Origin of the sequence: Cyanobium sp. WAJ14-Wanaka (genome assembly GCF_024345375.1) — a bacterium.
Lineage (GTDB): Bacteria > Cyanobacteriota > Cyanobacteriia > PCC-6307 > Cyanobiaceae > Cyanobium_A.
The window spans coordinates 1-54,588 of the sequence record NZ_JAGQAZ010000002.1 but is presented as its reverse complement, the minus strand read 5'-3'; the positions used below and the strand labels follow the sequence as shown (position 1 = coordinate 54,588).

Here is a 54,588-nt window from a genome sequence, read left to right as displayed (position 1 = left end):
AATTTCCTTCGGCCTGGGCTTGGTGCCGGCGATCCTGCGGGGCCAGGGGTATGTCGAGGAGTGCGACCAATACTCCTGGACTGAGTGGTTGCGGATCCACAACATTCCAGAACGGGTGAATGATGAGGTCTTCCTGGCGATGAGCAAGGCCCTCAACTTCATCAATCCTGAGGAGATTTCCAGCACCGTGGTGCTGACTGCCCTTAACCGTTTTCTGCAGGAGGGCGATGGATCAAAGATGGCCTTCCTGGATGGCAATCCCCCCGAGCGCCTGTGCGAGCCGATGGTGGACTACATCCGAGCCCGTGGCGGCGAAGTGCACCTCGATTCGCCCCTGCGTGAGATCGAGCTCAATGGCGATGGAACCGTGGCCGGCTTCCGGATCGGGGGGATTAAGGGCAAGGAACCCCGCACCGTTGTGGCTGATGCCTATGTGAGTGCCATGCCCGTGGATCCATTTAAGTTGTTGATCCCGGAGGCCTGGAAAGACCTGCCCTATTTCAAAAAGCTCGACGGCTTGAATGGGGTGCCCGTGATCAACATCCACCTCTGGTTTGATCGCAAGCTCACCGAGATTGATCACCTGCTCTTCAGCCGCAGCGATTTATTGAGTGTCTATGCCGACATGAGTAATACCTGCCGTGAATATGAAGATCCCAAGCGCTCGATGTTGGAGCTGGTCTTTGCCCCAGCCAAGGATTGGATTGGCAGGCCCGATGAGGAGATTGTGGCCGCCACCATGGAGGAGCTAAAGCGACTTTTCCCCACCCATTTCACCGGTGATGATCAGGCTAAGTTGCGTAAGTCGATTGTGGTAAAAACGCCGCTTTCGGTCTACAAAACCGTGCCCGGTTGCCAGCAGTTGCGGCCCGACCAGGCATCCCCCATCGACAACTTTTTCCTGGCGGGTTGCTACACCATGCAGCGCTATCTCGCATCTATGGAAGGGGCCGTACTCAGCGGCAAGCAGTGTGCGGCGGCGATTGACCGCAGCCCGGTCGAGGCTTGAGCTCCGCCTCCCCGATGACCCCCTTGCCCACGCTCGACCAGGCCTACGAGGAATGCCGGCTCGAGACAGCTGAGTGGGCAAAGACTTTTTATCTCGGGACCCTCTTGATGCCGCCGGTCAAACGACGGGCTATCTGGGCGATTTATGTGTGGTGCCGCCGCACCGATGAGTTGATGGACAGCCCTGAGGCCCAGGCCCTGCCCGAGGAGGAGTTGGCCCGACGGCTCGATGGCTGGGAGCAGCGCACCCGGGAACTATTTGCGGGGGAGGTGCGCGATGGCCTCGATTTGGTGATGCACGACACGATTGAGCGTTTTCCCCAGCCATTGCAGGCCTACCTCGAAATGATCGAGGGCCAGCGCATGGATCTCCAGAAGCATCGCTACGCCACCTTCCAAGAGCTGGAGCTCTACTGCTATCGGGTTGCGGGAACAGTTGGTTTGATGACCCAGGAGGTGATGGGCCTGGACGCGGCCTACATCACCGCCCCCTGGAGTGATCGACCCGACACTTCTAATGCAGCCGTGGCCCTGGGTATCGCTAACCAACTCACCAATATCCTCAGGGATGTGGGTGAGGATCGGGGACGGGGCCGAATTTATCTTCCCCTCGAGGACCTAGAGCGGTTTGGCTACAGCGAAGACGATTTATTTGCCGGCACCCTCAATGATAATTGGCGTGAGTTGATGCGCTTTCAGCTAGGGCGAGCCAGGGACTGGTTTGCCCGTTCGGAGGCAGGAGTTCGCTGGCTGGCCCCCGATGCCCGTTGGCCAGTGTGGGCCTCGTTGCGCCTATATCGCGGCATCCTTGATGTGATTGAGCAGCATCAATACGACGTTTTCACCAAGCGAGCTTATGTGCCCAAGGCTGGCAAGCTCTTGGATCTTCCGTTTAGTTTTTTGGTGGCCCAGGTGCGCTGATCCACTCCTTGAGGATTGGATTGACGATTTCTGGAGCCTCGTCGTGGGGGCAATGTCCGAGACCAGGTAGCACCCTTAACTCTTTTATGCAGGCGAAATCCTCGGCCCAGCGTTGTGCTTCTACCACATCTTCCCAGGGGTCTTTTTCTCCCCAAAGCATGCGAACAGGTGTCTTGAACTCGGCCAAAATTTCTGGTGCCAAGTAATCATTGAACAGGTTCACAAAGCCTCGAAAACTCTCGCTTGCGCCTGGGGTTGTACTTGGTTTATGAAGCAGTTCTATTAAATCTGCGTCGATGTTGGCCCCACTCGGGTAGGCCTTGTTCAGCACTTGGCGAATGAAGCCAGGTTGGGCTAGTAACTGGAAGAGCGGCGATATCAGCCAGCGTTGGCGTACCAGTTGTTTGGTTAAAGGGCGGGTGGTTTGTTCGAATCCGGAGAGTTGGGCTGCCCGTTTGTCGTCGAGGGTTCTTTGGGCACAGTCAATCAGCACAACCTGGGTTGGGGCCGTGCCTAGGGCCTCCATTCGCTTGGCAGCTGCCAGGGCGACCACGGCGCCGATTGAATTGCCTATTAGGTGCAGCTGGCCGCGATCAGCAAGGAAATATTGGGCGGCATCAACCACTTGCTCTGCCCAAAGGTCGAAGCAATAACGGACGCTGCCAGCTGTGGCGGGTTCGTTCGCCAGGTGGGAGCGGGGTTTGTCGCTGGCCCCAAAGCCAAGTAAATCGAGGGCGATCAGATCGGCCTGCTCCGAAAGGGCAGGGATGTTTTGGCGCCAATGGCCTATGGAAGCTCCAAAACCGTGAATGAGCAGCACCTTATTGGGCTGATCGCTACGACCAGCCCTAAGGAAATTGATGTTGTGGCCGCGCCAATTCCAGCTGGCCAAGGGAGGCTTAAACCGCCGCTTTTTGGTTGTCGAGCAGGTTTTTGAGCTTGGCCAGTTCGCCGGCCCAACGGGGATCGGGAGCCTCTGTGTCGACGCTGTCGGCGTGCACCACTTTGTTGACGGCCTTGCGGGCGGGGCTGGCTGCGCCGCCGCCAGCTGTTGGGGTGCTGCCGCCGCGGCCATCACGGCGCTCAGAAACCTCAATGCGCAGGCTGCTGCCGCCGAATTCCTTGCCGTTGAGTTGCTCGATTACGGCATCGGCCATGGCTTGGCTGTCAACGTTGGCAAAGCCAAAACCGCGACAGGCGCCCGTTTCCCTGTCGTTGACAGCCTTAAAGCGCACCCCTTCGCCGACGGCAGTGAACAGGGCCTCCAGCTCCTTTGCTTCAAAGGACTGGGGCAGATTGCCGACGTAGAGGCGGATGCTCATGGAAGGAAGAAATTGGTTTGACGTTGAGGAAAACCCTCTGGGCGCCTTTTCACCAGAGAGTTAATCACGGCGGCTGTTTAACCATTTCCGGCAGGCCAGCATCACTTCCGGGCTGGCGCCAGGCAGGCGAGCGAAGGCCCGCTCCAGGCTGAGGTGCTCCAGCAGGCTCCCGAGCTCCCTGCCCGCTGGTATCCCAAGCTCCCGCTGGAGGGTGCGCCCATCGATGGGGGATTGGGGGTGAAATAGGGGATCGCTGGGATCGTGCCAACGGGCCAGGGCCGCCCGAGCCTCAGCCACCGGCAGGGCCAGGAGTAGGGCCGGCAGGTCTGCTTCTAGTTCTTGATGCAGTTGCCACCGCTCCATTTCGGCGAGGTTTTCCAGGCTGACCAGATCCTCTATGCCCCCATGGCTCGCCAAGGTTGCCTGCCACTGGCGTAGGAGGCCGCAGCGTTTTTGCAGACGGCGGCTACTGCGTAGAGCCCCCAAGGCCGAGGGGGCGAAGAGGGCTGCCAACCTGGCTAGGGGCAGGAATTCGGCTGTCTCGGCCGGATTGAAATTGCGGCAGCTGGCGGCCCCTTCCCCCAGCTGCTCCAGGCGGCTTTGGCCGGCGGGATCGGCCTGCCAGCAGCCCATTAACCCCAGTTCCATGGCCCTTTGGAGGCCGCGGTGACCGTTAGCGCAGGCCGCCAGCTTCTCCAGCTCCGCCAGCACCCGCTCCCCGGCCACCTGGCCCAGCATTGGGGCGTGGCGAGCAATCCATTCGCTGCTGGCTGCACCTAGGCAGAAGTCCAGTTCGCTGGCCAAGCGCAGCCCGCGCAGCAACCGCAGGGGATCGGCTTGGAGGTTGGCTTCGCTAATGGCCACCAGTTGGCCGGCGTTTAGATCCTGCAGCCCGCCCGTCGGATCCACCAGGGCAGTGCCCTGGCCCAGGGGACAGGCGATCGCATTGATGCTGAAATCACGGCGGCCCAAGTCTTCCTCCAGGTCGGCGCCGGCTTGGCGGGCCAGGTCGAGGGTCCAACCCTTGAGCACCAGGCGGGCAATGCAGCGCTCCCCATCCAGCACCACGGCGGTGCCGCCCCATTGGCGCGCCAAGGATTTGGCGAGGGCAATGGCATCCGCCGCAATCACCAGGTCCAGGTCGGGGCATGGGCGGAGGCGATCGAGCAGGGCATCCCGCACGGCCCCCCCCACCAGGGCGCTGCCCGGCGGGAAGCTGCTAGGCGGCAGGGGCCAGGGGTTGGCGGCCAGGCGCTGGCGCACCAGTTCGGCCAGGGCGGCTAAGTCGCTGGGGGTGGCCTGGCCCGCCAGAATGACTTGCTGATCAGCCCGTGGCGGCATGTGCATCTGTGTGGATTGCCACTGGATCGACCGCTGCCAGGCTTACCACGCTGTGGAAAGTCAGCACGGTGTGAACCATCTCAATCCAGCTCCAGACTTTGTTCCCAGGGAGCCCCGGATCCATGTGCAGGTCCAAGACCTACCCACTGGAGAAGTGGGTGTGGAGTGGGATGTACGCAGTTGCGGCAGTTTCCAGGCCGACCCTGGCCACTGGGCGCGGCTGATGCCTGGGTTGGCAGTGCCCACATGAGTTTTGTAGCCCCAGAGCAGGCCGATGGCTCCCTGGTGCTGGCCCTGCACAGCTCCAGTGCCGTCTTGGGAGTTGGGCTGGCCCAGGGCCAGGTGGGCCAGAACCAGGTGGGCGAGACGATCGCTGTTAGCAGGCTCAGCCGAGCTTTCCCCCTGGATCGAGCCCTCTCCAACCATCTGTTCACGGCCGTTGAGGAGGTTTGCCCGGCCGACCAGTGGCCCCGGATTACGCGCCTGGCGGTGGCCATTGGCCCTGGGGGCTTTACTGGCACCCGGCTCACGGTGGTGATGGCCCGCACCCTCGCCCAGCAGCTGGGGGTGCCCCTCGACGGGGTTTGCTCGGGTTTGTTGATAGCCCGCAGGCTGCAGATCCAGGAGCCCACCTGGCTGGTGCAGGAGCTGCCGCGGCGTGGGGTGGTGGCCGGTTGCTATGGCCCCGATGTAAGCGCCTGGGGCGGTGTGATCGAGCTGGAGGCTGCCAGGCTTTACGGGAGTGGTTTAGATCTGCCGCCAGGCCCCCAGCTGCCGGCCCAGCCCGAGCTGCCTGGGGATGTGGATCAGCTGTTGGACATGGCATGCCTGGCCGCTGCCGAGGGCAGGCCCGGCCCCTGGCAACCCGTTTTGCCGATCTATCCCACCTCTCCGGTTCATCCCACCTCTTCGGTGGCCCAGCAGTAACGGCGATGGCTCCCCCCCGTCCGGGTCAGCGCAGTCGCCGCCCAACCACTCGCCCTCCTAAAAGCAGCCCCCCCACTAGCGGCCGCTCCCGGCAGCGCATTCGCAGGCCAAGGAAGCCCTGGAAGCGGCTTTTCTGGGCCCTAGGGGCCGCCGGGCTGTTGTGGTTGTCGCGCGGTTGGTGGTGGCCAGCTCCGCCCCCACCCCAGCTGATCCTGGTACTTGGTGGCGATGTGGCCCGGGAGCAAAGGGCAGCTGAACTGGCCCAGCGCGATGGGCTGCCGGTGGTGGTCACCGGCGGCAGTAACCCCGAATACGCCCACTGGCTGTTTCAGCAGAGGGTGGGTTTGCCATCGCGGCAGGTGCAGCTCGATTACCGCGCCCACGACACCCTCAGCAACTTCACCTCCCTGGTGGATGAGCTGCGCCGTGCCCGCATTCGCCATGCCCTCCTTGTCACGAGCAGCGACCACATGGAAAGGGCCCTGTTGGTGGGCCGGATAGTGGCGGGCAGTCGGGGTATCCAGCTCACCCCGGTGGCCGTTCCCTGCGGCCAGAGCTGCCATCAGGAGGGCCCTGGCAAGGTCTGGGGCGATGGGGCCAGGGCCGTTCTATGGGTGATTACTGGCCACGACATCCGCCATTGGCTCAGTAACCAGCCCCAGCCCTAGGGCCTGATTAGGCCCTGATCCAGCAGGCCGTTGATTTGCTCTTGGCAGGCAGCGGTGGCCAGATCTAAATCGGCCCGCTTACGGGATGCGGGCGGCGGAATCGGGGTGCCGATGCGGATGTGAATTGGCAGCAGCCTCAGGCCCGAATTGCCCGGGCCAAAGGCCCTGTGGCTGTTGATGATCGCCACGGGCAGCAGGCGGGCGCCGGCCCTAGCCGCCAGCAGGGCTGCTCCGGCCTGGGGATTGTTGACCCGTCCATTTGCCTGGCGGGTGCCATCTATGAATACCCCGGTGGCCCAGCCCTCCAGCAGTCGGTCGGTGGCAACGCGGATCGCCTCTCGGTCGCTGGCTCCGCGGGACACCGGATAGGCGCCGCAGGCCCGAATGATCCGCCCTAGGAGGGGCACCTTGAATAGCTCCGCCTTGGCCATGAAGGCCACGGGCCGGCCCAGGGCATGGCCCAGCAAGGGTGGATCGAGGTGGGATCCGTGGTTGGCCACCACCACCAGGGCCCCATCCATGGGCACCTGGGCGTTTCCCAAGGTGCGGCCGCGAAACAGCAGCCGGTAGACCGGAAAAACCAGCAGGTAGCTGATTAGCCGATAGGTGAGGCTCGGTTTGGGGTTGCTGAGCAGGCCAGGGGGCTCCGCTGGTTTGCGCCGCCGCAGCACCCGCTTCACGGCCGCTACCGGTCGGTTCACAGCCCCAAATCCGCAGCGTTGGCAATTTGGGCCGTGGTGACGCCTGGGCAACTGCGCTTGATTAAACCGCTCAACACATTGCCGGGACCAATTTCCACGCTGGTTTCGACGCCCTCGGCACTGAAACGATCCATAATTTCTCGCCAGCGGACCCCGGTGGTCATCTGGTTGATCAGCCGGGCCTTAAGGGAGTCCCCATTGGTTTCAGGGTGGGGATCGGTGTTGCTCAGCACGGGAATCTGGGCATTGGCAAAGGTCACCGTCTCGAGCTTTTCGGCAAAGGCCCGGGCTGCTTCATCCATCAAGGGGGAGTGGAAGGCACCGCTGACCGCCAGCGGGATGGCTCGTTTGCAGGTGAGTTGGCTGCTTACGGCTGCCACGGCCTCGGGATGGCCAGAGAGCACCACCTGGGCACTGCTGTTGTCGTTGGCGATCACCACGCCATCGGTGGCGACCACAAGGGCATCCAATTCCTCGCGCTCGAAGCCCATCACGGCGGTCATGGCCCCGCCACCGGCGGCGGCCATCAGCTCACTGCGAATTTTCATCAGCTCCAGGCCAGTGCTGAAGTCGAAGACCCCGGCCACGTGCAGGGCCACCAATTCACCGAGGCTGTGGCCTGCCACCAGGGAGGGGCGGCGGCCTTGGGCCCACAGTTGGCCTGCCAGCAGGCTTTCGATTACGAACAGCGCCGGCTGGGTGTTGCGGGTGTCGTTGAGATCGCTAGGGCCTAGGCCGCTTGCATCGGCATCGCCGGCTTCCCCTTGGCAGATCGCCAGCAGATCACGACCCACTAGCGCCGAGGCCTGGTCAAAGGCTTGCCGCGCCCCTGGCAGCTCCAGCAGGCCCCCGGCCATGCCGACCTTTTGTGATCCCTGACCAGGAAAAACCCAGGCAATGCCCATGCAGCCGGCCTCTTATGCAGTCGGCAGGAGATTAGGGCTCGGCCGCCTTTAGCCCTGGGGCCCGGACCAGCGCAGCAGGGCCGCCCCCCAGCTCAAGCCCGCGCCGAAGCCGCTGCTGGCCAACAGATGGCCGCTCTGCACCCGCCCATCCTTGACGGCCTCATCGAGCATCAACGGAATGGTGGCGGCGGAGGTGTTGCCGTAATGGCTGAGGTTGCTGAGCACCTGTTCGTGGGGCATCGAAAAACGATCCGCCACCGCATCGAGGATGCGTTGGTTGGCCTGGTGCAACAACAGCCATTGCAACTGGTCAGCGCTGGTGCCGGTGGCCTCAAGTAGTTCCGCCAGGATTGCTGGCACTTCCCGCACCGCGAACTTGTAGACCTCCTGGCCATTCATTTGGATCGGCGCAAAGCCGCCCTTCTGGGCACTGAGGCCTTCTATTAGCGGTTCGTGGCTGGGGATTTGGGCCAGGGTTAGGCAGCCGTTGCGACTGCCGTCGGAGCGCATCCGAAAGCCAAGTAGCCCGTTTTCAGAGCTTGGGCAGGCCTCCACGGCCACCGCCGCTGCCCCATCGCCAAACAGCACACAGGTGCTGCGGTCGTCCCAGTCGACCCAGCGGCTGAGTTGGTCGGCGCCGATCACCAGGGCGCGCCGCATCGCCCCACTGGCCAGGTATTGGCTGGCGGTGATCAGGGAAAACAGAAAGCCACTGCAGGCGGCGGTGAGGTCAAAGGCCACGGCATTTTTGGCCCCCAGGGCCCCCTGCACCCGCGGGGCGGTGCCGAAGAGGTCGTCGGGGCTGGAGGTGGCCAGCAGGATCAGATCGAGATCCTCAGCTGTCCAGCCGGCGTGGTCAAGGGCCGCCTGGGCCGCCCGCGTGGCCAGCACGGTCAGGGATTCGGAGGGGCCCGCCACCCGGCGCGCCGCGATGCCCGTGCGGCTGCGGATCCAGTCGTCGTTGGTGTCTACCCGGCTGCTGAGCTGGGTGTTGCTGATGCTGGCGGCCGGTACGGCGCTGCCACTACCCACCAGGGCCATGCCCAGGCCCGTAGTTGCAACGGGGCCCGGGTAGGCGGATTTAGCAATGCCGCCGAGCGACACAGGATCTGCCCACAGATTAGGTCAGTCAACCACAGGCGCGCTGGCGCTGAGGGCATAGAGGTTGGCCATTACCCCATGGTTGGCGGCGGAATGGGCCAGGCGCAGGGCGCTCAATACGGATAGGGCCTTGCTGCTGCCATGGCCAATCACGCAAACGCCGTTTACCCCCAGCAGTAGGGCGCCGCCGTGCTCAGCATGGTCGAGACGTTTTTTGATCCGCCGCAGGTTGTTGATCAGGAAGGCCGAACCCACCTTGCCGCGCCGGCCCCGGGGCAGCTCCTCCTTGATCACATCGAGCAGCACACTGCCCACGGATTCCAGGAATTTCAGCAGCACGTTGCCGGTGAAACCATCGCAAACCACCACCTCGAAATCGCCCGAGAGGATGTCGCGGCCCTCGCAGTTGCCAGCAAAGACAAAGCGCTCTTCCGCCGCTAAGAGCGGGTAGGTCTTGAGACAGAGCTCATTGCCCTTGCACTCCTCTTCACCGATGTTGACCAGGCCGATGCGGGGCTTGGGCACCTGCAGCACATCGCGGCTGTAGATGTTGCCCAGCAGGGCCCACTGGTGCAGGTATCCCGGCTTGCAGTCCATGTTGGCGCCCACATCCAGCACCAGCACCTGTAGTTCGGGGTTTTTGGTGGGGAAGAGGGCCCCGATCGCGGGCCTGTCGATGCCCTTGAGGCGACCGAGCCGAAAAATGGCCGAGGCCATCACTGCCCCGGAGTTGCCGGCGGAATAAACGGCCGTGGCCAGGCCCTCTTTGACCAGGTCCATGGCCATGTTGATGCTGGCGTCGCGCTTTTTGCGCACCACCGTGGCCTCCTCGTTCATCCCCACCGATGGGCCGCTCGCCACCAGCTGGATCAGGCCCCGCTCCAGGGCTTGGTCGAGTTGCTCTTGGAGGTCCATGGCCTGAACCGCCTGGCGCAATGGGCCTTCCTCGGCCACAAAACGCACCTTCAGGGGCAGCAGTTCCACGGCCCGCAGGCAGCCCTCCAGGATCGGCCCTGGGGCGTAATCGCCCCCCATGCCATCGACGGCCACCCAGAGGCGATCGGCGTCGTTGATGCTGCCGTCTTCGGCGCTGCCAATGCCCCGCTGCAGGCGGCGCAGGGGGTCGAACACCAGGGGTTGCAGCACCGCCCCAGCGCCATAGACCGCGGCCCCAGCCACGGACCCGGCAGTGTTTGCAGCTGAGCTGGCGGCGGAGCTGGCGGCCGAAGTGGCCGTATCCACCAGGGTGGTGACGGCGGCGTTGCGGCGATACCAGATCACCAGGCGCCGAATGGCGCGACTGGGCTTAGCCCGCTTGGGGCTTGAACCGGCGTAATCAGGCTCCTTCAGGGGCAACGGCTTCAACGATGCGTTGGAACAGATATCCGGTACCCCGAGCCGTGAGGATCAGCTCGGGGTTGGCAGGATCATCCTCCAGTTTGGAGCGAAGCCGGGAGATGTGAACATCCACCACCCGGGTATCTACATGACGCTCAGGGGTGTAGCCCCACACCTCCTTGAGAATTTCACCCCGACCAAAGGGCTCACCGGAGCGGCTGACCAGCAGCTCCAGCAGGCTGAATTCCATGCCGGTCAGGCGGATCCGCTCATCACCGCGATACACCTGGCGCTTGTTGGTGTCGATCCGCAGGTTGCTGACCAAGAGCAGGCCCGAATTGGGTTTGCCGGGGCCCAGCTCCTTGTCGGCCCGCCGCAGCACGCAGCGAATCCGGGCCTCCAGCTCCTTGGGGCTGAAGGGTTTGACCACGTAGTCGTCGGCTCCTAGCTCGAGCCCAGTGATGCGATCCGCCACGTCGCCCAGGGCGGTGAGCATCACGATCGGCACATCCGACTCCTTGCGCAGCTCCTGGCAGACCCCATAGCCATCAAGCCTGGGCATCATTACGTCGAGCACCACCAGGTCTGGGTTGATGCGGTTAAAGATCTCCAGGGCTTCGACGCCATCGCAGGCGGTCACCACCTGATAACCAATCATCGAAAGCCTGGTTTCCAGGATCCGCCGGATGCTGGCCTCGTCGTCGACAACAAGGATCGTTTCTTTTGCGGGTGAGGTAGCCGTCATCGCCGCAGCGTTGCTGTTACATCGGATCTGCCCACTGAAAGGGCCATAGGGCCTAACAGTTCACCTAACGCCACCTTTCTTCACACATCGCCCGCTCCGATTCCCCTTGGCCAAGTCCCATTCCGTATTTGTGTGCACCAGCTGTGGGGCCCAGACCCGCCAATTTTTTGGCAAATGCTCCAGTTGTGGCAGCTGGAACACCCTGATCGAGCAGAAGCAGTCTTCTGCCCCTGCCGCCGATAGCCGCCGCCGCAGACCCGTTGCCGCCGCAGGCGAGTTGACGGGGGAGTTGGCCGGGGGCAGGCCCAAGCGTTCGGAGCCGATCCATGCGGTGGGGGAGCGGCCTTTGCAGCGGCTGGCCAGCGGCTATGCCGAATTCGACAGGGTCCTGGGGGGGGGGCTGGTGCCCGGCTCTTTGGTGCTGTTGGGTGGCGACCCCGGCATCGGTAAATCGACCCTGCTGCTGCAGAGCTGCAGGGCGATGGCGGCCCGCACCTCGGTGCTCTATGTGAGCGCTGAGGAGTCGGCCCAGCAGGTGAAGTTGCGCTGGCGGCGCCTGGCGGAGATGGGCGAATCCCCGCCGGAATTGCCGGAGGCCCAGGAATCCCTGGAACAGGCCCCTGGAGTGGCCGATCTGCAGCTCCTGGCCGAAACCGACCTGGAACTGGTGCTGCAGGAGCTCGAATCGTTGCGGCCGGCGGTGGCCATCATCGACAGCATCCAGGCCCTGCACGACGCCGAACTGGGCAGTGCCCCGGGCTCGGTGGCCCAGGTGCGCGAATGCGCTGCGGCTTTAGCCCGCATTGCCAAGCGCCAGGACACGGCCCTTCTTTTGGTGGGCCATGTGACCAAGGAGGGTGCCTTGGCCGGGCCCAAGGTGCTCGAGCACCTGGTGGATGCGGTGCTCACCTTCGAAGGCGATCGCTTTGCCAGCCATCGGCTGCTGCGGGCGGTCAAAAACCGCTTTGGCGCCACCCATGAGCTGGGGGTTTTTGAGATGCGCGATCGGGGCCTGGCCGAGGTCAGCAACCCCAGTGAGTTGTTTTTAGGCAGCGAGGAACCCAGCGCCGGCACCGCCACGATCGTGGCCTGTGAGGGCACCAGGCCGCTGGTGGTGGAGCTCCAGGCCCTGGTGAGCACCACCAGCTATGCGAGCCCGCGCCGCAGCGCCACCGGCATCGCCGCCAACCGCCTGCACCAGATCCTGGCGGTGCTCGAAAAGCACCTGGGCCTGCCCCTCAGCCGATTTGATTGCTACCTGGCGGTGGCCGGTGGCCTGGAGGTGGAGGAACCGGCAGCGGATCTGGGGGTGGCCGCGGCGGTTGTGGCCAGCTACCGGGATCTCTGCCTGCCGCCAGGCACGGTGCTGGTGGGGGAGTTGGGCTTGGGTGGCCAGCTGCGGGCGGTGGGCCAGCTGGAGCTGCGGCTAGGCGAGGCCGCCCGCCTGGGCTTCACCCGGGCGGTGGTTCCTAAGGGCAGCGGCATGGCCAAGGTCGCCGCCGGCATCGGCCTGCAGCTGCTGGAGGCGGGCACGGTCGCCGAAGCCCTGGTGGCGGCCCTGGGGGTCAACCCGGCCGAAGATCGGGATTGATATCAGGTTTGGTTCGCCGAGTTTTTCGCCATGCTTCACCCGGGCCGGAATCCGATGGTGAACAGTACTTTAAACCGTGCGGTTATGCGTATGATCTAAAGAGAGCTTTCCATTGCAATGCAAATTGTCTCGGCCAACGAGCTAAAAACGGCAGGGCTTGCTGCCATTTCCCGGGCGTTGCAAAACGAGCGTGAAGCTGGTGTATCCGTGCGTGGTCACCTGCGCTATGTGGTGATGGAAACGGTGGAGTTTCAGCGCCTACGTGATTTGGAATTAGAACTCGCCCTTTTGGAGGCCCGTGCCGAGGTGGTGGCAGGAAGGTTTGTCGAAGAATCGGCTGAAGCCCACCTGGATCGTCTTGATGCTCTGGCGGCTGAGCTGTCTTGAGCTGGAAGCTGCTATTTAACGAGAGTTACAACCGCAAAGCCTCTCGTTTCTTAAGCCGGCATCCAGATCTACGTGAAAAGTATCTCAAGACTCTCTTGCTGCTTGAGGCAAATCCCCGTCACCCCTCCTTGCGATTGCATGCCCTAAAGGGGCGATTGAGTGGGCTGCATTCCGTATCAATCAACATCAGTTACCGAATCACCCTTGAGCTCTTAATTGAGGGCCAGCTCCTGATTCCGATCGATATCGGTAGCCACGACACGGTGTAAAGGGGTTGATCAGCTGGTGAAGAGCTGCGATTTTGGCGGGGCAACCCGCTCTGCTCAGAAATAGACATCGACGCTGTCGCGGCCGCTGGTTTTCAGCCAGTTCTGGGCCTCGATGTAGTTGTTGGGGGCTAGGCGGATCGCCTTGCCCCAGAGGTCAGCGGCCTGGTCGTAGCAGCGGTCGGCCTCATCGGCTTCGCCCTTTTCTTCAGCAATCGAGCCCAGGTGATGGTGGATCACCGCCATGTTGTTGAGGGCCTGGGGCATCTTGCTGTTGAGCTCTAGGGCGGCGCCGTATTGGTCGAGGGCCTTGTGGTGCTCACCGTTGCTGGCGTACACCAGGGCCATGTTGTAAATGATGAAGGCCCGGTCGAGGGGATCGTCTTCGAGGGTGAGGGCCTCTTGGTAGTTGTCGAGGGCTTCGGCGTATTCCCCGTCGGCCTGGGCGCTCATGCCATCCCGGTAGTAGGCGAAGGCCTCCTTGGCGCGGCGGTTGGTGGGGATGACCTTGAGGATCAGGTCGGCCATCACCGTGAAGCTCTTATCGATGAAGTTGTCGTTGCGTTGGGAGCGGGGCACCGGCCTACAAAAGCTGCTTGGGCACCATTCTCACCGATCTGCCTAGCCTCTGCTGAGGTTAATGCTGCCGTTTTGTTCGCTTCAGAACCTCTGCTGCTCGAGATCGAGGGGATGAAGTGCGGTGGCTGCGTGCGTGCCGTGGAGCAGCGGCTGCTGGAGCAACCGGGGGTGCAGCAGGCCAGTGTCAATTTGTTGACCCGCACCGCCTGGGTGCAGCTAGATCTGGCCCTGGCCGCGGCGGACCAGGGGGCCTCCCTCGAGCCGATCCAGAAGGCATTGGCGGCCCTGGGCTTCCAGGCCAGGCTGCGGGAGGTGGGTCAGGAGATCAGCTCCCGCCGCGAGCGGCTTCAGCACCGCAATTGGTGGGAGCAGTGGCGCCAGTTGGTGGTGGCCCTGGCCCTGCTGGTGGTGTCGGTGTTCGGGCACCTGGGCCAGCTGGGCTCCATGGGCTTCCATGGCCTGGTGGCCACCGTGGCGCTGGCGGGGCCCGGTAGGCCAATCCTGGTGCGCGGTTGGCAGGGGGCCTGGGCGGGGATGCCCAGCATGGACACCCTGGTGGGCTTGGGCCTGGCCAGTGCCTACCTGGCCAGTGGGGTGGGCCTGTTTTGGCCAGAGAGCGGCTGGCCCTGTTTTTTCAATGAGCCGGTGCTGCTGCTGGGATTTGTGCTGTTGGGGAGGTTCCTGGAGGAGCGGGCCCGCTTCCGCACAGGCCGCGCCCTGGAGGATCTCGCCTCCCTGCAGCCAGATACGGCCCAACTGTTGATGGGGGAAGGGCCGCCCCGGAGCGTGCGGGTCGGGGGCCTGCGCCCTGGTGACCGGCTGCAACTGCTACCTGGCGATCGGGTGCCGGTGGATGGGGTGGTGCGCGCCGGGGCATCGGCGGTGGACGTGTCCGGACTCACGGGCGAACCCCTGCCGCTGCAGGCCACGGTCGACACCGAACTGGCAGCCGGCAGCCTCAACTTGGAGGCCCCCTTGGAGCTGGAGGTGAGCCGCTGCGGCAGCGATAGCGCCATCGCCCGAATCATTCGCCTGGTGGAGCAGGCCCAGGCGCGCAAGGCCCCAATCCAGCGCCTGGTTGATCGCTTGGCGGGCCAGTTCACTTTCCTGGTGTTGGGCTTGGCCCTAGTCACCTTTGTTTTTTGGTGGCAATGGGGCGCGGCCCTCTGGCCCCAGGTGCTGGGGGCCCATGCCACCACCCCCCTGGCCCTGGCGCTGCAGTTATCGATTTCGGTGCTGGTGGTGGCCTGTCCCTGTGCGCTCGGCCTCGCCACCCCCACGGCGATCACGGTGGGCTCCGGCCAGGCGGCCCGAGCTGGGCTGCTATTTCGCGGTGGTGATGCGATTGAGGCGGCCGCCCAGGTGGGGGCGATCTTGTTCGACAAAACCGGCACCCTCACCCTGGGGCGCCCGGTGGTGATCGCCATCGAAACATTTACGCCCGGGGCAATGGCAGCTGGGCAGTTCCCATCGGCTGAACATGCCCTGCTTCAGTTGGCCGCCAGCCTCGAGGCCAGCAGCCGCCATCCCCTGGCCTATGCGCTGCTGGTGGAGGCCCAGCGGCTGGAGCTACCGCTGCTTGAAACCAGCGATTGCCGCAGCGTGGCGGGCCAGGGCGTGGAAGGCATAGTTAAGGGTGAGCACTACCGGGTGGGCAGGCTCGCCTGGGTGCAGGCCGGCCTTGATCCTTCCCTGCCAGCGCAAGCCCCAGCCCCAGCCGGCGACCTGGCCGATCTCCCTGGCCGCCAGCAGCGGCTCGAGGCCGATGGGGCCACGGTCCTGGCGGTGGCGAATCGCCAGGGGGTGCTGGGTTTGGTGGCGGTTCAGGACCAACCCCGCCGCGATGCGGCCCTGGTGATCCAGCAGCTCCGGGCCATGGGCCTGCAGCTGGGTTTGCTCAGTGGCGATCGCCAGCAGCCCGTCCAACAACTCGGCGCCCTGCTGGGGCTAAGGCCCGAGGAATTGGCCTGGGAGCTCAGGCCCGAGCAGAAGCTTGAGCACCTGGACCAATTCCCCCACCAGGGCACCTTGGCGATGGTGGGGGATGGCATCAATGACGCCCCCGCCCTGGCCGCCGCCGACCTCGGCATTGCCGTGGGAACGGGCACCCAGATCGCCCAGGACACCGCTGATCTGGTGGTGCTGGGGGATGGCCTGGAGGGGTTGGTCTTGGCCCTGGGGCTGGCTCGCCGCACCATGGCCAAGGTGCGCCAGAACCTCGCCTGGGCCTTTGGCTACAACCTGATTGTTTTGCCGCTGGCGGCGGGGGTGCTGTTGCCCCGCTACGGGCTGCTGCTGACGCCGTCTTTCTCGGCCCTATTGATGGCGATGAGCTCGATCACCGTGGTCGCCAATGCCCTCTTGCTCCAGGATGGCCGCCATCAGCGCGGTTAGGTCCCAGGTGCCAAGCGGCCGGTTTGTGGTGCTCGAGGGCCTTGATGGCTGCGGCAAAAGCACCCAGCTCGAGGCCCTGCAGGCCTGGTTGCCGGCCAGTGGATTGATGGCGGCAGGCAGCCGGCTGGTGGTTAGCCGCGAACCCGGTGGCACCGCATTGGGGCAGGCCCTGCGCCAGCTGCTGCTGCACCCCCCGGGCGAGGCGGCCCCCGAGCCCACTGCCGAATTACTGCTCTATGCCGCCGACCGGGCCCAGCATGTGGAGCAAACGATCCGCCCGGCCCTGGAGCGGGGTGATTGGGTGCTCAGCGACCGCTTTGCCGGCTCCACGGCGGCCTACCAGGGCTACGGCCGGGGCCTCTCGTTGGCCCTAATTGAGCAGCTGGAGGCCATGGCAACCGGGGGCCTGACGGCCGACCTCACCCTTTGGCTGGATATTCCCCTGGCTGAATCGCTGCGGCGGCGGGGGAATCGCCAGGCGGATCGGATCGAGGCGGCGGGGGAGGCCTTCCTGCAGCGGGTGGGGGATGGCTTTGCGGCCCTGGCGGCCCAACGCGGCTGGGCCCGGGTGGATGCCGATGCGGCCCCCGAGCTGGTCACAGCGGCCTGTTGCCAGTGCTTGCTGCAGCTGGGCCAGACCTGATGGCTGGGTCGCTGGGAGAGCTGTTTGGCGATCTGGTGGGCCAGGGCCAGGCCGTGGCGCTTTTGGAGGCCGCCTTGGATCAGCAGCGGCTGGCCCCCGCCTACCTCTTTGCCGGCCCCGAAGGAGTGGGCCGCCGCCTCGCCGCCCTGCGCTTTTTGGAGGGGATTTTGGCTGGCCCCCAGGGGGATTTGGCCGTGCGCCGCAGGCTGCAGGAGGGCAACCATCCCGACCTGCTCTGGGTGGAGCCCACCTACAGCGACAAGGGCCAGTTGATCCCCGCTTCCCAGGCCGCTGAGCAGGGGATCTCCCGGCGGGCGGCGCCCCAGCTGCGGCTGGAGCAAATCCGTGATGTGTCGCGCTTTTTATCGCGCCGGGCGGTGGAGGCCCCCGGCTGCATGGTGGTGCTGGATGGGGCAGAAGCGATGGCGGAAGCGGCCGCCAATGCCCTGCTTAAAACCCTGGAGGAGCCAGGTGAGGGCCGCCTAATCCTGATCAGTGCAGCCCCCGAACAACTACTCACCACGATTCGCTCCCGCTGCCAGCAAATCCCCTTTGGCAGGCTTTCCGTTGACCAGCTGGCCGCAGTGCTCGCTAGCCAGGTGTGCTCCGACCAGGAGCCGCATCAAGCAGATCCCAGGGAATTGATTGAGCTGGCGGCGGGCTCCCCCGGGGCCCTGTTGCGCCATCGCCAGCAGTGGCAGGCCTTGCCAGAGGGATTGGCCGACCGGCTGCGCCAGCTGGGCCAAAGCGGTGGCGCCGCCCTGCCTGCCCTTGAGCTGGCCCGCGACCTTGCTGAGGCGCTAGATGGGGAGCAACAGCTGTGGCTGCTGGATTGGTGGCAGTGGGTGCTTTGGCGCCAAAACGGGTCCGCAGCAGCAACCCACCAGCTCAAGCGGCTGGAGCGGCTGCGTAGCCAGCTAAAGGCCTACGTTCAGCCCCGCCTGGCCTGGGAAGTGGCCCTGCTGGAGATTGGTTCGCCCTAGCTGGCGACGGCCTGTTCGGCCCGGGGCAATTCCAGGCAGTAGCCGGCGCCGTAGACGGTCTTGATGAAGCGGGGCTTGCGGGGGTCGGGCTCCAACTTGGTGCGCAGGTGGCGCACGTGCACCCGGATCGTCTCGATGTCGTCGTCGGGCTCGTAGCCCCACACCTCCTTGAGGATCAGGGAGGGAGACACGGTTTGGCCGTGGCGCTGCATCAGGCAGTGCAGCAGCTCAAACTCCAGGTGGGTGAGGCGCACCGGTTCGTCGAACCAAATCGCTTCAAACCGCTCGGGCACGAGGGTGAGGCAGCTGTAGCTGAGGATTTCGCTGTGCTTAGTGGAGAGCGGTGCCCGGTCGCTGCGGCGCAGCAGGGCCTTAACCCGCACCATCAACTCCTCCAGGTCAAAGGGTTTGGTGAGGTAGTCGTCGGCGCCGGAATTGAAGCCGCTCACCTTGTCCTTGGTGCCGCCTAGGGCGGTGATCATCAGGATCGGGATCTTGGCGGTGCGCTCTTCGCGGCGCAGGCGTTGGCAGAGGGTGAGCCCATCCACCTTGGGCAGCATCAGGTCGAGCAGGATCAGGTCGGGGCTGTACTGCAGGGCCAGGGCCTGGCCCTTGATGCCGTCATCGGCCCGCTGCACATCGAAGCCACCGTGCTCGAGGTGGCCAGCCACCAGATCGCGCATGTCGCTGTCGTCTTCGATCAGCAGGATTGAGGGCTTCATGGCAAAGGGCTCGAAGTAGGGCGTTGGGGGAGACGAGCTCTGAAAAACAACCGCCAGTGCAGCAAATCAGATGCACTTTGGTGGCTTGATTCTCGCGGTTTTTTGCGCCATCTGGCAGCCATCGATGGGTCAAAGGCCTTGCTGCGCCACTGGCGGCCCCGGATTGGCGGAGCGACTGGCCGGCAAATCAGGAAGCAAGCCTGTGGCGGTGAGCGTTTTTCCGTATCTCCTTTGCCGCGAAGGGCGGCCGTTCTTTAGGTTTTCTTTGCAGTTGTTTGTTGTGATGCCAGCAAAAAGCCGCCCCTGGTGAGGCGGCTTGGTGGGCCCTACTGGGGCGTGTGTTTAAAAACTCCCCGGGCGGGATTCGAACCTGCGACCAATCGATTAACAGTCGACCGCTCTACCACTGAGCTACCGAGGAATGAAGCTCCTGGAGATGAAGCTGCCGGCCATCCGGCTGCAAGAACCTACCTCTCGACCCTGCCGCCCTGCAAGGGGGTGGCCAGTTGCTGCGCCAGCTCTGCGCCGTTTTGCCAGGGCCCGATGCGGCCGTGCTCCATCAGGGCTGCGCCATCGCAGCGCCGCAGCTCCTCGAGCCGATGGGTGATCCATAGGGCCGTGATGGCTGGTTGGCTGTGCTGGGGGCCGGGATGGCTGAGCTGGTAGATCAGCTCAAGGGCCTCCCTTTGGCTTTGGGGATCCAGCAGGGCCGTGGGTTCATCGAGGAGCAGCAGCCCCGCTTCACTGGCCAGGGCCCCGGCGATAGCGAGCCGTTGCTTCTGGCCGCCACTGAGGGTGTGGATTGGCCGCTGCTGGAAGCCCGCCAGCCCAACCCGTTGCAGGGCCTGCTCCAGGCGCTTTTTGCGCTCGCTGGCCCCAAGCCCCCCGGGCAGGCTGAGCAGTAGCTCACTGCTGCAACTGGGCAGGAGTAATTGGTGGTCAGGGTTTTGGAACACCAGGGCCGGCTTGAGCGGGGTGCTGATTTGGCCGGTTTTGGCCTCCAGCAGCCCGGCAATAAGGCGCAGCAGGGTGCTTTTGCCGCTGCCGTTGGTGCCCACCAGCATCCAGAGGCCCGGGCGGGGGATCTCTAGCTGGCACTGGCTCAGAGCCGATTGGCCGTTGGGCCAGCTGTAGCTGAGCCGCTCAATCCTTAGGGGGGTGGTTTGTGCTGCGGAGCCCACCTAGTTGTAGAGGCTGAAACCCGGGCGCTTGCTGCCGGAGGCCATCGCCGATTTTTCGTAGATCTGCACCGCCACCACTTCGCTAGTGAGCAGGCAGATTTGCTTGCTTTCTTCCTTCTCGCAGGAGAGCTCCAGCAGCATCGGGCTGGCGCTCTCTAGGGCCTGTTTGACCGTGGCATAGAGGGCTTGGGCATCGCTGAGCTCCTTGCGCTGCACGGCAACGGGCATGGGGCTGAGCTTTAGCGAGAGCTCTACGACAAACATGACAACTGGGAAAGGGCTTGCTGAGGCCACTTTGGCGCCTAGGAGCCACGGCTGGCGGCAATGCCCCTTACGATCCCCATGTAACGCTTCATGAAGCTGCTCTCTCATGACAATTGCCCTTGGGCGCCAGCCAGCAGCACGGGGATGGTTCGACATCCTTGATGACTGGCTTAAGCGCGACCGCTTCGTATTTGTGGGCTGGTCTGGCCTGCTTCTTTTCCCAACTGCCTACTTGGCATTGGGTGGATGGCTAACCGGCACCACCTTTGTTACCTCCTGGTACACCCACGGCATTGCCTCCAGCTACCTGGAGGGTTGCAACTTCCTCACCGCTGCGGTGAGCACCCCGGCTGATGCCATGGGTCACAGCCTTCTTCTCCTCTGGGGTCCTGAGGCCCAAGGCGACTTCGTGCGCTGGTGCCAACTGGGTGGCCTCTGGCCCTTCGTGGCCCTGCACGGTGCCTTCTCCCTGATCGGCTTCATGCTGCGTCAGTTCGAGATTGCTCGCCTAGTCGGCATTCGCCCCTACAACGCCATCGCCTTCTCTGGCCCGATTGCGGTGTTCGTCAGTGTTTTCCTGATGTACCCCCTGGGTCAAAGCAGCTGGTTCTTTGCCCCATCTTTTGGTGTGGCAGCAATCTTCCGCTTCCTGCTCTTCCTGCAGGGCTTCCACAACTGGACGCTGAACCCCTTCCACATGATGGGAGTGGCCGGCATCCTCGGTGGTGCCCTGCTGTGCGCCATCCACGGCGCAACGGTGGAGAACACCCTGTTTGAGGACAGCGACCAGGCCAACACCTTTAAGGCGTTTGAGCCGACCCAAGAAGAGGAGACCTATTCGATGGTCACCGCCAACCGTTTCTGGAGCCAGATCTTTGGTATCGCCTTCTCCAACAAGCGCTGGCTGCACTTCTTCATGCTGTTTGTGCCTGTGATGGGTCTTTGGACCAGCAGCATCGGCATCATTGGCCTGGCCCTCAACCTGCGTGCCTACGACTTCGTGTCGCAGGAAATCCGCGCCGCTGAGGACCCTGAGTTTGAAACCTTCTACACCAAGAACATCTTGCTGAATGAAGGTCTGCGTGCCTGGATGGCACCGGCTGACCAGCCGCATGAAAACTTCGTCTTCCCTGAAGAGGTTCTGCCCCGTGGAAACGCCCTTTGATCGAAAGATCTTTGATCATTCAACTCATTGATCTGGGCGCCCCTCGGGGCGCCTTTTTTATTGGCTATTGTTTGTGGGTTCTGTCAGCAGTGACGGGGCAAGGGGCCTATGGCTCAAGCCCAAGGGTTTGAACCAGCCCTGCTGCCGAATCCGCCGCCGGCTGGCCCTATCCCCCAAAGGAGGAGGTGCCCGTGAGTTCCAGTACTACTAATCAGGGTCTGCTGATCGCGGAGAACGCCATCTAGCTGGTTTCGCGGCTGATTGCAGCCCGGCGAGAGCCCCCGAAGTCCAAGCCCCTAGGGCCTGGGTTTCGGGGGCATCGTTTTTGGGATTTGGTTTTTGGCCAAAGTGTTTTGGCAATTGGGTCGATGTGTGCTCTGGCACAACTGGCCTGGGTATTGCTTATTAATGCCTCATTATCTGTTTGGCGCATTGCGCCCTACTCGTGTGAGGAACACCATGAAACTCTTTAAGCAACTCCTGGTTGCCCCTGCTGCCCTGGGCCTTCTGGCTCCCATGGCCGCCAATGCAGCCGACCTGAACGTGGCTGGCGTCAGCAAGTACGCCGCCGACGAGCAAGTCACCAGCATCAGTCAGTTCTCTGACGTCAAGCCCACCGACTGGGCTTACCAAGCACTTTCCAACCTGATCGAGCGCTATGGCTGCGTCGCTGGTTACCCCAACGGCACCTACAAAGGTGGCCAGGCCATGACCCGCTTTGAAGCAGCCGCCCTGCTCAACGCCTGCCTCGATCGGGTCACCGAGACGACCGACGAGCTGAAGAAGCTGATGACCGAGTTCCAAAAGGAGCTCGCCATCCTCAAGGGCCGTGTTGACGGCCTGGATGCCCGCGTTGGCACCCTGGAAGCTAACCAGTTCTCCACCACCACCAAGCTGAAGGGCGTCGCCACCTTCGTGATCGGCGGTGTGGACAACGGCACTGCTTACGGTGTCGATTATCCGACTGGGTCTTCCACCAACAACATCACGTTCAACTACGACGTGAAGTTGAATCTGGACACCAGCTTCACCGGCAAAGATCTGCTCCGCACCACCCTGCGCAGCAACAACTATCAGAACAGCGCCTTCGGCCAAAACGGCAGTGCTGCCTTGGAAACAGCCTCAACCCCCAGCAACACTTCTGCTGATGCTGTCGGCATCAACCGCCTGTTCTACCAGTTCCCCGTGGGCTCCAACTGGACCGCCACCGTGGGTGCCAAGGTTCGCCAGGACGACATGCTTGCCATGTGGCCCTCTGCCTACGGCGCAGACACCATCCTTGATCGGATGACCTACGCAGGCGCACCTGGTGCCTATAGCCTCAACCTGGGCGCCGGTGCTGGCCTTTCCTATAAGAAGGATGGCTTCAGCCTCAGCGGTAACTACGTTTCTAACCAGCTGACTTCTGGCAACTCTGTCCAGTCCAGCAACGTACTTGATGCCGATGGCTCTGGTATTGGTTCAGCCTCCACTACCACTTTCCAGGCTGGCTATGCGGCTTCTAACTGGGGTATGGCCTTTGCCTACACCTACTCAAATGCAGCTTCTAGCTACGCATTGCTAGACCCCAACGCTTCTTACAACTCTAAGGGCGCTAACAACCTCGGTTTCAGCGCCTACTGGCAGCCCAAGACCACGGGTATCATCCCCTCGATCAGCGCTGGCGTGGGTTCCACCTATGCCAACGGCGACAATGGTGATTCTTCCACCTGGCAGGTCGCCCTCCAGTGGAGTGATGCATTCGTGAAAGGTAATGCCTTTGGTATGGCCTACGGCGACACCCAAATTGGTGGTACTGATCAAGCCACCGATTCCTTCGAGGTGTTCTACAAGATGCAAGTCACCGACAACATCTCGGTTACTCCTGCATTCGTTTGGATCAATGGCTACGGCGGCAGCAAGGACAGCGTTGGCGGCCTAGTCAAGACCACCTTCAAGTTCTGATCTAAGGCTTATTTAGCCCGATCAAAACTGGGCCTGAACCCTCACACATTTTCAGGCCCCCTATTTTCAAAGTCCTCCACTTTTCACACCGCGCCCTCGGCGCTTACTCATCCCAAACCCCGGCGCAAGCCGGGGTTTTTTATTGGCTTCCAATCCCAGCCGCTACTGAGCTGGGCCGATTCCTAAACTTCCTCTCATATCTTTATTTGATTGCGGAGGCACTGCCCTGGCTGCTGCCGATCCCTACGCCGTATTGGCCGTATCACCGGGCGCCAGCGCCGCTGAAATAAAGGCTGCCTACAGGGCCCTGGTTAAGCAGCACCACCCCGATGCCGGCGGTGATGCCACCACGATCATTGCCCTAAATGCCGCCTGGGAAATACTCCGCGACCGGGCACGGCGCACTGCCTACGACCGCAGCCCAGCTGCCGCCGCCCCATCGCAACGGGTCAGCAGCCCCCCTTCCGTAACGGCCGAGCAGCAGGCCCTGGCCCATTGGTTTAACCAGGTGTATGGGCCCATTGATCGGCTGCTGGCCCAGGTGATCAATCCATTCCCGGCCCAGCTCAAGGAGCTGGCTGCCGATCCCTACGACGACCAATTGATGGAGGCTTTTTGCTCCTATCTCGAGCAATCGCAGCAGAAAATTAATAGGGTTGAGGCCCTCTATGCGGCATCTGCCGCACCCCTGGCGGCTAAGGATTTTTCGTTGCAGCTATATCACTGTTTCGCCCAGCTCAAGGATGCCTTGATGGAGCTAGAGCGTTACACCATGGGCTACGTGGATTCCTACTTGCACGATGGCCGCGAGATGATCCGAGAAGCCAAGCGCTTTCGCGCTTCACTGCAGCAGGAGCGCAGTCGCTTTGGTGTATCTAAGGCTAAATAAGCCGGCGGATGGTCAACAGGCTTCTAGTTGATCTAGCCTCAGCCACACGTCGGGCACGGGCATCCGCCAATGCAATTGGGCGTATTCACCTTTCAAGGCCAAAATTTCGCCGGGGCCCTCAAAGATGTAATCGGGTGGGGTGGGATCACTGACTCCCGCCTCCAGGCTGCCCTGGTAGGCCTTTTTGCTAACCCGCACCAGGCTGCCCTTCTTGAGGGCGGCGGGAGCGGAGGCTGCGGGCGCGGGTGCTGGTGTTTCGGCCATGGCGGGCAGGCAAAGTTGAAGGCAGTGGCTGCAGGCTAGGGCCGCTAGTCTCCCGGCACCGTTATCTGGGTTCACTGCGTGCGCTTGCTGCTGCTGGGTTGTTCTGGCTTTGTGGGCCGCGAGTTGGTGCCCTTCCTGCTGGAGCTAGGCCACAGCATCACCCTGGTGAGCCGCCGGGCCAATCCCTTCCCGGCCCTGGCCAGTGGCCGCCTTTCCTGCCTGCAGCTTGATCCAGCCGATCCCCAAGCCTGGCAGCACGACGGCCTCGATCTGGCCCTTGCCCAGGCCGATGGGGTGGTCAACCTGGCCGGTGAGCCCATTGCCGATAAGCGCTGGACCCCAGAGCACCGCGAGCTGCTGCTCCAGAGCCGCCTGCGCAGCACCGCCAACCTGGCGGCCGCAATGGCGGCCATGGCCAAGCCCCCGGCGGTGCTGGTCAATGGCTCGGCGGTAGGTTTCTACGGCAGCAGCCAGACGGCCCGTTTCACGGAGGCAAGCCCCGCCGGCTCCGATTATCTCGCTGAGATTTGCAAGCAATGGGAGGCAGCAGCAGCCAAGTTGCCGCCGGCCTGCCGCCTGGTGACCCTGCGGATTGGCATCGTGCTCGGCCCCGATGGAGGCGCCCTGGGCAAGATGTTGCCCGTTTTTCGGATGGGTTTTGGCGGGCCCGTGGGTTCGGGCCGTCAGTGGATGAGCTGGATCCACCGCCACGATCTCTGCCGCCTGATTGCCGCCGCCCTGGAGGATTCCGCCTACAGCGGCACTTACAACGCCGTGGGCCCCGAACCCACCACCATGGCCGCCTTTGCCGCCGCCCTTGGCCGGGCTCTGGGGCGCCCAAGCCTGCTGCCGGTGCCCGGCCCGCTGCTGCAGCTGTTGCTGGGGGATGGGGCCCAGGTGGTGCTGGAGGGCCAGCAGGTGGTGCCCGAGCGCTTGCAGGCCCAAGGCTTCAAATTCGATTACGCCGAGCTCAGCGCTGCCCTCGCCGCTGCCACCAGCCCAGCACCCCGCTGAGGATGGCGGCGGCCATTAATAGGCCAATCGCCGGGGTGAATAGGGGCTCCCACAGTTTTTGAAAGAGCTCAAGTGGGGCCTCAATCTTTTGGCTGTGCAGGGTCACCGCCACCGCAAACCAGATCGCACCGGCGATCACCACAAACACATCCACCACCAGCAGGCTGTCGAAGGCGTTTTTGACCCGCTGCAACCTGGTTTCCATCTACCTGGTGATTGGAACTAACGCCATGATCGCCGCCGCCATGGCCTCACTGCCACCGATCGGGCCAATCCGCTCGGCGCCGATGCGCTCCAGGCCCTGGCGCCAGTCGCCCCCATCGGCCCATTGGCGAGCCAGCAGTTGGCTGGCCAGCTCTGCTGTGGCCTCGAGGGTGCCAGGGTCGCCGCTGGGGCCGATCGCACAGCAAACGCCCGGGCCCAGGAGCCTGCGCTGGGCTTCCGCGAAGCTGGCCGTGAACTGGGGGCCCGGGCCGCAGAGTTGCAGCACGGGCTTTGCCAAGCCCACCGCCTGTTCGCTGGCCGTGCCCGCACTGGCGAGCACCAGGTCTGAATCCTGCAGGATGGTCCCAAAGCTCCCCCAACCCAGCTCCAGCCGCAGGCTGCCGCGCCGCAGTAAGGGGGTGCCCTCTCCTGCGGGCTGCTCCAGCTGCCAGCCCAGGCGGCCGGCCCGCGCCGCCAGCTGCTGCTGATCCATGGCCGACACCAGCGCCACCCGCAGCCGCAGCCGTCCAGGCTGCTGCAGTTCTGAAGGGAGGCGCTCCAGCACCCGCAGCATCAGCAGCAGATTTTGCAGGGCCTCTGGCATGCGGCTGCCCGGCAGTAGGGCCAGGGTTTGGCGGGCAGGGGGCCTGGGTTCAGGGCTGGGGTCACTTGCGAGCGTTGGCAGCCCATCCATGAATGGATTGCCGAGGAAGCGCACGCAGCGGCCCAGTTGGCTGCTGAGGTCGAGGGCCGTGAGCTGATCCCGGCTCCAGATCTCCAGGATCCTTTTGGAGCGCAGCAGCCAGCCGCAGGGCCAGGGCAGCCGCAGGCGACCCTCGTAGTGGCTGGAGTAGGCCACCAGATACACCGCTCCCGGCAGGCCACTCAGCCAGAGCCCCAGCACCGGCAGCAGATCCCCCACGGCGATCACCAGCCCAAACTGGCTCCTGTGGCGCCTCAGCCAAAGCAGGCGCCCCAGCAGGTAGGCCCACTGACCCTCCCGGATCTCCCGCAGCTGGGCCCCAAAGCTGGTGTAACCCAAGCCCCCGGTGCTGCATTCGCGGGTGCGGCCCAGCACTTCAATGCCCGCCTGCAGATAGGCCCGGCCATGGCCCACCAGGGGTAGGGCCATCACCCTCTGGCCCTGGGCCCCTAGGGCCTGGCCGATTAGGGAGCCGCTGAGATCCTCCCCATGGCCATTGCTGAGCAGCAGCAGGGGCTTGGGGGTTACCTCAAGGGAAGCTCTCAAAGGGCCAGCCAGTCCCTCACCTTGTCCATGGCCTGCCAGCCCGGCTTGCGCCGCAGGCCATCGGCCATCGATTCCTGCAGTTCTTCTGCCATCTCGGGGGCCATCACCAGCACCCTTTGCACCATCTCAATGTGCTCGCGCACGCCCTTGGCGCCGGTTTCGAGCATGGCCAGGCTGAGGTTGATCCGGGCCTGGGGGTCCTGGGGGTTTAGGCGCACCGCCGCCTTGGCGGCCTTGAGGGCATCAATTGGTTGGTTTTCCAGCAGTAGCAACCAGGCCAGGCAGGTCCAACCGGCGGATTGGTTGGGCTGTTGGCGGGTGATGGCGATGAAGTCGTCGATTACTTCAGCCGCCGGGGCACCCTGCTGGTAGCGGCCGATGGCCGCCTCAAACAGGGAGCTCTCTTGGCTGGTTTGGGCTTCGGAGCCTGGGGATGCCGTCATGGCAAGCGCCGTGCGCGTATCTGCTTCAGATTCCCATGCCGGCCGCTGCTTGGGGCCTCACACCGCAAAGGAACTGCCGCAGCCGCAGGTTTGGGTGGCGTTGGGGTTGGTGAAGTTGAAGCCACCCCCAATCAGGGCCGTGGAGAAATCCAGCTGCATGCCATAGATGTAGAGCAGGCTCTTGGGATCGCAGATCACCAAAAAGCTGGGGGCATTGGCCGGTTCGTAGGTGTACTGCTCGTCGTCGGCCTGGATTTCGGAGTGATTCACAAAATCCATGGTGTAGCTCATGCCGCTGCAGCCGCCGGAGCGCACACCCACCCGCAAAACCTGGTTTGTACCCTGCTGCTGCATCAAGTTGCCCAGCTGTTTCATCGCTGGCTCCGTAACCAGGATTCCCTTACCGTCTTTGGCGGTGTGGGGGGCTGGAATGGTGGCGGTACCGGTGGTCATGGCTGCGGCCGCAACGTTCAAGATCCCCCAACTCTATGGATGCTTCCGCTGGCCTGCCGTTTCTGGGCCAGGGCGGCCCTTTTTGGGAGCAGCCTTTCTGATCGCGGTTTTGGCGGGCGAATCCATAGAGTCGGGCCACATCGCTGGGCAGTAGGTGCGCGTCGCCATCGTGGGAGCAGGGCTGGCCGGGCTGTCGGCGGCCGTGGATCTGGTGGAAGCGGGCCACCAGGTCGACCTCTATGAGGCCCGCCCCTTCATGGGCGGCAAGGTGGGCAGCTGGGTAGATGCCGAAGGCAACCACATCGAAATGGGGTTGCATGTTTTCTTCTTCAACTACGCCAATTTGTTTGCCCTGATGCGCAAGGTGGGGGCCTTCGAAAACCTGCTCCCCAAGGACCACACCCACCTGTTTGTGAATAAGGGCGGCGACCTGCGCGAGCTCGACTTTCGCTTCCCGATCGGTGCCCCCTTCAATGGCCTGAAGGCCTTTTTCACCACCCCCCAGCTCGACTGGCTCGACAAACTACGCAACGCCCTGGCCCTGGGCACCAGCCCGATCGTGCTTGGTCTGGTGGATTACGAGGCGGCCATGAAGGTGATTCGCGATCTCGATCGCATCAGCTTCCAGGATTGGTTTGTGGGCCATGGCGGCAGTGAGCAGAGCATCCGCCGCCTCTGGAATCCGATCGCCTATGCCCTCGGCTTCATTGATTGCGAGGCGATCTCCGCCCGCTGCATGCTCACCATCTTCATGATGTTTGCCTCCAAAACTGAGGCCTCCAAACTCAACCTGCTCAAGGGCTCACCGCACCGCTGGCTGACGGGCCCGATCCTCGATTACATCCAGGAGCGCGGCGCCAAGCTCCACTTGCGCCACCGGGTAAGCCAGGTGCACTTCGAGGAGGGTGAAAATCTCCGGGTTACCGGCCTCACCCTGGGCACCCCCGAGGGCGATGTGCAGGTGCAGGCGGATTGCTACCTGGCGGCCTGCGATGTGCCGGGCATTCAGCGCCTGTTGCCCGAGGCCTGGCGCCAGCATGCCCAGTTCGATGCCATCTACAAGCTAGAAGCCGTGCCGGTGGCCACCGTTCAGCTGCGCTACGACGGCTGGGTGACCGAATTGGGTGATTCCCCTGACGCCACCAGCAAGCGCCACGACCTGGCCCATGCCAGTGGCCTCGACAACCTCCTCTACACAGCCGACGCCGATTTCAGCTGCTTTGCCGACCTGGCTCTGGCCAGCCCCGCCGACTACCGCAAGGAGGGCCAAGGTTCGCTGCTGCAGTGCGTTCTAACCCCAGGCGACCCCTGGATCCCCAAGAAAACCGAGGAGATCGTGGCGGCCACCGATGCCCAGGTGCGCAGCCTGTTCCCATCGGCCCAGGGGCTCACGCTGGTCTGGAGCAATGTGGTCAAGCTGGCCCAGTCGTTGTATCGAGAAGCCCCCGGCATGGAGCCCTACCGCCCCGATCAACGCACCCCCATCCCTAACTTCTTCTTGGCCGGCAGCTACACCAAGCAGGACTACATCGACTCGATGGAGGGTGCCACGATGAGCGGTCGCCTGGCGGCGGCGGCAATTTTGGATCGTCCTGTGCAGCTGGCCGCCAATCCAGCTTCCTCAACCCCGGCTAATTCCTGAGCAGAACCCATGGGCCGTTGGCTTGAGCACAGTGTGACCACCCAGATCGATGCCCCGGTGGAGCAGGTCTGGGAGGTGTGGAGTGATCTGGAGGCGATGCCCCAGTGGATGCGCTGGATTGAGTCGGTGACCACCCTCGATGATCCCGACCTCACCGACTGGACCCTGGCGGCCCAGGGTTTTCGCTTCCACTGGAAGGCACGGATTACCCAGCGGGTCGAGGCCCAGCAACTGCACTGGCAATCCGTTGGCGGGCTGCCCACCAAGGGGGCGGTGCGCTTCTATCCCCAGGAGGATGGCGCCACCTCCGTCAAGCTCAGCGTCAGCTATGAGCTGCCCGGGGTATTGGCACCCTTGATGGAACCGAGCATCCTGGGGGGAATAGTCACTAAGGAGCTCCAGGCCAACCTTGACCGTTTTCGCGACCTGGTGCAAAGCCGTTATCCCGGCCCTGCTGCTGGCGGGGTGTAGCTCCTTTGCGGGCCCCAATGCCAATTCCCCTTCTTCCCTCCCCCCAGCCCCTGTTGCCCTAGGGCCCAGACCGGCCAGCCAGGGTCAGGGTCAAGGCCGGGGGCATTTGGCCGGGCTCAAGGCCCTGCCCACCCCTGCCCAGGTGGAGGCTTCGGTGCCGATCGGCCGCCGGGATCCCTTCGGCCCGATTGCCGCCAGCGGTCGCCAGGCAAACGCCCAGGCTGCCCTTCCCGCCGGTTTTCGTTTTAGCGGGGTGGTGCGCAGCGGCGGCCAGGTGCAGGCCCTGGTGCAATTTGGCAATTTGAGCGGCACCTTGAGCGCCGGCCAGCAGGGTGGCCGCAGCACTGACCTTTTGCCCCCGGGCTGGAAGGTGGCCAGGGTTGATGGGCAGCGCGGTCGCCTGCTGCTGCTCAATGGTGGCCAATCAGTGGTGGCAGAGCTCTAGAGGGCCCTAGCGCAGGCCGCCACCAGGCCCTCTAGATCGTGGGGGTCGGCCTCCCCATCCACCCGGCCCAGTAAATCCAGGCAACAGCGGCTGGTTTGGGGGCCGATCGAGACCACCGCCACCCCCTCGAGCTGTTGCCGCCAGCTGGGGCCATAGGCCGCCTCCAGCATTTCGCAGGTGTGGCGCACGGTTTTGCCACTGCTGAAGGTGATTGCATCCAGCCCCTTTTGCTCCAGGGCCGCCAATGCCGCGCTGGGAAGGCCCTTGGGGCAGCGGGTTTCGTAGGCCGCCACCTCCACTACCCGGGCGCCGGCTTCCGCAAATGCTTCGGCCAGCAGGGTGCGGCCGCCGCTTTGCACCCGGGGCAGCAGCAACCTCAACCCCCAGCCCGAAACCGGAAAGTGCTCCAGCAGGCTGTCGGCCACAAAGGCCGGTGGGATGAAATCGGCCCCGGCGCCCAGCTCCTCCAGTTGGATTGCCGTTTTGCGGCCCACCGCTGCGATCTTCAGGCTCCTGGGGCGGTGGGCCAGGCAGCTGCCCAGCCGTTTGAGGCGCTGCTCCACGGCGCTGACGCCATTGCCGCTGGAGAAGATCAGCCAGTGGAAGCTGTCGAGCTCGGCGAGGGCGTCATCGAGGGGGCCCCATTCATCCGGTGGCCCCACCACCAGGGCCGGCAGATCCAGCACCTGGGCGCCGGCTGCCTCGAACAAACGGCGCGCTTCCCCGAGCTGGGTTTCGGCCCTGGTTACGGCCACCCTGCGGCCAGCTAGGGGCAGAGGGCTCATGGCACCCCAGGGGCATTGAGATTGACCATGGCCCCGGCCTGTTGTTGAAGGGCGGCGGCCTCATCGTGGCGGTTTTGCTCCACCAGCAGCTGGATCGCCCGGCGCAGCCCCAAGCGGGCCCCTTCGATGTCGCCCCTGAGCAAGAGGGCCACCCCCAGGTTTTGCTGGGCGGAAGCATGGTTTGGATCCAGCTTCAAAACCTGGCCATAGGCGGCGATAGCCCCTGCCACATCACCCCGCTGGCGCTCGGCGATCCCGAGGTTGTACCAGCCCAGGGCCACCTCCGGCGCGGCCTGGGTGGCCTGCCTGCAGAGCTGGGCCGCAGGTGCTGGCTGGCCCGCCTCGAGCAGGAGCGCCGCCAAATTGAGCAGGGCCGCCAGCAGGAGCCGGGGCGGCAGGGGCAGGGCCAGGGCCCGTTGGTAGAGCTCGGCGGCCCTTTGGGGATCGGTTGGCGCCAGGGCAATCCCCAGGTGCAGCAGCAGTTCGTAGCGCTCGGGATGGGCTTCTGCCGGGCAATGGGTCAGCCCCAGCTCCAGCAGCTCGAGCCCTCGCCGCAGATTTCCTTCGCCCACCTCCAGGCTGCCCAACTTGGCGCAGGCATAGGGATCGCCGGGGCGTGCGGCCAGGTCGGCCTCCATGGCCTGCCGCAGCCGGGCCGCCTTTTGGCCCGCCGCCAATAGTTCGGGTCGGTAGCCGTCGTGCACCAGGGCCGGCACCGGGCAATCGACCACCCGCCAATGGGGTTCCCGCTCCAGCAGGGCAATCACGCTGTCGTCGATCATTGAGTGATATGGCCGGCTCCAGCCCAGGGCTGGATGGCGCCTAAACAGGCGACTCACACTCGAATAGGGCGACTGCAGGGCCCCCTGCTCAAAGCGCAGCAGGTTGATCACCAGCAGCTCTGGATCGGCCATCAGCTCCTGCAGGGGGGCCTTGGCGGCCTCCTGCAGCTGCTCATCGGCATCCAGCACCAGCACCCAGTCGCCGCTCAGGTGCTCGAGGGCGGCATTGCGAGCCGGTGCAAAATCCCCCGGCCAGGCCAGGTGGTGCACCACGGCGCCGCAGCGCTGGGCAATGGCCACGGTGTCGTCGAGGGAGCCGGTGTCGAGCAGCACCATTTCATCGACAAAACCTGCCACCGAAGCCAGACAGCCTTCGATCCGCTCGGCCTCATCCCGCACGATCATCGAAAGGCTGAGCATGGGCTAGTCGGTGAAGCCGCCTTGGCCCTCAGTGTCGCCCACCCCAAGGCTTGCCAGGGCTTCCGCCTGGGCGAGGGGCATTTGACCAGGGCTGTAGGCGGCGGGGATCTGGGTGGCCAGCAGGGGCCTAAGGCCCTGCCAGAGATAGGGGCTGCCGTACACCACCAACCCGGCCAGTTGGCCGCGGGTCTGCAACTGCTGCACCACTTCGGCCCAGGGTTCTTCGGCCCCAGCGCTGCCGCGAAAGGGGTTGCCCCGCACAAAAAGCTGGAGCAACACCGCCGGGCTGTCCGGCTGTGCAACGCCTGGCAAGCGCTCCAGGGCCAGGGGCGCCTGGGGATCGCCGCTCCAGGGCGATGGGGAGTGGCGATCGAGCAGGCAGGTCTGCATGCCGGCGGCCCCAGGCAGGTTCAGGGCCGGGGCCGTTAGGGGCAAAAAGGGCGCCGATAGGGCGTTGTCGCAGCGGATCAGGTTCACGCTGGCCTGGCCGGGTCTGGGCCGGCTCCAGCGGGGCCCCTGGCGCTCGAGGCTGGCCTGCACCAACTCCAGGGCCAGGGCCTGATCCGGCTCCAGGGGCGGCAGGTTTGGTGGGCCTGCTGGGGAAGTGGCGATCTCGGTGGAGGCCAGGGCCCGCTGCCGTCGGGCGGCCGAAGCCTCCAGGGCCTTCAGGTCCAATCTGCCCTCCTCCAGGGCGGTGGCGATCGCCGCCATGGCCAGGTCCGCATCGCCTGGCATCAGCACCAGGTCTGCACCCGCCGCCAGGGCCAACACGGCCGCTTCGCCCACCCCATAGCGGCCCGCAATTGCCTCCATCACCAGCGCATCGGTCACGATCAGGCCGTCGAAACCCAGTCCCTGGCGCAGCAGGCCGCTCAGCACCGCCCGCGACAGGGTCGCCGGCAGCTCGGCATCAAGGGCCGGCAGCATCAGGTGGGCCGTCATCACCGCTGCCACTCCGGCGGCAATGGCCGAGCGGAAGGGGGGCAACTCCACCGCCTCCAGCCGATCTCGGGAGTGGGCAATCAGCGGCAACTCCAGGTGCGAATCGGTGGCGGTGTCGCCATGGCCGGGAAAATGCTTGGCGCAGGCCAGCACCCCTTCGGCCTGGACACCACGGCAGAAGCCGGCGGCCAGCTCGGCGGCGGCATCAGGCCCTTCGCCCCAGGCCCGCACGTTTATCACCGGGTTGGCCGGGTTGTTATTCACGTCACAGACCGGCCCCAGCACCCAGTTGAGGCCCAATGCCCTGGCATCCCTGCCCGTGCAGCGGCCGTAGCGCTCGGCCAGGGCCGTGGCCCGGCCTGGGTCGCGGCGGTGCAGCTGGCCCAGGGCCAGGGGGGGCACCAGCCAGGTGGCCCCCTCAAAGCGCTGGCCCACCCCCTCTTCCACATCGGCACAAAGCAGCAGGGGCTTGCCCGCCCACCGGCGCAACTGGGCGGTGCGTTCGCGAACCTCCGTGGCGCTGCCCCCCAGCAGGATCACTCCGCCCACCCCCTCTTCCAGCAGCCGCTGCAGCTCGGCGTTGGTCAGTTCCCAGCGGGGATAGCGGCGTTGGCCGTCGGCCAGGTGGCCGCTGGCGCGCACCACGATCAGGCTGCGGATTAGGTCAGAGGTCACTGCCCTCGGGGGGCTCGCCCTTCTCCAGGCGCACCTCTTCCAGCTTGTTGAGCAGGCTCAAGACAGAAGTGCCCCTTTCGAGTCCACGGTCGAGCACAAACAACACATCGGGGGTGCGGCGCATCTTCAGCCGCCTGCCCAATTCCCCCTTCACAAATGGCGTGGCCGATTTGAGGCCGGCAATGGCCTCCTGGCGCTCGTCTTCGCTGCCGAAGACACTCACAAAAATCTTGCAGTGCTGCAGATCGCCAGCCACCTCCACGTTGGTGACGCTCACCATGCCCTGGCTAACCCTTTCGTCCCTGATGCCAGCTACCAGCATTTCGCTGATTTCGCGGCGGATCATGGAGGCCACGCGCTCCACCCTTCGGCTTTGGGCCATCGCTAAGCCACCGGTGAGGTGTTCACCATCGCATGCAGGATCAACGCCAGGCTGAGCATGCCGCTCACGCCAGCCCCAATCAGGGCGACGGCGGTCACGGGGTTACGGCCCCGGGCGGCTAGGGGTTCCAGCACCGAATTGGCCAATCCCAACCCAAACGCCACCAAATAGCGCGGGTAACGGGTCACGTTGAGGAAGAAGTCCTTCATCGCTGGGCTGGTTGCATTGAGTCGGGAGGGCCAATAGCTGGTTCGTGGTAGCTACTCTGCCCGCCAAAGCCGGCGATGTCGATGCAGCTGCACCAGTTTCGCCATTCCCCCTTCTGCGCCAAGGTGCGTTTGGTGCTGGCCTTCAAGCGCCTCGACTACAGCGTGGTCGAGGTGACGCCAGGGTTGGGCCAGATTTCCCTGTTCCAGCTTTCCGGCCAGCGCCAGGTACCGGTTCTGGTGGATGGCCCGGAGGTGATTGCCGATTCCAGTGCCGTTGCCCTCTATTTAGAAGATAAATTCCCCACCCCGGCCCTGCTGCCCGCCGATCCCCTCCTGCGTTCCAGGGCGCTGCTCCTGGAGGATTGGGCCGACACCTCCCTGGCCTCGGGCGCCCGCATGGCCCTGCTCCAGGCCGCTGCCCTCGACCCCCAGTTGCGCTCCGAGCTGTTGCCTGAGGCCACCCCTGAATTGGTCAAGCAGTTTGTCGACAAGGTGCCAAATCGTCTGTTTGGCGGCCTTGGTGATGCCCTCGGCAGCGTGATGGGTGCTGCGGAACGCCAGCACCTGCAGGCCAACCTCCAGCAACTGGCAGTGATGGTGGCCGCTGGCCCCTACCTGGTGGGTTCTTCCCTCAGCCTTGCCGACCTGGCGGTGGCTGCCCAACTGGCTTTTTGCCAGGTGCCGGGCCTGGCAGATCACCCCCTGTTGGAGCCGCTGTTTAGCTGGCGTGATCGGATCGAAGCCGAGACATCCGCAGCCTGATCCCCCACTAACCATGTCCGATCCCCTGCTTCGAGCCCTCGACCACTACGTGGTGCTTGAGCCGGCGGGGGCCGAAAGGATTCTCACGGCCGCCGAAACCCTGGCTTGGCTGGAGACCCAGCTCGGTGAGCTGGGGGCCCTGCCTGCCGATTTACGGGGGCTACCAACGGCGACGCAGCAGGCCATGCGCCTGTTGGAAACGGCCTGTGAATTGGAGCTGGAGCCGGGGCGCACCATCCAGTGGTTTGCCGTGCGCGTTGAGCCTCCCAGTTGAGCTGCCCAGTTGAACCGCCTAGTTGAGCGACTGGGTCAGCTCCCCATCCCCATTGCGCAGCACCGCCGGCTGCTGGGGGGCCTCGTCCCGGGCTTTGAGGATCGTGGGGAGGGCCGTCAGCACCGCTTCCGCCACCTCCTGGGGGGTTTCATCCCGTTGCCGGATCACCAGATCCGCCTGGGCGTATAGGGCTTGGCGTTGGGCGATTAGTTCCCTGAGCCGGGCACCCGGATCCGGGCTCTGCATCAGCGGCCGCGGCGTGGGGTCCTGCTGGATCCGCTCCAGCAGGCGCTCCGCACTGGCATCGAGCCAGATCACCACCCCCTGGCGCAGATGACCCCAGTTTTCCGGCCTGGTCACCACTCCACCGCCCGTGGCCACCACCAGGGAATGCCAGCTGGCAATTTGGTTCAGAACGCCCGTTTCCAGCTGGCGAAAGTCGCTTTCCCCATCGCTGGCAAAGATCTCGGCAATTGTCCGTCCGGCGGCCCGTTCGAGGGTGCTGTCGGCATCGATGAACCGGTAGCTCAGGGCCGTGGCTAAGGGCCGCCCCACCGCGCTTTTGCCCGTGCCCATCATCCCCACCAGATAGAGGTTGAGGCCTGCCAGGCGCTTGGCCAGGCTGCTGTAGGGGGCGGCGGTCATGGCCGATATCGCCGGGGGTAATCCTGCGTTTCTAGGATGGAGGGCCTCAGAGGGTTGGCAATGCCAAGCCATGGCCAGGGTCGGCCCTGCGTGATTACGCGGCGAGCCACCTTTAGTGCCAGTCATCTCTATTGCCTTCCGGAGTTGGATGGCGAGCAAAACCGGGCCCGCTTTGGGCCCTGCAGCATCGCCCCAGGCCACGGCCACAACTACGAATTGGTGGTGGCCATGGCGGGCCCCCTCGATGCCGATGGCATGGTGCTCAACCTCTCTGACGTGAAGCACGCCATTCGCTCCGAGGTGACGGCCCAGCTGGATTTCCGTTTTCTCAACGACACCTGGCCCGAGTTCGATCTCAGCCTCCCCGGCGGCTGCCTACCCACCACCGAAGCCCTGGCCCTGGCCATTTGGCGGCGCCTGGCGCCCCATTTGCCCGTGGTGGGTCTTCGCCTGTTTGAACAATCCAACCTCTGGGCCGACCTGCTGGCCGATTCCATGGAAGCTTTCCTCTCGATCCGCACCCACTTCGCCGCCGCCCACCGCCTGGCCCGGCCCGAGCTCTCCCAGGGGGAAAACGAAGAGATCTACGGAAAGTGCGCCCGGCCCCATGGCCACGGCCACAACTACCTGCTTGATGTGACAGTGCGGGGTTCGATTGATTCGCGCACCGGCATGGTCTGTGACCTGGCGGCCCTGCAGCAGCTGGTTCAAGACCTGGTGGTGGAGCCCTTTGACCACACCTTCCTCAACAAGGACGTGGCCTTCTTCGCCGATTGCGTGCCCACGGCCGAAAACATCGCCCTGCACATTGCCGACCTGCTCCAGGGCCCCATCGCGGAGATCGGCGCCAAGCTCCACAAGGTGCGCCTGCAGGAAAGCCCGAACAACGCCGCCGAGGTGTTCGCAGAGTCACCGCGCCTCGAAATGGTGCCCGCAGCCCTGGAGGCCCTGGTCGCCGGTTGAATCGGCCCGAGCTGCGCTTGGTCCTGGCGACCAGCCTGGATGGGCGCCTGGCGCCGCCAGAGGGGGGTGCGGCCCATTTGGGTGGCCAGGGGGACCGGCGGGCCCTGGAGGAGGCCCTGGCCTGGGCTGATGGCTGCCTGATTGGCGCCGAGACCCTGCGTCGCCACGGCAGTACCTGTTTGATTCGAGCAGCCGATCTGCTGGCGCAGCGCCTGGCGGCAGGCCGATCGCCCCAGCCAGCGGCCCTGGTGCTCAGCCGCACTGGCCAGCTGCCCGCCGAATTGCCCTTTTTTCAGCAGCCCCTGGAGCGCTGGCTGTTGGTGCCCCCAGGCCTGGAAATCCCAGCCAACGGGCAATTTCAGCGGCACTGGCCCCTGGGCCCTTGGCCGGATCTGTGGGCCGGCTGCTGGCAAGCGGGCCTCGAGCGGTTGGTGGTCCTGGGTGGGGCCCAGGTGGCCAGCCAGCTGTTGGCGGGGCATTGGATCGACGAGCTCCAGCTCACCCTCTGCCCCTCCCTGCTGGGCGGTCCCCATGGCTGGATCCCCTGGCACGGGGGGGAGGCCTTTGGCGGCAGCAGCTGGCGCCTGGTTGAGCACAGGCCCCTTGGCGGAGAAGAATTGCTCCTGCGCTACCGGCGGGCCTAGGGCTTGGCTGGGCCTAGGGCTTGGTTTTGTTGAAGCCTGTAGCCAGCTCCAGCAGCGGCACCTCGTTGAGGCTGTCGGCCGGCAGGCCCAACATCTTGGCCAGACAGCGCTTAACCACCAGCTCGCTCTGGCTGCCGAATTGGCCCTGGATCAATTCGGAGATCACCCCCAGGCTGTGGCCAGTGGCATCGGTTTCCTCCACCAGGCAGGCGCTGGTTGGTTTGGCCAGTTGCTGGCAGGGCGATAGCAGCTTGGCCGCCAGGGCCCCATTCCCAGCCGAACCCTTCTCCACACACACCTTGGTCAGCTTGGCCTCCAACTGGGGCCGCATCAGCTGCAGCACCGGTAGGAGCAGCCCCGCCTGGGCCGGCCCCTGCAGGGCCAGGACAATTCCGATCAGGTTTCCTGTCAGCCAGGGGGCAGGGGGGCGCATCTAGTTCAGGCCGCCATGGCCTAGGCACTCTGGTTAGTTTTGCGGTTCGTTGACCGCCCTGTGTGCTGGAGGCCCGCTGGCATTCCTCCATGGTCGAGTTTCCCGAGGCCACCTGGGATTGTTTGGCTGCGGGAATACCGTTTTTTAGTTGGCGCTGGCTGCACCAACTGGAGGCCAGTGGCAGCATCGTGCCGCGCCAGGGTTGGCAGAGCTGCCATCTGGGGCTTTGGCGCGGCGAACAGCTGATTGCGGCAGCACCGCTCTATCTCAAGGGCCACAGCTACGGCGAATTTGTCTTCGACCAGAGCTTTGCCCAACTCGCCGGCCAGCTGGGCCTGCGCTACTACCCGAAGTTGGTGGGGATGAGCCCGCTCAGCCCCGTCCAGGGCTATCGCTTCCTGATGGACCCCTCCGAGGACCCGGCCGAAATCACGGCCCTGATGCTCCAGCAGGTGGAGGCCTTTTGCCGGCAGCAGAGGCTCTTGAGTTGCAATTTTCTCTACGTGGATCCGGCCTGGCAGCCCCTGGTGGAGGCCTGCGGCTGGGCCCCCTGGGTGAACCAGCAAAGCCAGTGGGTCAATCCCGGTTTTGAAGATTTCAACGGCTATCTGGCCAGTTTCAATGCCAACCAGCGCCGCAACATCAAGCGGGAACGCCAGGCCGTGGCCGCGGCGGGCCTGCAGGTCAGCCCGGTGGTGGGCGAAGAAATCACCCCGGCGCTAATGGAGCGCATGCATTACTTCTACGGCCAGCACTGCAGCCGTTGGGGTGCCTGGGGCAGCAAGTACCTGACTGAAGAGTTTTTTACCTCCTCCACAGCGGATCTAAGGGCCAACTTGGTGCTGTTCAGTGCCCACCTTGGCGATCCCCAGGAACCCGTGGCGATGTCGCTTTGCGTCCACACCCCCGACCAGCTTTGGGGCCGCTATTGGGGCAGTGAGATGGAAATCGATTGCCTGCACTTTGAGGTTTGTTACTACGCCCCGATCGCCTGGGCGATTTCCCGCGGCATTCGCCAGTTCGATCCAGGGGCTGGCGGTAGCCACAAGAGGCGCCGCGGCTTTGTGGCTGAGCCGCGCACCAGCCTGCATGCCTGGTTTGAACCGCAATTCGATGCAATCCTGCGTCGCTGGCTGCCGGGAGCCAACATCGAAATGGGCCTGGAAATCGAAGCTGTAAACGGGGAACTGCCCTTCACCGCTTCCTACGATCCACCCCATGCCTGAAGCACGCTCCAGCCGCCAAGCCCGTCAAGAGCTCGACGCCAAGCTCTCCCAGCGCTTTATCGCCCTGGATCCAGAGGGCTATTTCCTGATCAAGCTGGACCAGCTGGCCCATGGGCTGGTGGCTGAGCACTACGGCAATGCAATAGATAGCCAGGGCCTCGCCACCGACCCAGAAACCGGCGAGGTGATCGCCTGCAAGGGGGAAGGACCCCGCCAGGCCCTAGCCACATACCGGGGCCGCACCGCTAAGGAGCTGGGCATGGCCCTCAGTGAAGGCAGCAGCCCCCTGCCCCTCTCGCGCCTAGACCATGCCCTCTATTTAGGTAGGGAATTGCAAAAAGCTGAATATTGCCTAGATCACGGCCTCGAATATGTCCAAGACTAAATATGTTGGCCTACTAATATTGGCCTAATAAATTGGCAATCAATTGGCTCAGGCCGGCTGTAGCTGACGCTCCGCCGTGGCTGGCTTTGCTGGCGGCTCGGGGGGGAGCCCCACCAGTTGGGCTTGAATCTCACGGCGCACGATGGCCCGATATTCGTGAAAGTGTTCGTTGTGGGCAAGGATTGAGATGAATCCCCTAAAGCGCTTGGGGTTGTGGATGGCCATGCCCCCCAGGGCCCGCCAAAAACGAAAGCGGGTGTCGCGCTTGAAGCCTTGGCGCCAAATAACTGTTGCCAAAGCCCGCAAATCGACCGGATCAATCGACTTGGCGGGATGGCGATTTTCAGGGATTAGGAATTGCGTGTGTTTCTGGGGTGGCAGCTTTAGGAAGTAGCTATAAACCCTATCGATGTAGGCATTTGGCTCGTAGAGGGCGGCAAAAGCATCCACATATTCGTTGGCGATGTCTTGAATCGGCCGGGTTGGTATGAAATTGAGCAGGTTGGTTTGGTTGACCCCTTTGGCTGCCCCTGTTTCTTGGATAAGGCGCTCTTCCTTCTCCAATCGGTGCCAAAGGGCAGTGTTTGGAAGGGCTTGAAGCATGCCCATCATCGCGTGGGGAATGCCGGTGCGGGTCACAAAATCGACAATGCGCTGGCCAGCACCCTGTTTTTCGCCATCGAAGCCAATGATGAAGCCGGCCATCACCCGCAGGCCGTAGGAGGTGATCTTGTTGACGGATTCGTCTAGGGAGCTGCGGGTGTTTTGTAGTTTTCCGGCAGTGGCCAAACTTGCTTCGTCTGGGGTTTCGATGCCGAGAAATACGCTCTCAAAGCCCGATTCCACCATCATCTGCATCAGGTCGTCGTCGCTGGCCAAATCAACAGATGCCTCGGTGGCAAAGCTGAAGGGGTAACCGCGATCGATTTGCCATTGCTTAAGTAGGGGCAAAAGCAGTTTTACGTTGCGCTTGTTGCCAATGAAGTTGTCATCCACCAGAAACACGGAGCGGCGCCAGCCCAGGTCATAGAGAGCCTGAAGTTCAGCAACTAATTGCTCCGGATTCTTGGTGCGGGGTTTGCGGCCGTAGAGCACGATTATGTCGCAAAACTCGCACTGGAAAGGGCAGCCCCGGGAGAACTGCACCGACATCTCCGAGTAGGCCCCCAACTCCAACAGATCAAAACGGGGCACCGGTGTGCCGGTCACATCCGGCTTAACCCCCTCGGAGCTGAAGCGTCCCTGCTGGGCGCCACTCTCCAGGGCTTCAATAAACAGCGGCAGGGTGATTTCGCCCTCATCGAGAACCTTGAAATCCACCAGGTCCAATTCCGGCGCATCCGGGGTGGAGCTGGCAAAGGGCCCACCTACGGCCACGGGGATGCCCTTTTCTTTTGCCTTGGCGATCTGCACGGCCATGTCGGCCTTTTGCACGATCATTCCGGAGATAACCACCAATTCAGCCCAGGCCCACTCTTCTTCGAGCACTTCCCGCACATTGCGGTCGACCAGCTTCATCTCCCAGCTTTGGGGCATCAGGGCCGCCACCGTCACCAGCCCCAGGGGCGGCAACAGCACCTTGCGGTTGATGAGGTCGAGGATTTTTTCGTAGCTCCAGAAGGTCTTCGGGAACTCGGGGTAGATGAATAGGGTGCGCATCTTTCCTTTTTCGAGCGGTCGAGCCAGATCGCTTGCGCGGCCCCTGGAAAGGCTTGGTCCAAAACAAACCCTAGGAGGTTTGTGGCACTCCCGACTAGGGGGCTGCGGTTTCTGCTGTAATGGCCTTAAGTTTTTGACGGGTTGGCCATGGGCGTTGCGATCTACCTGGGTTTGGTGGGTGGTGGCCTTACCGCAGCAGTTCTGGCTTCCCTTGTGTTGCGCGGGATCAAGTTGATCTGAGCCTGACCCCAGCCATTGCTGGAGAGTTATCAGGCCAAGCGTTTCTGGTGCTGGCTGGCCAGTTCCCAAATCGCCAGGGCGCTGCCCAGGCAGCCCAGCAGCACGAAGGTGGGCCAAATCCCTGTTTTGAGGCTGAGGCCAGCGGCCAGGATGCCGCTCAGGCCACCGCCACCCAGGAAGGCAATTTGCCCCAAACCGGCCATCCTTCCCCTCAGCACCTGGGGCGAGCGCACCTGGAGGATCAGGTTGGTGCCGGAGAGCAGGCAGGCGGTGCCAGCCCCAATCAAAAAGGCCATGGCCAGGCCCCAGCCGGCATGGGGGCTAATCCCTAGGCCGATTTGGGCCAGGCCACTCACCAAGGTGCTGCCCCCCAGTAAGAGGGCGGGCCTGCGGCTGAGGTGTTCCGCCCTTCGCTGTAGCCAAAGGCCACCGGTGATGCTGCCGGCGGCGATCACGCTGGTAAATAGGCCAAGAGCCTGGGGGCTAGGGCCCAATAGTTGGTCGGCCATCAGCGGGGCTAGTCCTGGATGGAAGAAGCCGAATAGGCAGGCCAGGGCGCAGAAAATCAGCACCCTGCGCAGGTCGGCTCCGCAATCGCGCCAGGCCGTGGCCAGGCTTGCCTGCTGGCCCCTCTGGCTGCGTTCTTCGGCGTCCGCATTGGGCGCCATTAACCAGATCAAGGTGGCAATCGGCACCAGATAGCTGGCCGCATCTAGGGCTAGGGCCGCAAAGGGTCCAGTGCCTGCCAGCAGCAGGCCGCCGATGGGAGGCCCCACCAGCTTGGCCACGTTGAAGACCACAGAAAAGCTGGTGAGGTACGAGCCCAGCCCATCGGGATGGTCGACCAGCAGGGCGCAGTATTTGTTTCGGGCCGTCAGTTCATAGGCGCTGGCGGTTCCCACCCCCAGGGTGCTGGCCAGCAGCAATAGGGCCTGCAGGCCTCCCTGGCTGAGGGGAATCGCAATGGCGCCAAGCACCGCGGCGGCAAATAGTCCCCATTGGGCCCGAATCAATACCTTTTCACTGCCCCATTGGTCGGTGAGCACCCCGGCGGGGCCGCTCACCACCAGGGTGGGCAGGGTGAGCATGGCGAAGTGGAGTGCCAGTAGCAGCGGGTTATGGCTGCCCTGCAATAGCAACCAGCCCTTGGCGGTTAGCCCGGCAAACGACCCAGCAGTACTGAGGCCAGATGCCACCAGGAAGGTGGTGCGCTGGTGCTGGCGCAGCAGTTGCAGGCCTTGGCGGGCGTTCAATTGGCCCGGCTGGCCAGGGCAGCGCCCACCATCGCTTTTGCCCCCACCACCTCACCTACCAGGTCGTAGGTGTCGGCGGCGGTGATCCGCACGGGCACCAGGGTGCCGGGTGCGGCGCAAAGGCCCCCTTCCCCTGGCATTACCCGCACCTCCCCATCCACCTCCGGCGCAAAGCGGGCGCAGCGCCCCAACATTTCGCCGCTGCTGGGGTTTTCCTGCTCGATCAGCACATCCACGATGCGGCCCACCCAGCTGGCATTGCGCTCGGCGGCGATCGGCTGTTGGAGGGCCATCAGCTGATCCTTGCGCTCAGCTGCCACCTCTGCGGGCACCTGGTTGGGCAGTTCGGCGGCCGGGGTGCCTTCCTCTGGCGAGAAGGTGAAGACCCCCACATGGTCGAAGCGCTGTTCTACCACAAAATCCAGCAGGTTTTGGAAGTGCTCATCGGTTTCACCTGGGAAGCCCACGATGAAGGTGGTGCGCAGCACGGCCTCTGGGAGTTGCTGCCGGATCCGCTCCAGCAGCCCGGCGGTCACATCGGCCTGCCATGGCCGATTCATGGCCCTCAGCACCTCGGGATGGCTGTGTTGCAGGGGCAGATCGAGGTAGGGCAGCACATTCACCACTTCCCGATAGGCCGCCAGCACTTCCGTTGTCAGGCCGGTGGGGTAGGCGTAGTGCACCCGGATCCAGGGGATTTCCACCTCACCCAGGGCCCGCAACAACTCGGCCAGTTGGGGTTTGCCGTAGAGATCCAGGCCGTAATTGGTGGTGATCTGGCTGATCAGCACCAGCTCCTTCACCCCCTGGGCAGCCAGGGTTTTGGCCTCGGCCACGATCGATTCAATCGGGCGGGAGCGCTGGTCGCCCCGCAATTTGGGAATGATGCAGAAGGCGCAGCGGTAGTCGCAGCCCTCAGCCACCTTCAGATAGGCCACCGCCTCAGAGGTGGTGCGATAGCGGGGCAGGTTTTCATCGCCCACAAAGGTGGGGTTGGCGCTCACCTGGTTGACCCGCTCTCCGGCCTCAACCCGCTCCAACACACTCACGATGTGCTGGTAATCGCCGGTGCCAACTATCGCCTTCGCCTCTGGCAGGGATTCGAGCAGTTCCTCCTGGAAGTGTTGGGCCAGGCAGCCGGCAATGATCAGTTCCTTGCCCTGTTCCGCCAGGTCGACCAGGGTGCGCACCGATTCCTCCCGGGCGTCTTGGATAAAGCTGCAGGTGTTGACCACCACCACGCTGGCTTCGCCCTCATCGGCAGTCACCCCATAGCCGGCCTGGGCCAAAAGGCCCAGCATGTGCTCGGTATCCACCCGATTTTTCTCGCAGCCCAGGTGGGCAAAGGCAACGGTGGGTTTGGTCATAAACCTTGGGGCCGTAGCTCCACCCTATGGGTGCGACTGCGAGAATCAAGGCCATGCCTGCACCACTTCGCGGAAGCCTCCTGTGACCTCGACCCGATTGAGCCAGCGCCTCAATGAAAACCGGCGCCGCAGCGACCCGGAAGGCAGCCGCTGGATTCGGGTGGCAATTGCCGTTTTGGCCACCATTGGCGCGCTCGACACTGGTTCCATAACCCTCAAAAAATGGGGGCTGCTGGGGGCCATTAGCTGTTCGAAGGAGGCCTTCTTTGGCTGCAACGGTTGCGAAAAGGTGCTTGCCAGTGCCTGGGGCAGCATTGCCGGCCAGCCCCTGTCGCTTTTTGGCTTTTTGGCCTACGCCGCCGTCTTGGTGATGGCGGTTGCCCCCCTGGTGGCCCCCGGCGATCTCCGGGCCGATCTGGCCACCCGCAGCTGGTGGGGGTTGTTTCTGGTGAGCACTGGCATGGCCGTATTCAGCAGCGTGCTCGTTGGCGTGATGCTGTTTGGCATCCGTGATTGCTGCCCTTTCTGCATCCTGTCGGCCCTCTTGAGCCTGGCCCTATTCGTGCTTTCCCTGGTGGGCGGCGATTGGCAAGACCGGGGCAAATTGCTATTTCGGGGGGTGTTGGTGGCCCTGGTGGTGGCCCTTCTTGGCTTGGGCTGGGCGGCGTCTGCCGATCGCCCCGCGGTGGTTACCGGCAAAGGCATTGCGCCAGCGGTGACCACGGTGAGCACGCCCCAGGCGGTGGCCCTGGCCGAACACCTCAGCGCCACTGGAGCGGTGATGTATTCGGCCTACTGGTGCCCCCACTGCCATGAGCAAAAGGAGCTTTTTGGCCGGGAAGCAACTGCCAAGCTCAAGGTGATTGAGTGTGCGGCCGATGGCCAAAACAGCCAGAAGGCTCTGTGTGAGGCCAAGAAGATTGATGGTTTCCCCAGCTGGGAAATCAACGGCAAGCTCGATTCAGGTGTGAAGCCCCTAGCCAAGTTGGCTGACTTGAGTGGCTTTAGGTCTGCTGGGCCCCTCTAGGCGGGTCCCTCTGGGCGGGCTGATCTACGGGGGTGGTGCCGATGGTGTGCTCCCCCCCGCCTGCGGGGCCCCTCTTCTGAATGCTGTGGCGCCGCCAGAACGGCTGGCTGGCGGGGGCATCGGTGCGGAAATGGCCGCCCCGGCTTTCTTCCCGAAACAACGCTGCCTCCATCACCAGCTCGGCAAGCACGAGCCGCTGATGCAATTCATGCCAGGTCAGAAAGCGTTTGCCCAGTTCGGGCTCCAGCTTTGTCTTCAGCACCGGCCCAAGGGCTGATTCGGATTTCAGGCCGACTTCGCCGCCGGCCCTAAGGCTGGAAAACCGTTGCCAATTGGGGTCTTGCTCCAGGGCCCGCCGCTGCTGTCTGATGCGGCCAAGAGATGGGGCCAGATCCCGGCGGCAGCGCTCCACTCCGGCGGCCCACCAACACAGTTCGCGCAGCTTGCCAATGGCCTGCTCGAGCACTTCGATGGGGGGTAAATCCAGCGCCAGCTCCCTATCTGGCTTGCAATCCGGCCCGAACTGGTCTGCCGTGATCAGCGCTTGGGGTTCGAGCTTGAGCAGTCGTAGTTGGCGTGAAAACACCAGGCATTCCATCAGCGAATTACTGGCCAGCCGATTGGCCCCATGGATGCCGGTACAGGCCACTTCCCCCACGGCATAGAGCCCGGGCACGCTGGTGGCTGCCTCGTGATCGGTGAAGATGCCCCCCATCCAGTAGTGGGCCGCCGGAGCCACGGGAATCGGCTCTTCGGTGGGCTCCAGGCCAAGTTCGCGGCAGCGCCCCAGGATCGTGGGGAATTGTTGTTCGAGGCGCTGCTTGCCTACGGGCCGCAGGTCGAGCCAAAGGTGGTCGACACCCTGTTCCCGCATGGTGCGGGCCAGGGCCCTGCTCACCTGGTCGCGGGGGGCAAGGTCGCCACCGGGTAAATCTGCTACCGGGCTGCAGCCCTGGCCATCGAGCAGGTGGGCCCCCTCACCCCGGACCGCTTCGGAAATCAGGAAACGCGGTGCCCCCGGCAGCATCAGGGCGGTGGGATGGAACTGCACAAATTCCATGTCCCTGAGCTCTGCTCCGGCTTGCCAGGCCATCACGACCCCATCACCGCAGGCCATGGCCGGGTTGGTGGTGTGCACAAAAAGGTGGCCTCCCCCCCCCGTGGCGAGTACCACGGCGCCGGCCTTTAGACAGTGGATCTGCCCTGCCTCCATCACCTGCAGGCCCACGCAGCGGCCCTGCTCCATCCACAGGCCCAAGGCCGCAACACCCCGGCGTTGCTCGAGCCCATCGCGCCCTTGCACCTCCCGCTCCAGGGCTTCCACCAGGGCGCCCCCGGTGCGGTCTTGGGCATGGAGCACCCGCCGGTGGCTGTGGGCGGCCTCCAGGGTGGTGCTTAGGGCCGGGCCATCCCGGTCGAAGGCCATGCCAATTTCCAGGAGCCGCCTCACACAGTCCGGGGCCTGGTGCACCAGCAACTCCACCGCCGGTTGATCACACAGCCCGGCCCCAGCCCTCAGGGTGTCTTCGATGTGGCTGGTAAAACTGTCCTCTGGCCGCGTCACCGAAGCAATGCCGCCCTGGGCCCAGCGGCTGGCGGAACGGGGCGCGGAATCCTTGCTGAGCAGCAGAACCCGCAATTCAGGCGGTAATTCCAGGCAGGCCATTAGGCCGGCGGCGCCACTGCCCACCACCACCACGTCCCAATTGCGTGCCATCGGGGTTGCCGGGCTCCGGCCAGGGCCGACGGCTTTCAACTCAGCGGTACTGGCCGTCGTTGATCCGGTCGTCGCCCTCGTTGAGGGCAATCGAGGCCTCGGTCACGGTGAAGTTGTCCTTGTACTTGTTGAACAGCTCCTTTTGGCGCTCGCTCAGGTCGAGCTTCAAGACGTCATCGACGCTGCTGTAGGGGCCGCCCAAGACAATCTTGCCCGCCAGGGTCGGGAACATGCCGGGGTAGTCCTGGAAGCGCCGCACTGAGCAGTTGTTGAGGTCGACCTTGCCGGCGCGCTCAGCAATTTTGTCGTCGGCGATATTGCGGGGCCCTGCAGCCAGCACAGGGGCAGGCAGCCATAGGAGCGCCAGTAGGCCGAAAAGAACGACACCACTCATCAACCAGGCTGCCAGCCGTTTCATCGAGAAACTCCGTGGAATCCAGAGAAGGGAGGTGGATTTGCCACCTGTCTCTCAACGTTACAGATGCCGGCAGCTATCTCAGACGAACCTGACGATCCTTTTGCAGATCTTCAGATCAGGCCGCTCAGCTTCGGGGCTGCCAGGGCTACCAGCCAAAACAAACCATCCACCGCCAAGGTGGTGGCCAGGGCGGCAGCCGCTATGCGCCCCACCTCCCCCAGGCCGCCGAGCCAACGGCATAGCTGGCTGAGGCCAAGGGCGAAGGCCCCAACGACCATTAGGCCAGTTGGTTGGAGGAGCTGCAGGGCGGCGGCTTGTAAAAAGCTGGCGGCCTCGCTTGGGCTGGCCCCCAGCACCTGGGGCCAAAGGGGCATCACGCCAGTAAGGGCAATCGCCCCATCGGTGGCGGCGGTGCCAATCAGGGAGCCGAGGTAAAAACCGCAGGCCAGGCGCCAGCGTCCCCCCAAGCCAGCCAGGGCCAGGGGCAAGACGAAGGCTTCCAGCGGTAGGTGCCAAATCGGATGGAGCCGGCACCAGCCCCAAAACAAACACCCCCCGAGCCAGCTGCCGCAGAAGCCCACCAGTAGGCAGCCCCAGTCCCGCATCCGGGGGTTTGGGTTATGGGCAAGCGCCAGACCAATGGCCACCAGGGGCACGGTGAAAAGGGTGGCGCTAAACGGGGCGACTCGCACCCAGGGCGCCTGTAAAAACACCGGCAGGGTGACCAGCACGCCACTGGCGGCCTCCAGGGCCCAGCTCTTGCTGCGGGGAGCCCCGATCACCAAGGATGTAAAGAAAGTTGTGCAACCTTAAGGGGTTGGTCGGGGCTAAGTGGATCCTCGCGGCCATAGGGTTGGATTCAATCTCTCGGCTTGGTTAGGGCTTTGCTGGCAGTGGTCGGGATCGATTTGGAAGCCTGTTGGCGCTACTTCGTGCTCGGGGTAGTGCAAGGCCTTACGGAGTTTTTGCCCATTAGTAGTTCGGCCCACCTGAAGGTGGTGCCCGTGCTTTTGGGTTGGGGTGATCCCGGCGTTGCCGTCACCGCTGCGATTCAGTTGGGCAGCATCGTGGCGGTGCTTACTTTCTTCCGCCAAGACCTGGCTGAGGTGGGGCGGGGCATGGCAAGTGCCCTGCGCCAAGGCAGCTGGCAGGAGCCCCCAGCCCGGCTGGGCCTGGCAATCCTTCTGGGCACGCTGCCGATTGTGGTGGTGGGCCTGGGAATTAAGAAATTCGTGCCCGACTACGACAACTCCCCCCTGCGCAGTCTCCATTCGATTGCGGTGGTTTCGATCGTGATGTCGCTGCTGCTGGCCCTGGCCGAACAGGTGGGCAGGCGGCGGCGGGTGCTTGACCAGGTGCGACCGATCGATGGGCTGCTCGTGGGCCTGGCCCAATGCCTGGCCGTAATCCCTGGGGTATCGCGCTCCGGCAGCACCCTCACGGCCTCCCTGTTTGACGGTTGGCGCCGCTCCGATGCGGCCCGCTTTTCCTTCCTATTGGGCATCCCTGCGATCACCTTGGCAGGCTTGGTGGAGCTCAAGGACGCCCTGCATGGCCCGACCACGGCTGGGGTGGTGCCCCTGCTGGTGGGCATTGCATCAGCCCTGGTGGTTTCCTGGTTGGCAATTGCCTGGCTGCTCCGCTTTTTGCAGAACCACAGCACCTGGTGGTTTGTTGGCTATCGCCTCGTTTTTGGTGCTTCACTGCTGGTATGGCTTTCCCGTAACCCGCTCGCCTAAGCCGTGTGGAATGAACCCTCAGCAGGGATTGCCCTGGCGGCCGAGCAGGCTGCCTCTGGGGCCAGGCTGCCCGAGCCGGCAGTGGTGGCCAGCGTTGAGCCGGGCTCGATTGGGGAGGAGCTGGGCTTTCAGATCGGCGACCGGCTGCTGAGCATCAATGGCAAGCGCCCCCGCGACCTGATTGATCTGCAGTTTTTGTTGGGGGAGGAGGAGCTCACCCTGGAGGTGCAGGATCCCGATGGCACCTGTCACTTGGTGGAGCTGGAGAAGGATCTCGATGAGGGGCTTGGCCTCGGCTTTACCGAAGCCCTCTTCGATGGCCTTAAGCAGTGCAACAACCACTGCCCCTTCTGCTTCATCGACCAGCAGCCCCCCGGCAAACGCCGCAGCCTCTACCTCAAGGACGACGACTACCGGCTCAGCTTTCTGTATGGCTCGTATCTCACCCTCACCAACCTGGGGCCGGCGGATTGGCAGCGCATTGAGGAGCAGCGACTTTCGCCCCTGTTCGTGTCTGTCCATGCCACGGAGCCGGAGCTGCGCAGTCGGCTGCTGGTTAATCCCCGTGCCGGCCTACTGCTGGAGCAATTGGCCTGGTTTGCCCAGCGCCAATTGCAGATCCATGCCCAGGTGGTGGTCTGCCCTGGGCTAAACGATGGTGCGGCCCTGGAAGCCACCCTGCGGGATCTGGCTGAATTTGGTGCGGGCGAATGGCCGGCGGTGCTCTCCGCGGCGGTGGTGCCCGTGGGCCTGACCCGATTTCGGCCGCCCGGTGATGCCCTTACGCCGGTAGATAGGCCTGCAGCCCAGGAGGTGGTGGCCCTGGTGGAACCCCTCCAGCAGCTTTTTCAAAGCAGCTTGGGTAGCCGATTTGCCTGGCTTTCCGATGAGTGGTATTTGATGGCTGGCCTGCCCTTGCCGCCGCGCGATAGCTACGAAGATCTGCCCCAGCAGGAAAACGGCGTGGGCAGCATTCGGGCCTTTTTGGAGGAGCTCGATCTGGCCACCCGAGATCTGCCCAGGGCCGTAGCCAAGCCCCGGCGCCTCAGCTGGGTGGTGGGGCAGTTGGTGGCTGAAGCCCTGCAGCCGGTGGTTGATCGACTCAATGCCGTTGCTGGCCTGGAGCTAGTGCTCCATGGCCTACCAAGCCCCTACTGGGGCCAAGACCAGGTGGTCACAGGTCTGTTGACGGGATCCGATCTGCTTGCGGGTCTTAAGGGAAAGGATCTGGGCGACACCCTGCTGCTCCCAGCCGTGATGCTGCGCCAGGGCGAGCCAGTCTTTTTGGATGATCTGACCCTCCTTGAGCTGGAGGATCAATTGCCCGCAAAAGTGCAACTGCTGCATGGAGCAGCGGATCTGGTGTCCTGCTGTCTCGTGCCAGCAGCCATTGACTGATTAAGGTCAGCACAATCAGGCGGATTTTTGGTGTGCGGCGCCCATTTTTAAAAGCAGCGCTCATCGGCATGGCGGGCCTGCCCCTAGCCGCCTACCCCGTTGAGGCCCAGATCTCTTCTGCGTCGGTTACATCAACTGTTCCTTTGGCACCAGCTGTTAAGGGTTCAAGGCCGCGGGTCAACCCTAAGCAGGTGAAGCCTGCGGCCACCCAGCTTGCCCCAGCCATTAGGGATCTCGGTTCGCCGGAGCTACTGGCCCTGCCCACCAAGGCGGAAATGGTCCGCATCCAGGAGCTGCGCCCCCTTGGTTTGGCAGAAGTAACAAATTTGGCTGAAGTTAATAACCCCAACCTCAAGGCAATTGCCAGCCAGGTAGACCAAGCTAAAAGCAACCTAAGAGCCCAGCTGGCCCTTTGGTACCCCACCTTGAGTGTGCAGGCAGCCACCTTGCCCGGATATACCTACGGCAAGAGCAGTGCAGACTTTGCCGGTGGTGGTTCCTCCCAGACGAATATTGCCAAGAGGGCCGTTGCTGCAGGAGCATTGTTGGAATATGCCTTGATTAATCCCCAACGGGTGCCCCTAGTCGCCGCAGCCCGCGACCAATACGAAAGGGCTAAATATGGTTACTTGGTTTCCCTGAGGGAGCTCCGCCTGCAGGCAGCCCAGGCCTATTTCGACCTCCAGCAATCCGATGATGAGGTAAGAATCGGCCAAGAGTCTGTGCGGGCATCTTTGGTAAGCCTCCGGGATGCCCGGGCCCGTTTCCAAGCTGGAGTAGCCACAAAGCTTGAGGTGCTCCAGGCTGAAACCCAATTGGCTCGAGATCAACAGCTTCTTGCCAACTCCCTGGCAGCCCAATCCATTGCCAGGCGATCTCTCGCCGCTTTGCTCGACCTTCCATTTGGGGTCACACCCACTGCTAAAGAGCCAGCCAGGGTGCTAGGGGTTTGGAATGCCTCTCTATCTGAAAGCATTGTGGCGGCCTATTCCTTCAGGGAAGAGTTAGATCAGGCCATTTTGGATATCTCCATTTCCAACAGCCAGGCTAATGCGGCCCTAGGAGGGGTTCAGCCAATTTTAAAGATTTTTACCGGGGCTGATTATGCCCAGTTCAATGGCGGGCAAGGAAATCAAAGTTCTCAGACTTCTCCGGTTTCCGGTGATCAATACACCAATTCTTATGGCCTGAAATTTTCTTGGTCGATATTTGATGGCGGTGCCGCCGCTGCCCAATTCCGCAAATCCAAACAACAGGCCCAGGAGGGTCGCTACAAATTCAGCCAGCGCCGGGACCAAATTCGTCAAGAAGTGGAAACTAGCTTCTACGAACTTCAAAAAAACAACCGCAACATCATCACCACTTCCCGGGAAGTGATCTCGGCGAGGGAGTCTCTCAGGCTGGCCCGTCTGCGTTTTCAGGCTGGAGTCACCACCCAGAGAGAAGTGGTGGATACCCAGCGCGACCTCACCCAGGCCGAAGTTCGCTATTCCTCTTCCATCAGCGACTACAACAAGCGCCTTGTTGAAATCAGTCGCCGCACCGGCCTAAACCAGGTAAGTGGCTGCGCCGTTCAGTCCCTTTCAGCCGTCAAACCAGCTGGGGTATCTGATGTGCCAGTGGATCCCACCCCCCTGATCCCTGCCTGTAGGGCCGCAGCCCCTGGCGCTGTCTTTTAGGGCGTGATCCAGCCTGAAGGCCAAGCCCTCCCAGAAGTCCAAATCAGGGGCCTAGGCCTGGCTGAAACACTGCGGCTTGGCTTATTTCAGGCCTGCCTTGGCTGCCTCGCTCTGATTTTTGCCGGTTTGCTTAACCGGGTGATGCTCAGCGAATTGCAATTCCCAGGTCTCTTGGTGGGCGGTGCCCTGGCCTTTGAGCAATTTGTGGCCCCATCAAGGGTCCTGTTTGGTCAGATCTCCGATTCCCATGCACTTTGGGGACGCCGCCGCGTGCCCTACATCTGGCTGGGCACAGCCTTTTTCTGCACATTGGCGGTGCTCTCGATCCCGCTGATCTTCCACGTGGCCAGGTTGCTTGAGCTGGGCAATCAGACCCAAACCATTTTCGCCGCCGCCGCCCTTTGCGGCCTCTTTGCCCTCTATGGCCTGGCCATATCCCTATCCAGCACCCCCTATCTGGCCCTAGTGGTCGATCGCACCACCGAGCAGCAGCGTCCGCGGGCGGTCGGAATTATTTGGTGCATGCTCACCGTAGGGATCGTGGTTGGCGCCATCGCCATTTCGATCAACCTCAAGGGCCTTGATGGCGTTACCGATGCCAGGACATTGGAGCCGGTCTTGCGCTCCTTTATGGCCAAGGTGGCCGTGATCGTGATGGCGCTCACCCTGGTTGCAACCATTGGCCAGGAAAAACCGGCTGGCAGGGAAAAGCTGGCAGGCCCCTTGGCCAATCCAGGCGAAGAACCCCGCCAGGATTCGATCACCCTTCCCCAGGCCTGGGCGCTGATTACCTCATCGGGCCAGGTGCTGGTCTTTTTCTCCTTTTTAGTGTTGTTCACCCTGGCCCTCTTTTTGCAGGATCCAATCCTCGAGAGCTACGGAGCCCAGGTCTTTGGAATGTCCATTGCAGCCACCGCTGGGCTCAATGCGGTTTGGGGCATTGGCACCCTGCTGGGTTTGGTGGTGGCTGGGTTATGGGTGGTGCCGGCCCTGGGCAAATTATCAACTGCCCGTCTTGGCTGTCAGTTGATCCTGGCCAACTTGATTTTGCTGCTGGCAGTTGGGCTTTCGGGCCAGGTGGCGGCCCTCCAGGTGGTGATGTTGCTGTTTGGCCTGGCCTCAGGTATCGCCACCAACAGTGCCCTTGTGTTGATGCTGGATTTGACCTTGCCTCAGGCGGCTGGCACCTTCGTTGGGGTTTGGGGTTTGGCCCAGGCGTTGTCTAGGGCGTTGGGCAAGGTTTTGGGCGGGCTGCTCCTCGATGTAGGCCGCTTCCTACAAACGATCTTCCCCTGGAGTGAGGGGGCCTACGCACCCTTTGCCCTGGTGCTGAGCGTGGAATGTGTCGTGGCGGTTGCTGCCCTTTTTGCCCTATCCCGCGTCAATGTGCACCAATTCAGGGAAGATACGGGGAAGAGTCTCAGCAAGGTGCTGGCTCTCGAGCTCGGATGACCCCCTACCCCTCTCCCCCTGGCCTACCCCCTGGAATTGGGGAGTTATTGGATCGGGTGGCGGAGCGACAACGGCTGGATTTTGGTCACATGGCCTCCGATCTCAAGGCCGATGGCAGCTTGATCACTTCCTGTGATCGCTGGAGCGACGCCGTACTGGTTGAGGGCTTAGCTGACCTCTTCCCCCAGGAGGGGGTGTTGAGCGAGGAGGGCGATAAGCGGGTCCCTGCCTCGCCGGCCTATTGGGTGGTGGACCCCCTGGATGGCACCACTAATTTCGCGGCGGGCATTCCCTATTGGGCGATTTCGATGGCCCGCTTCCAGGACGGCATTCCCGTTTTGGCACTTTTGGATGTGCCACCCCTGAGGCAGCGAATTGTGGCGGTCCGGGGAAAGGGGGCTTGGCGCAATGGCAAACCACTTTTTTCGCCGGCACTGCAGACCAATCCAGCCGGTTGCGCCTCGCTCTGCAGCCGTTCGATCGGGGTGCTCCAAAAGCTCCCCAACCGGCGCTTCCCAGGCAAGATTCGCCTGCTGGGTGTTGCCAGCCTGAATATGGTCAGCGTGGCCATGGGGCAGACGGTGGCGGCCCTGGAGGCCACACCCAAAATTTGGGACCTGGCTGCCGCTTGGCTGGTGCTTGAAGAGCTCCAGTGCTCCCTGCGCTGGTTGAGCAAATCCCCTGTGGCAATTGCCCCAGGTACCGATCTGAGCCAGGCCGATTTCCCTGTCTTGGCAGCCTCCTGCGAGGAAACACTGGCCACCTTTATGCCCTGGGCAGACGCCCTGGTGAGCTGAAGCGCCCTTCGTTGGCGGCTGCTTGCTTAAGGGGAGGTTGTGGTGTTATGATTTTGGACTGGTCGGAAACCGGTAAAACGGATTTTCGACTGGGGCAGACAGTTGAGGAGGCGCGAGCCGCCGATGCTGTAGGTTTTCTGAGTCG

At 63.5% G+C, this 54,588-nt stretch carries 60 protein-coding genes and 1 tRNA gene (1 of these 61 only partly in view); 30 read left to right on the top strand and 31 right to left on the bottom strand.

The genetic code is table 11. The features are described from left to right. Window positions 1–1,009: the 3' portion of a 15-cis-phytoene desaturase gene (gene pds, locus KBY49_RS07060; protein ID WP_254934605.1), read on the top strand. The gene continues 374 nt to the left of window position 1, outside the view; only the last 1,009 of its 1,383 coding nucleotides appear in the window; the start codon falls outside the window, past its left edge; it ends in the stop codon at window positions 1,007–1,009. Window positions 1,010–1,023: 14 nt separating this feature from the next. After that, on the top strand, window positions 1,024–1,929 hold the full coding sequence (locus KBY49_RS07055) for a phytoene synthase (RefSeq protein ID WP_254934113.1): 906 nt from the start codon (window positions 1,024–1,026) through the stop codon (window positions 1,927–1,929). On the opposite strand, the gene KBY49_RS07050 is transcribed toward KBY49_RS07055, so the two are convergent. From KBY49_RS07050 to KBY49_RS07040, 3 genes are read right to left on the bottom strand one after another with little or no spacing between them, the layout of a single operon-like run. Beyond that, entirely contained in the window at window positions 1,901–2,821 is a 921-nt protein-coding gene (locus KBY49_RS07050) for an alpha/beta fold hydrolase (protein ID WP_254934112.1), read from the bottom strand. The two genes, KBY49_RS07055 and KBY49_RS07050, sit on opposite strands and share 29 nt — an antisense overlap. 7 nt (window positions 2,822–2,828) lie before the next feature. After that, window positions 2,829–3,251, bottom strand: a complete 423-nt coding sequence (locus KBY49_RS07045) for an RNA-binding protein (protein WP_254934111.1) — start codon at window positions 3,249–3,251, stop codon at window positions 2,829–2,831. A gap of 60 nt (window positions 3,252–3,311) precedes the next feature. Further along, window positions 3,312–4,598: a CCA tRNA nucleotidyltransferase gene (locus KBY49_RS07040; protein WP_254934110.1), complete on the bottom strand. Its 1,287-nt coding sequence runs from the start codon at window positions 4,596–4,598 to the stop codon at window positions 3,312–3,314. On the opposite strand from KBY49_RS07040, the gene KBY49_RS07035 reads away from it, so the two are divergent. Genes KBY49_RS07035 through KBY49_RS07025 form a run of 3 tightly spaced genes read left to right on the top strand, consistent with a single transcriptional unit; the run spans window position 4,591 to window position 6,187 of the window. After that, a complete protein-coding gene (locus KBY49_RS07035; protein ID WP_254934109.1) occupies window positions 4,591–4,842 on the top strand; it encodes a Ycf34 family protein in 252 nt (83 codons plus the stop codon). The two genes, KBY49_RS07040 and KBY49_RS07035, sit on opposite strands and share 8 nt — an antisense overlap. Next, window positions 4,839–5,519 carry a tRNA (adenosine(37)-N6)-threonylcarbamoyltransferase complex dimerization subunit type 1 TsaB gene (gene tsaB, locus KBY49_RS07030; protein ID WP_254934108.1) on the top strand — a complete coding sequence of 227 codons (681 nt, stop codon included), beginning with the start codon at window positions 4,839–4,841 and terminating at the stop codon, window positions 5,517–5,519. The genes KBY49_RS07035 and tsaB overlap by 4 nt, the downstream gene beginning before the upstream one ends. Before the next feature lie 5 nt (window positions 5,520–5,524). After that, complete coding sequence (locus KBY49_RS07025) at window positions 5,525–6,187, top strand: YdcF family protein (RefSeq protein ID WP_254934107.1); 663 nt, start codon at window positions 5,525–5,527, stop codon at window positions 6,185–6,187. Here KBY49_RS07025 and KBY49_RS07020 read toward each other — a convergent pair. The 5 genes from KBY49_RS07020 to rpaB all read right to left on the bottom strand — a co-directional run bounded on the left by KBY49_RS07020 (window position 6,184) and on the right by rpaB (window position 10,977). After that, window positions 6,184–6,858 (bottom strand): lysophospholipid acyltransferase family protein, encoded by a 675-nt coding sequence (locus KBY49_RS07020; protein ID WP_396099782.1) that lies wholly within the window; start codon window positions 6,856–6,858, stop codon window positions 6,184–6,186. The two genes, KBY49_RS07025 and KBY49_RS07020, sit on opposite strands and share 4 nt — an antisense overlap. Window positions 6,859–6,884: 26 nt before the next feature. Then, the gene (gene fabD / locus KBY49_RS07015; protein WP_254934106.1) at window positions 6,885–7,793 is read right to left on the bottom strand and encodes an ACP S-malonyltransferase; all 909 of its coding nucleotides are present in this window, start codon (window positions 7,791–7,793) and stop codon (window positions 6,885–6,887) included. A gap of 48 nt (window positions 7,794–7,841) precedes the next feature. Continuing rightward, the gene (locus KBY49_RS07010) at window positions 7,842–8,834 is read right to left on the bottom strand and encodes a beta-ketoacyl-ACP synthase III (protein ID WP_254934603.1); all 993 of its coding nucleotides are present in this window, start codon (window positions 8,832–8,834) and stop codon (window positions 7,842–7,844) included. A gap of 84 nt (window positions 8,835–8,918) precedes the next feature. Further along, a complete protein-coding gene (plsX, locus tag KBY49_RS07005) occupies window positions 8,919–10,250 on the bottom strand; it encodes a phosphate acyltransferase PlsX (protein WP_254934602.1) in 1,332 nt (443 codons plus the stop codon). After that, window positions 10,231–10,977: a response regulator transcription factor RpaB gene (gene rpaB / locus KBY49_RS07000; protein WP_254934105.1), complete on the bottom strand. Its 747-nt coding sequence runs from the start codon at window positions 10,975–10,977 to the stop codon at window positions 10,231–10,233. The genes plsX and rpaB overlap by 20 nt, the downstream gene beginning before the upstream one ends. 106 nt (window positions 10,978–11,083) lie before the next feature. On the opposite strand from rpaB, the gene radA reads away from it, so the two are divergent. Together radA and KBY49_RS06990 are read left to right on the top strand one after the other, a co-directional pair. After that, a complete protein-coding gene (radA, locus tag KBY49_RS06995) occupies window positions 11,084–12,568 on the top strand; it encodes a DNA repair protein RadA (RefSeq protein WP_254934104.1) in 1,485 nt (494 codons plus the stop codon). 117 nt (window positions 12,569–12,685) lie between these two features. Next, window positions 12,686–12,955, top strand: coding sequence for a hypothetical protein (locus KBY49_RS06990; protein WP_254934103.1), 270 nt, complete (start codon window positions 12,686–12,688; stop codon window positions 12,953–12,955). A 323-nt stretch (window positions 12,956–13,278) separates the two neighbouring features. Here the strand turns inward: KBY49_RS06990 and KBY49_RS06985 are convergent, their stop codons facing one another. Beyond that, on the bottom strand, window positions 13,279–13,800 hold the full coding sequence (locus KBY49_RS06985) for a photosystem I assembly protein Ycf3 (RefSeq protein ID WP_254934102.1): 522 nt from the start codon (window positions 13,798–13,800) through the stop codon (window positions 13,279–13,281). Between the two features lie 72 nt (window positions 13,801–13,872). Here KBY49_RS06985 and KBY49_RS06980 point away from each other — a divergent pair, with 72 nt between their 5' ends. The 3 genes from KBY49_RS06980 to KBY49_RS06970 are packed head-to-tail and all read left to right on the top strand — an operon-like array spanning window position 13,873 to window position 17,820. Continuing rightward, window positions 13,873–16,194, top strand: coding sequence for a heavy metal translocating P-type ATPase (locus KBY49_RS06980; protein ID WP_396099581.1), 2,322 nt, complete (start codon window positions 13,873–13,875; stop codon window positions 16,192–16,194). Beyond that, window positions 16,172–16,837 (top strand): dTMP kinase, encoded by a 666-nt coding sequence (tmk, locus tag KBY49_RS06975; protein ID WP_254934101.1) that lies wholly within the window; start codon window positions 16,172–16,174, stop codon window positions 16,835–16,837. The genes KBY49_RS06980 and tmk overlap by 23 nt, the downstream gene beginning before the upstream one ends. 11 nt (window positions 16,838–16,848) lie before the next feature. Beyond that, window positions 16,849–17,820 (top strand): DNA polymerase III subunit delta', encoded by a 972-nt coding sequence (locus tag KBY49_RS06970; RefSeq protein WP_396099779.1) that lies wholly within the window; start codon window positions 16,849–16,851, stop codon window positions 17,818–17,820. Here the strand turns inward: KBY49_RS06970 and KBY49_RS06965 are convergent. The 4 genes from KBY49_RS06965 to KBY49_RS06950 all read right to left on the bottom strand — a co-directional run bounded on the left by KBY49_RS06965 (window position 17,817) and on the right by KBY49_RS06950 (window position 19,987). Continuing rightward, window positions 17,817–18,542, bottom strand: coding sequence for a response regulator transcription factor (locus KBY49_RS06965; protein ID WP_254934099.1), 726 nt, complete (start codon window positions 18,540–18,542; stop codon window positions 17,817–17,819). The genes KBY49_RS06970 and KBY49_RS06965 overlap by 4 nt on opposite strands. A gap of 349 nt (window positions 18,543–18,891) precedes the next feature. Next, window positions 18,892–18,963 (bottom strand) — tRNA-Asn (locus tag KBY49_RS06960). A gap of 46 nt (window positions 18,964–19,009) precedes the next feature. After that, on the bottom strand, window positions 19,010–19,723 hold the full coding sequence (locus KBY49_RS06955; protein ID WP_254934098.1) for an ABC transporter ATP-binding protein: 714 nt from the start codon (window positions 19,721–19,723) through the stop codon (window positions 19,010–19,012). Then, a complete protein-coding gene (locus KBY49_RS06950) occupies window positions 19,724–19,987 on the bottom strand; it encodes a hypothetical protein (RefSeq protein WP_254934097.1) in 264 nt (87 codons plus the stop codon). It abuts the gene before it with no gap. Window positions 19,988–20,093: 106 nt separating this feature from the next. On the opposite strand from KBY49_RS06950, the gene psbD reads away from it, so the two are divergent. From psbD to KBY49_RS06935, 3 genes are all read left to right on the top strand, one after another. Then, entirely contained in the window at window positions 20,094–21,152 is a 1,059-nt protein-coding gene (psbD, locus tag KBY49_RS06945) for a photosystem II D2 protein (photosystem q(a) protein) (protein ID WP_254934096.1), read from the top strand. 459 nt (window positions 21,153–21,611) lie between these two features. Continuing rightward, the gene (locus KBY49_RS06940) at window positions 21,612–23,096 is read left to right on the top strand and encodes an iron uptake porin (RefSeq protein ID WP_254934095.1); all 1,485 of its coding nucleotides are present in this window, start codon (window positions 21,612–21,614) and stop codon (window positions 23,094–23,096) included. 196 nt (window positions 23,097–23,292) lie between these two features. After that, window positions 23,293–23,985 (top strand): J domain-containing protein, encoded by a 693-nt coding sequence (locus tag KBY49_RS06935; RefSeq protein ID WP_396099777.1) that lies wholly within the window; start codon window positions 23,293–23,295, stop codon window positions 23,983–23,985. 12 nt (window positions 23,986–23,997) lie between these two features. Here the strand turns inward: KBY49_RS06935 and ndhO are convergent, their stop codons facing one another. Continuing rightward, complete coding sequence (ndhO, locus tag KBY49_RS06930; protein WP_254934094.1) at window positions 23,998–24,249, bottom strand: NAD(P)H-quinone oxidoreductase subunit O; 252 nt, start codon at window positions 24,247–24,249, stop codon at window positions 23,998–24,000. A gap of 78 nt (window positions 24,250–24,327) precedes the next feature. Between ndhO and KBY49_RS06925 the strand changes: the two genes are divergently transcribed. Continuing rightward, window positions 24,328–25,263, top strand: a complete 936-nt coding sequence (locus tag KBY49_RS06925) for a TIGR01777 family oxidoreductase (protein ID WP_254934093.1) — start codon at window positions 24,328–24,330, stop codon at window positions 25,261–25,263. Here the strand turns inward: KBY49_RS06925 and KBY49_RS06920 are convergent. Genes KBY49_RS06920 through KBY49_RS06905 form a run of 4 tightly spaced genes read right to left on the bottom strand, consistent with a single transcriptional unit; the run spans window position 25,220 to window position 27,612 of the window. Then, complete coding sequence (locus tag KBY49_RS06920) at window positions 25,220–25,468, bottom strand: hypothetical protein (RefSeq protein WP_254934092.1); 249 nt, start codon at window positions 25,466–25,468, stop codon at window positions 25,220–25,222. The two genes, KBY49_RS06925 and KBY49_RS06920, sit on opposite strands and share 44 nt — an antisense overlap. Then, entirely contained in the window at window positions 25,469–26,716 is a 1,248-nt protein-coding gene (locus KBY49_RS06915; protein WP_254934091.1) for a lipid-A-disaccharide synthase-related protein, read from the bottom strand. It abuts the gene before it with no gap. Beyond that, on the bottom strand, window positions 26,713–27,159 hold the full coding sequence (locus tag KBY49_RS06910) for a hypothetical protein (protein WP_254934090.1): 447 nt from the start codon (window positions 27,157–27,159) through the stop codon (window positions 26,713–26,715). Before KBY49_RS06910 ends, KBY49_RS06915 begins: the two co-directional genes overlap by 4 nt. Before the next feature lie 57 nt (window positions 27,160–27,216). Continuing rightward, window positions 27,217–27,612 (bottom strand): iron-sulfur cluster assembly accessory protein, encoded by a 396-nt coding sequence (locus tag KBY49_RS06905; RefSeq protein WP_254934599.1) that lies wholly within the window; start codon window positions 27,610–27,612, stop codon window positions 27,217–27,219. A 154-nt stretch (window positions 27,613–27,766) separates the two neighbouring features. Here KBY49_RS06905 and zds point away from each other — a divergent pair, with 154 nt between their 5' ends. Genes zds through KBY49_RS06890 form a run of 3 tightly spaced genes read left to right on the top strand, consistent with a single transcriptional unit; the run spans window position 27,767 to window position 30,170 of the window. After that, on the top strand, window positions 27,767–29,254 hold the full coding sequence (zds, locus tag KBY49_RS06900) for a 9,9'-di-cis-zeta-carotene desaturase (protein ID WP_254934089.1): 1,488 nt from the start codon (window positions 27,767–27,769) through the stop codon (window positions 29,252–29,254). Window positions 29,255–29,263: 9 nt separating this feature from the next. After that, a complete protein-coding gene (locus KBY49_RS06895) occupies window positions 29,264–29,725 on the top strand; it encodes an SRPBCC family protein (RefSeq protein WP_254934088.1) in 462 nt (153 codons plus the stop codon). Then, on the top strand, window positions 29,664–30,170 hold the full coding sequence (locus KBY49_RS06890) for a hypothetical protein (RefSeq protein ID WP_254934087.1): 507 nt from the start codon (window positions 29,664–29,666) through the stop codon (window positions 30,168–30,170). The genes KBY49_RS06895 and KBY49_RS06890 overlap by 62 nt, the downstream gene beginning before the upstream one ends. Here KBY49_RS06890 and KBY49_RS06885 read toward each other — a convergent pair. The 5 genes from KBY49_RS06885 to KBY49_RS06865 are packed head-to-tail and all read right to left on the bottom strand — an operon-like array spanning window position 30,167 to window position 34,365. After that, entirely contained in the window at window positions 30,167–30,955 is a 789-nt protein-coding gene (locus KBY49_RS06885) for a uroporphyrinogen-III synthase (RefSeq protein ID WP_254934086.1), read from the bottom strand. The genes KBY49_RS06890 and KBY49_RS06885 overlap by 4 nt on opposite strands. After that, on the bottom strand, window positions 30,952–32,157 hold the full coding sequence (locus KBY49_RS06880; protein ID WP_254934085.1) for a glycosyltransferase: 1,206 nt from the start codon (window positions 32,155–32,157) through the stop codon (window positions 30,952–30,954). The genes KBY49_RS06885 and KBY49_RS06880 overlap by 4 nt, the downstream gene beginning before the upstream one ends. Before the next feature lie 3 nt (window positions 32,158–32,160). Then, window positions 32,161–33,774 (bottom strand): glycoside hydrolase family 3 N-terminal domain-containing protein, encoded by a 1,614-nt coding sequence (locus tag KBY49_RS06875; RefSeq protein ID WP_254934084.1) that lies wholly within the window; start codon window positions 33,772–33,774, stop codon window positions 32,161–32,163. Then, a complete protein-coding gene (gene rbfA, locus KBY49_RS06870; RefSeq protein WP_254934083.1) occupies window positions 33,764–34,156 on the bottom strand; it encodes a 30S ribosome-binding factor RbfA in 393 nt (130 codons plus the stop codon). The genes KBY49_RS06875 and rbfA overlap by 11 nt, the downstream gene beginning before the upstream one ends. Window positions 34,157–34,158: 2 nt before the next feature. Further along, the gene (locus KBY49_RS06865; protein WP_254934082.1) at window positions 34,159–34,365 is read right to left on the bottom strand and encodes a DUF751 family protein; all 207 of its coding nucleotides are present in this window, start codon (window positions 34,363–34,365) and stop codon (window positions 34,159–34,161) included. Between the two features lie 81 nt (window positions 34,366–34,446). Here KBY49_RS06865 and KBY49_RS06860 point away from each other — a divergent pair, with 81 nt between their 5' ends. After that, window positions 34,447–35,127, top strand: coding sequence for a glutathione S-transferase family protein (locus KBY49_RS06860; RefSeq protein WP_254934598.1), 681 nt, complete (start codon window positions 34,447–34,449; stop codon window positions 35,125–35,127). A 13-nt stretch (window positions 35,128–35,140) separates the two neighbouring features. After that, entirely contained in the window at window positions 35,141–35,401 is a 261-nt protein-coding gene (locus KBY49_RS06855; protein ID WP_254934081.1) for a chlororespiratory reduction protein 7, read from the top strand. A gap of 18 nt (window positions 35,402–35,419) precedes the next feature. On the opposite strand, the gene KBY49_RS06850 is transcribed toward KBY49_RS06855, so the two are convergent. After that, window positions 35,420–36,046 carry a shikimate kinase gene (locus KBY49_RS06850; RefSeq protein WP_254934080.1) on the bottom strand — a complete coding sequence of 209 codons (627 nt, stop codon included), beginning with the start codon at window positions 36,044–36,046 and terminating at the stop codon, window positions 35,420–35,422. 60 nt (window positions 36,047–36,106) lie between these two features. Between KBY49_RS06850 and KBY49_RS06845 the strand changes: the two genes are divergently transcribed. Then, window positions 36,107–37,009: a 6-carboxytetrahydropterin synthase gene (locus KBY49_RS06845; protein WP_254934079.1), complete on the top strand. Its 903-nt coding sequence runs from the start codon at window positions 36,107–36,109 to the stop codon at window positions 37,007–37,009. Then, entirely contained in the window at window positions 37,006–37,653 is a 648-nt protein-coding gene (locus tag KBY49_RS06840; RefSeq protein WP_254934078.1) for a dihydrofolate reductase family protein, read from the top strand. The genes KBY49_RS06845 and KBY49_RS06840 overlap by 4 nt, the downstream gene beginning before the upstream one ends. A 13-nt stretch (window positions 37,654–37,666) precedes the next feature. On the opposite strand, the gene KBY49_RS06835 is transcribed toward KBY49_RS06840, so the two are convergent. Then, window positions 37,667–38,086: a hypothetical protein gene (locus KBY49_RS06835; RefSeq protein ID WP_254934077.1), complete on the bottom strand. Its 420-nt coding sequence runs from the start codon at window positions 38,084–38,086 to the stop codon at window positions 37,667–37,669. A gap of 89 nt (window positions 38,087–38,175) precedes the next feature. Between KBY49_RS06835 and KBY49_RS06830 the strand changes: the two genes are divergently transcribed. Together KBY49_RS06830 and KBY49_RS06825 are read left to right on the top strand one after the other, a co-directional pair. Then, on the top strand, window positions 38,176–39,312 hold the full coding sequence (locus KBY49_RS06830) for a GNAT family N-acetyltransferase (RefSeq protein WP_254934076.1): 1,137 nt from the start codon (window positions 38,176–38,178) through the stop codon (window positions 39,310–39,312). After that, complete coding sequence (locus KBY49_RS06825; protein WP_254934075.1) at window positions 39,305–39,697, top strand: DUF4346 domain-containing protein; 393 nt, start codon at window positions 39,305–39,307, stop codon at window positions 39,695–39,697. The genes KBY49_RS06830 and KBY49_RS06825 overlap by 8 nt, the downstream gene beginning before the upstream one ends. Before the next feature lie 48 nt (window positions 39,698–39,745). On the opposite strand, the gene KBY49_RS06820 is transcribed toward KBY49_RS06825, so the two are convergent. After that, a complete protein-coding gene (locus KBY49_RS06820) occupies window positions 39,746–41,356 on the bottom strand; it encodes a B12-binding domain-containing radical SAM protein (protein ID WP_254934074.1) in 1,611 nt (536 codons plus the stop codon). Between the two features lie 147 nt (window positions 41,357–41,503). On the opposite strand from KBY49_RS06820, the gene KBY49_RS06815 reads away from it, so the two are divergent. Then, on the top strand, window positions 41,504–41,596 hold the full coding sequence (locus KBY49_RS06815; protein ID WP_254934073.1) for a cytochrome B6: 93 nt from the start codon (window positions 41,504–41,506) through the stop codon (window positions 41,594–41,596). 29 nt (window positions 41,597–41,625) lie between these two features. Here the strand turns inward: KBY49_RS06815 and KBY49_RS06810 are convergent, their stop codons facing one another. Together KBY49_RS06810 and rimO are read right to left on the bottom strand one after the other, a co-directional pair. Further along, a complete protein-coding gene (locus KBY49_RS06810) occupies window positions 41,626–42,849 on the bottom strand; it encodes an MFS transporter (RefSeq protein WP_254934072.1) in 1,224 nt (407 codons plus the stop codon). Further along, entirely contained in the window at window positions 42,846–44,216 is a 1,371-nt protein-coding gene (rimO, locus tag KBY49_RS06805) for a 30S ribosomal protein S12 methylthiotransferase RimO (RefSeq protein ID WP_254934071.1), read from the bottom strand. Before rimO ends, KBY49_RS06810 begins: the two co-directional genes overlap by 4 nt. 82 nt (window positions 44,217–44,298) lie before the next feature. Here rimO and KBY49_RS06800 point away from each other — a divergent pair, with 82 nt between their 5' ends. Beyond that, a complete protein-coding gene (locus KBY49_RS06800) occupies window positions 44,299–45,243 on the top strand; it encodes a vitamin K epoxide reductase family protein (protein ID WP_254934070.1) in 945 nt (314 codons plus the stop codon). Here the strand turns inward: KBY49_RS06800 and nadB are convergent. The 3 genes from nadB to KBY49_RS06785 all read right to left on the bottom strand — a co-directional run bounded on the left by nadB (window position 45,221) and on the right by KBY49_RS06785 (window position 48,160). After that, window positions 45,221–46,960 (bottom strand): L-aspartate oxidase, encoded by a 1,740-nt coding sequence (nadB, locus tag KBY49_RS06795; RefSeq protein ID WP_254934069.1) that lies wholly within the window; start codon window positions 46,958–46,960, stop codon window positions 45,221–45,223. The genes KBY49_RS06800 and nadB overlap by 23 nt on opposite strands. 40 nt (window positions 46,961–47,000) lie before the next feature. Further along, a complete protein-coding gene (gene psbU, locus KBY49_RS06790) occupies window positions 47,001–47,378 on the bottom strand; it encodes a photosystem II complex extrinsic protein PsbU (RefSeq protein ID WP_254934068.1) in 378 nt (125 codons plus the stop codon). Window positions 47,379–47,488: 110 nt separating this feature from the next. Then, a complete protein-coding gene (locus KBY49_RS06785) occupies window positions 47,489–48,160 on the bottom strand; it encodes a DUF3120 domain-containing protein (RefSeq protein ID WP_315857009.1) in 672 nt (223 codons plus the stop codon). A gap of 90 nt (window positions 48,161–48,250) precedes the next feature. Here KBY49_RS06785 and KBY49_RS06780 point away from each other — a divergent pair, with 90 nt between their 5' ends. The 5 genes from KBY49_RS06780 to KBY49_RS06760 all read left to right on the top strand — a co-directional run bounded on the left by KBY49_RS06780 (window position 48,251) and on the right by KBY49_RS06760 (window position 54,443). Next, window positions 48,251–49,117, top strand: coding sequence for an undecaprenyl-diphosphate phosphatase (locus KBY49_RS06780; RefSeq protein WP_254934066.1), 867 nt, complete (start codon window positions 48,251–48,253; stop codon window positions 49,115–49,117). A gap of 3 nt (window positions 49,118–49,120) precedes the next feature. After that, window positions 49,121–50,515 (top strand): TIGR03279 family radical SAM protein, encoded by a 1,395-nt coding sequence (locus tag KBY49_RS06775; protein ID WP_254934065.1) that lies wholly within the window; start codon window positions 49,121–49,123, stop codon window positions 50,513–50,515. 191 nt (window positions 50,516–50,706) lie between these two features. Continuing rightward, the gene (locus tag KBY49_RS06770; RefSeq protein WP_315857008.1) at window positions 50,707–52,194 is read left to right on the top strand and encodes a TolC family protein; all 1,488 of its coding nucleotides are present in this window, start codon (window positions 50,707–50,709) and stop codon (window positions 52,192–52,194) included. A gap of 3 nt (window positions 52,195–52,197) precedes the next feature. Then, window positions 52,198–53,646, top strand: coding sequence for a BCD family MFS transporter (locus KBY49_RS06765; RefSeq protein WP_254934063.1), 1,449 nt, complete (start codon window positions 52,198–52,200; stop codon window positions 53,644–53,646). After that, entirely contained in the window at window positions 53,643–54,443 is an 801-nt protein-coding gene (locus KBY49_RS06760; RefSeq protein ID WP_254934062.1) for an inositol monophosphatase family protein, read from the top strand. The genes KBY49_RS06765 and KBY49_RS06760 overlap by 4 nt, the downstream gene beginning before the upstream one ends. The last annotated feature ends 145 nt before the right edge of the window (window positions 54,444–54,588 follow it).

Coding starts and splice junctions, on each gene's coding strand:
- KBY49_RS06990 (WP_254934103.1), top strand. CDS start 12,686: ATGCAAATTGTCTCGGCCAACGAGCTAAAAACGGCAGGGCTTGCTGCC.
- KBY49_RS06835 (WP_254934077.1), bottom strand. CDS start 38,086: ATGCGCCCCCCTGCCCCCTGGCTGACAGGAAACCTGATCGGAATTGTC.
- KBY49_RS06850 (WP_254934080.1), bottom strand. CDS start 36,046: ATGACCGCCGCCCCCTACAGCAGCCTGGCCAAGCGCCTGGCAGGCCTC.
- KBY49_RS06920 (WP_254934092.1), bottom strand. CDS start 25,468: ATGGAAACCAGGTTGCAGCGGGTCAAAAACGCCTTCGACAGCCTGCTG.
- KBY49_RS06940 (WP_254934095.1), top strand. CDS start 21,612: ATGAAACTCTTTAAGCAACTCCTGGTTGCCCCTGCTGCCCTGGGCCTT.
- KBY49_RS07035 (WP_254934109.1), top strand. CDS start 4,591: ATGTGCATCTGTGTGGATTGCCACTGGATCGACCGCTGCCAGGCTTAC.
- KBY49_RS06905 (WP_254934599.1), bottom strand. CDS start 27,612: ATGACCACCGGTACCGCCACCATTCCAGCCCCCCACACCGCCAAAGAC.
- KBY49_RS07055 (WP_254934113.1), top strand. CDS start 1,024: ATGACCCCCTTGCCCACGCTCGACCAGGCCTACGAGGAATGCCGGCTC.
- KBY49_RS06855 (WP_254934081.1), top strand. CDS start 35,141: ATGTCCGATCCCCTGCTTCGAGCCCTCGACCACTACGTGGTGCTTGAG.
- KBY49_RS06845 (WP_254934079.1), top strand. CDS start 36,107: ATGCCAAGCCATGGCCAGGGTCGGCCCTGCGTGATTACGCGGCGAGCC.
- KBY49_RS06885 (WP_254934086.1), bottom strand. CDS start 30,955: ATGAGCCCTCTGCCCCTAGCTGGCCGCAGGGTGGCCGTAACCAGGGCC.
- rimO (WP_254934071.1), bottom strand. CDS start 44,216: ATGACCAAACCCACCGTTGCCTTTGCCCACCTGGGCTGCGAGAAAAAT.
- KBY49_RS07045 (WP_254934111.1), bottom strand. CDS start 3,251: ATGAGCATCCGCCTCTACGTCGGCAATCTGCCCCAGTCCTTTGAAGCA.
- KBY49_RS06965 (WP_254934099.1), bottom strand. CDS start 18,542: ATGAAGCCCTCAATCCTGCTGATCGAAGACGACAGCGACATGCGCGAT.
- KBY49_RS06760 (WP_254934062.1), top strand. CDS start 53,643: ATGACCCCCTACCCCTCTCCCCCTGGCCTACCCCCTGGAATTGGGGAG.
- KBY49_RS06820 (WP_254934074.1), bottom strand. CDS start 41,356: ATGCGCACCCTATTCATCTACCCCGAGTTCCCGAAGACCTTCTGGAGC.
- KBY49_RS06880 (WP_254934085.1), bottom strand. CDS start 32,157: ATGCTCAGCCTTTCGATGATCGTGCGGGATGAGGCCGAGCGGATCGAA.
- tsaB (WP_254934108.1), top strand. CDS start 4,839: ATGAGTTTTGTAGCCCCAGAGCAGGCCGATGGCTCCCTGGTGCTGGCC.
- KBY49_RS06865 (WP_254934082.1), bottom strand. CDS start 34,365: ATGAAGGACTTCTTCCTCAACGTGACCCGTTACCCGCGCTATTTGGTG.
- psbU (WP_254934068.1), bottom strand. CDS start 47,378: ATGAAACGGCTGGCAGCCTGGTTGATGAGTGGTGTCGTTCTTTTCGGC.
- psbD (WP_254934096.1), top strand. CDS start 20,094: ATGACAATTGCCCTTGGGCGCCAGCCAGCAGCACGGGGATGGTTCGAC.
- KBY49_RS06815 (WP_254934073.1), top strand. CDS start 41,504: ATGGGCGTTGCGATCTACCTGGGTTTGGTGGGTGGTGGCCTTACCGCA.
- KBY49_RS06860 (WP_254934598.1), top strand. CDS start 34,447: ATGCAGCTGCACCAGTTTCGCCATTCCCCCTTCTGCGCCAAGGTGCGT.
- rbfA (WP_254934083.1), bottom strand. CDS start 34,156: ATGGCCCAAAGCCGAAGGGTGGAGCGCGTGGCCTCCATGATCCGCCGC.
- KBY49_RS06825 (WP_254934075.1), top strand. CDS start 39,305: ATGCCTGAAGCACGCTCCAGCCGCCAAGCCCGTCAAGAGCTCGACGCC.
- KBY49_RS07010 (WP_254934603.1), bottom strand. CDS start 8,834: ATGGCCCTGGTGGGTAGTGGCAGCGCCGTACCGGCCGCCAGCATCAGC.
- rpaB (WP_254934105.1), bottom strand. CDS start 10,977: ATGACGGCTACCTCACCCGCAAAAGAAACGATCCTTGTTGTCGACGAC.
- ndhO (WP_254934094.1), bottom strand. CDS start 24,249: ATGGCCGAAACACCAGCACCCGCGCCCGCAGCCTCCGCTCCCGCCGCC.
- KBY49_RS06910 (WP_254934090.1), bottom strand. CDS start 27,159: ATGACGGCATCCCCAGGCTCCGAAGCCCAAACCAGCCAAGAGAGCTCC.
- KBY49_RS07040 (WP_254934110.1), bottom strand. CDS start 4,598: ATGCACATGCCGCCACGGGCTGATCAGCAAGTCATTCTGGCGGGCCAG.
- KBY49_RS06950 (WP_254934097.1), bottom strand. CDS start 19,987: ATGTTTGTCGTAGAGCTCTCGCTAAAGCTCAGCCCCATGCCCGTTGCC.
- fabD (WP_254934106.1), bottom strand. CDS start 7,793: ATGGGCATTGCCTGGGTTTTTCCTGGTCAGGGATCACAAAAGGTCGGC.
- KBY49_RS06895 (WP_254934088.1), top strand. CDS start 29,264: ATGGGCCGTTGGCTTGAGCACAGTGTGACCACCCAGATCGATGCCCCG.
- KBY49_RS06830 (WP_254934076.1), top strand. CDS start 38,176: ATGGTCGAGTTTCCCGAGGCCACCTGGGATTGTTTGGCTGCGGGAATA.
- KBY49_RS07025 (WP_254934107.1), top strand. CDS start 5,525: ATGGCTCCCCCCCGTCCGGGTCAGCGCAGTCGCCGCCCAACCACTCGC.
- tmk (WP_254934101.1), top strand. CDS start 16,172: ATGGCCGCCATCAGCGCGGTTAGGTCCCAGGTGCCAAGCGGCCGGTTT.
- nadB (WP_254934069.1), bottom strand. CDS start 46,960: ATGGCACGCAATTGGGACGTGGTGGTGGTGGGCAGTGGCGCCGCCGGC.